The 54,436-nt window shown below is 65.7% G+C and carries 60 protein-coding genes and 1 pseudogene; 41 read left to right on the top strand and 20 right to left on the bottom strand.

Annotated features, from left to right (window positions below):
• Positions 1-337 precede the first annotated feature (337 nt).
• Complete coding sequence (locus AB0J47_RS33835) at positions 338-748, top strand: hypothetical protein (protein WP_364355631.1); 411 nt, start codon at positions 338-340, stop codon at positions 746-748.
• A 539-nt stretch (positions 749-1,287) separates the two neighbouring features.
• On the opposite strand, the gene AB0J47_RS33840 is transcribed toward AB0J47_RS33835, so the two are convergent.
• Positions 1,288-2,292, bottom strand: a complete 1,005-nt coding sequence (locus AB0J47_RS33840) for a hypothetical protein (RefSeq protein WP_364355634.1) — start codon at positions 2,290-2,292, stop codon at positions 1,288-1,290.
• A gap of 86 nt (positions 2,293-2,378) precedes the next feature.
• Entirely contained in the window at positions 2,379-2,852 is a 474-nt protein-coding gene (mce, locus tag AB0J47_RS33845) for a methylmalonyl-CoA epimerase (RefSeq protein WP_364355637.1), read from the bottom strand.
• A gap of 199 nt (positions 2,853-3,051) precedes the next feature.
• Between mce and AB0J47_RS33850 the strand changes: the two genes are divergently transcribed.
• From AB0J47_RS33850 to AB0J47_RS33860, 3 genes are all read left to right on the top strand, one after another.
• Positions 3,052-4,230, top strand: a complete 1,179-nt coding sequence (locus AB0J47_RS33850) for an acetyl-CoA C-acetyltransferase (RefSeq protein WP_364355640.1) — start codon at positions 3,052-3,054, stop codon at positions 4,228-4,230.
• Between the two features lie 89 nt (positions 4,231-4,319).
• Positions 4,320-4,697, top strand: a complete 378-nt coding sequence (locus AB0J47_RS33855; RefSeq protein ID WP_364355643.1) for a DUF3817 domain-containing protein — start codon at positions 4,320-4,322, stop codon at positions 4,695-4,697.
• Between the two features lie 61 nt (positions 4,698-4,758).
• The gene (locus AB0J47_RS33860; RefSeq protein WP_364355848.1) at positions 4,759-5,607 is read left to right on the top strand and encodes a tetratricopeptide repeat protein; all 849 of its coding nucleotides are present in this window, start codon (positions 4,759-4,761) and stop codon (positions 5,605-5,607) included.
• Positions 5,608-5,782: 175 nt separating this feature from the next.
• On the opposite strand, the gene glgB is transcribed toward AB0J47_RS33860, so the two are convergent.
• From glgB to AB0J47_RS33875, 3 genes are read right to left on the bottom strand one after another with little or no spacing between them, the layout of a single operon-like run.
• Positions 5,783-7,939 carry a 1,4-alpha-glucan branching protein GlgB gene (gene glgB, locus AB0J47_RS33865; RefSeq protein WP_364355646.1) on the bottom strand — a complete coding sequence of 719 codons (2,157 nt, stop codon included), beginning with the start codon at positions 7,937-7,939 and terminating at the stop codon, positions 5,783-5,785.
• Positions 7,936-9,939 carry an alpha-1,4-glucan--maltose-1-phosphate maltosyltransferase gene (locus tag AB0J47_RS33870; protein WP_364355649.1) on the bottom strand — a complete coding sequence of 668 codons (2,004 nt, stop codon included), beginning with the start codon at positions 9,937-9,939 and terminating at the stop codon, positions 7,936-7,938. Before AB0J47_RS33870 ends, glgB begins: the two co-directional genes overlap by 4 nt.
• 38 nt (positions 9,940-9,977) lie before the next feature.
• Positions 9,978-10,652 (bottom strand): LysE family translocator, encoded by a 675-nt coding sequence (locus AB0J47_RS33875; RefSeq protein ID WP_364355652.1) that lies wholly within the window; start codon positions 10,650-10,652, stop codon positions 9,978-9,980.
• Positions 10,653-10,782: 130 nt separating this feature from the next.
• Between AB0J47_RS33875 and AB0J47_RS33880 the strand changes: the two genes are divergently transcribed.
• The 5 genes from AB0J47_RS33880 (at position 10,783) to AB0J47_RS33900 (ending at position 16,342) form a co-directional block, all read left to right on the top strand.
• Positions 10,783-11,043 carry a hypothetical protein gene (locus AB0J47_RS33880; RefSeq protein ID WP_364355655.1) on the top strand — a complete coding sequence of 87 codons (261 nt, stop codon included), beginning with the start codon at positions 10,783-10,785 and terminating at the stop codon, positions 11,041-11,043.
• Positions 11,040-11,414, top strand: coding sequence for a hypothetical protein (locus AB0J47_RS33885; protein ID WP_364355658.1), 375 nt, complete (start codon positions 11,040-11,042; stop codon positions 11,412-11,414). The genes AB0J47_RS33880 and AB0J47_RS33885 overlap by 4 nt, the downstream gene beginning before the upstream one ends.
• Before the next feature lie 114 nt (positions 11,415-11,528).
• Positions 11,529-14,099 (top strand): alpha-glucan family phosphorylase, encoded by a 2,571-nt coding sequence (glgP, locus tag AB0J47_RS33890; protein WP_364355660.1) that lies wholly within the window; start codon positions 11,529-11,531, stop codon positions 14,097-14,099.
• A 221-nt stretch (positions 14,100-14,320) separates the two neighbouring features.
• Positions 14,321-15,682 (top strand): NCS2 family permease, encoded by a 1,362-nt coding sequence (locus tag AB0J47_RS33895; protein ID WP_364355663.1) that lies wholly within the window; start codon positions 14,321-14,323, stop codon positions 15,680-15,682.
• 114 nt (positions 15,683-15,796) lie between these two features.
• Positions 15,797-16,342, top strand: coding sequence for a DoxX family protein (locus AB0J47_RS33900; RefSeq protein ID WP_364355666.1), 546 nt, complete (start codon positions 15,797-15,799; stop codon positions 16,340-16,342).
• A gap of 74 nt (positions 16,343-16,416) precedes the next feature.
• Here AB0J47_RS33900 and AB0J47_RS33905 read toward each other — a convergent pair whose 3' ends face one another.
• The 4 genes from AB0J47_RS33905 to AB0J47_RS33920 form a co-directional block, all read right to left on the bottom strand.
• Positions 16,417-17,127: a methyltransferase domain-containing protein gene (locus AB0J47_RS33905; RefSeq protein WP_364355669.1), complete on the bottom strand. Its 711-nt coding sequence runs from the start codon at positions 17,125-17,127 to the stop codon at positions 16,417-16,419.
• A gap of 193 nt (positions 17,128-17,320) precedes the next feature.
• Positions 17,321-19,366, bottom strand: a complete 2,046-nt coding sequence (locus AB0J47_RS33910) for an ATP-dependent DNA helicase (protein ID WP_364355672.1) — start codon at positions 19,364-19,366, stop codon at positions 17,321-17,323.
• A 122-nt stretch (positions 19,367-19,488) separates the two neighbouring features.
• On the bottom strand, positions 19,489-20,055 hold the full coding sequence (locus AB0J47_RS33915) for a nicotinamidase (RefSeq protein ID WP_364355675.1): 567 nt from the start codon (positions 20,053-20,055) through the stop codon (positions 19,489-19,491).
• 316 nt (positions 20,056-20,371) lie between these two features.
• Positions 20,372-21,667, bottom strand: a complete 1,296-nt coding sequence (locus tag AB0J47_RS33920; protein WP_364355851.1) for a nicotinate phosphoribosyltransferase — start codon at positions 21,665-21,667, stop codon at positions 20,372-20,374.
• A gap of 120 nt (positions 21,668-21,787) precedes the next feature.
• Between AB0J47_RS33920 and clpS the strand changes: the two genes are divergently transcribed.
• From clpS to rdgB, 10 genes are all read left to right on the top strand, one after another.
• Positions 21,788-22,108, top strand: a complete 321-nt coding sequence (gene clpS, locus AB0J47_RS33925) for an ATP-dependent Clp protease adapter ClpS (RefSeq protein WP_040687186.1) — start codon at positions 21,788-21,790, stop codon at positions 22,106-22,108.
• A 23-nt stretch (positions 22,109-22,131) separates the two neighbouring features.
• Complete coding sequence (locus tag AB0J47_RS33930) at positions 22,132-22,701, top strand: DUF2017 domain-containing protein (RefSeq protein ID WP_364355678.1); 570 nt, start codon at positions 22,132-22,134, stop codon at positions 22,699-22,701.
• A gap of 103 nt (positions 22,702-22,804) precedes the next feature.
• A complete protein-coding gene (locus tag AB0J47_RS33935) occupies positions 22,805-23,866 on the top strand; it encodes a P1 family peptidase (protein ID WP_364355681.1) in 1,062 nt (353 codons plus the stop codon).
• Positions 23,867-24,124: 258 nt separating this feature from the next.
• Positions 24,125-24,547 carry a M67 family metallopeptidase gene (locus AB0J47_RS33940; RefSeq protein ID WP_364355684.1) on the top strand — a complete coding sequence of 141 codons (423 nt, stop codon included), beginning with the start codon at positions 24,125-24,127 and terminating at the stop codon, positions 24,545-24,547.
• Between the two features lie 31 nt (positions 24,548-24,578).
• A complete protein-coding gene (locus AB0J47_RS33945) occupies positions 24,579-24,851 on the top strand; it encodes a MoaD/ThiS family protein (protein ID WP_364355687.1) in 273 nt (90 codons plus the stop codon).
• Positions 24,852-24,859: 8 nt separating this feature from the next.
• Positions 24,860-25,822, top strand: coding sequence for a cysteine synthase (locus tag AB0J47_RS33950; protein WP_364355690.1), 963 nt, complete (start codon positions 24,860-24,862; stop codon positions 25,820-25,822).
• Positions 25,823-26,066: 244 nt separating this feature from the next.
• Positions 26,067-26,699 (top strand): rhomboid family intramembrane serine protease, encoded by a 633-nt coding sequence (locus AB0J47_RS33955; RefSeq protein ID WP_364355854.1) that lies wholly within the window; start codon positions 26,067-26,069, stop codon positions 26,697-26,699.
• Between the two features lie 149 nt (positions 26,700-26,848).
• Positions 26,849-27,613 carry a cyclic nucleotide-degrading phosphodiesterase gene (locus AB0J47_RS33960; RefSeq protein WP_364355857.1) on the top strand — a complete coding sequence of 255 codons (765 nt, stop codon included), beginning with the start codon at positions 26,849-26,851 and terminating at the stop codon, positions 27,611-27,613.
• 42 nt (positions 27,614-27,655) lie between these two features.
• Positions 27,656-28,426: a ribonuclease PH gene (gene rph, locus AB0J47_RS33965; protein ID WP_364355693.1), complete on the top strand. Its 771-nt coding sequence runs from the start codon at positions 27,656-27,658 to the stop codon at positions 28,424-28,426.
• Entirely contained in the window at positions 28,426-29,037 is a 612-nt protein-coding gene (gene rdgB, locus AB0J47_RS33970; protein WP_364355696.1) for an RdgB/HAM1 family non-canonical purine NTP pyrophosphatase, read from the top strand. Before rph ends, rdgB begins: the two co-directional genes overlap by 1 nt.
• A gap of 124 nt (positions 29,038-29,161) precedes the next feature.
• Here rdgB and AB0J47_RS33975 read toward each other — a convergent pair whose 3' ends face one another.
• The 3 genes from AB0J47_RS33975 to AB0J47_RS33985 form a co-directional block, all read right to left on the bottom strand.
• A complete protein-coding gene (locus AB0J47_RS33975) occupies positions 29,162-29,461 on the bottom strand; it encodes a DUF3817 domain-containing protein (RefSeq protein WP_364355860.1) in 300 nt (99 codons plus the stop codon).
• 71 nt (positions 29,462-29,532) lie between these two features.
• Positions 29,533-29,988, bottom strand: coding sequence for a transcriptional regulator (locus AB0J47_RS33980; RefSeq protein WP_364355699.1), 456 nt, complete (start codon positions 29,986-29,988; stop codon positions 29,533-29,535).
• A gap of 62 nt (positions 29,989-30,050) precedes the next feature.
• Positions 30,051-30,926, bottom strand: coding sequence for an oxidoreductase (locus AB0J47_RS33985; protein ID WP_364355702.1), 876 nt, complete (start codon positions 30,924-30,926; stop codon positions 30,051-30,053).
• 167 nt (positions 30,927-31,093) lie between these two features.
• On the opposite strand from AB0J47_RS33985, the gene AB0J47_RS33990 reads away from it, so the two are divergent.
• The 7 genes from AB0J47_RS33990 (at position 31,094) to AB0J47_RS34020 (ending at position 36,728) form a co-directional block, all read left to right on the top strand.
• Positions 31,094-31,273 (top strand): hypothetical protein, encoded by a 180-nt coding sequence (locus AB0J47_RS33990; RefSeq protein WP_364355863.1) that lies wholly within the window; start codon positions 31,094-31,096, stop codon positions 31,271-31,273.
• 28 nt (positions 31,274-31,301) lie between these two features.
• A complete protein-coding gene (locus AB0J47_RS33995) occupies positions 31,302-31,484 on the top strand; it encodes a hypothetical protein (protein ID WP_364355705.1) in 183 nt (60 codons plus the stop codon).
• Positions 31,485-31,573: 89 nt separating this feature from the next.
• On the top strand, positions 31,574-32,221 hold the full coding sequence (locus tag AB0J47_RS34000; protein ID WP_364355708.1) for a PadR family transcriptional regulator: 648 nt from the start codon (positions 31,574-31,576) through the stop codon (positions 32,219-32,221).
• Positions 32,222-32,445: 224 nt separating this feature from the next.
• Complete coding sequence (locus AB0J47_RS34005; protein ID WP_364355711.1) at positions 32,446-33,654, top strand: FAD-dependent monooxygenase; 1,209 nt, start codon at positions 32,446-32,448, stop codon at positions 33,652-33,654.
• 107 nt (positions 33,655-33,761) lie between these two features.
• Positions 33,762-34,526: an ABC transporter ATP-binding protein gene (locus AB0J47_RS34010; protein ID WP_364355714.1), complete on the top strand. Its 765-nt coding sequence runs from the start codon at positions 33,762-33,764 to the stop codon at positions 34,524-34,526.
• On the top strand, positions 34,511-36,079 hold the full coding sequence (locus AB0J47_RS34015; protein WP_364355717.1) for a hypothetical protein: 1,569 nt from the start codon (positions 34,511-34,513) through the stop codon (positions 36,077-36,079). The genes AB0J47_RS34010 and AB0J47_RS34015 overlap by 16 nt, the downstream gene beginning before the upstream one ends.
• 274 nt (positions 36,080-36,353) lie before the next feature.
• Complete coding sequence (locus AB0J47_RS34020) at positions 36,354-36,728, top strand: LysR family transcriptional regulator (protein ID WP_364355720.1); 375 nt, start codon at positions 36,354-36,356, stop codon at positions 36,726-36,728.
• Here the strand turns inward: AB0J47_RS34020 and AB0J47_RS34025 are convergent.
• Entirely contained in the window at positions 36,615-37,445 is an 831-nt protein-coding gene (locus tag AB0J47_RS34025) for a helix-turn-helix transcriptional regulator (RefSeq protein ID WP_364355723.1), read from the bottom strand. The two genes, AB0J47_RS34020 and AB0J47_RS34025, sit on opposite strands and share 114 nt — an antisense overlap.
• Before the next feature lie 124 nt (positions 37,446-37,569).
• Between AB0J47_RS34025 and AB0J47_RS34030 the strand changes: the two genes are divergently transcribed.
• From AB0J47_RS34030 to AB0J47_RS34040, 3 genes are read left to right on the top strand one after another with little or no spacing between them, the layout of a single operon-like run.
• Positions 37,570-38,001, top strand: coding sequence for a hypothetical protein (locus tag AB0J47_RS34030; protein WP_364355726.1), 432 nt, complete (start codon positions 37,570-37,572; stop codon positions 37,999-38,001).
• Positions 37,998-38,390 (top strand): hypothetical protein, encoded by a 393-nt coding sequence (locus tag AB0J47_RS34035; protein ID WP_364355729.1) that lies wholly within the window; start codon positions 37,998-38,000, stop codon positions 38,388-38,390. The genes AB0J47_RS34030 and AB0J47_RS34035 overlap by 4 nt, the downstream gene beginning before the upstream one ends.
• Positions 38,391-38,395: 5 nt before the next feature.
• On the top strand, positions 38,396-39,424 hold the full coding sequence (locus AB0J47_RS34040) for an NAD(P)-dependent alcohol dehydrogenase (RefSeq protein ID WP_364355732.1): 1,029 nt from the start codon (positions 38,396-38,398) through the stop codon (positions 39,422-39,424).
• A 9-nt stretch (positions 39,425-39,433) separates the two neighbouring features.
• On the opposite strand, the gene AB0J47_RS34045 is transcribed toward AB0J47_RS34040, so the two are convergent.
• Together AB0J47_RS34045 and AB0J47_RS34050 are read right to left on the bottom strand one after the other, a co-directional pair.
• Positions 39,434-39,658 (bottom strand): hypothetical protein, encoded by a 225-nt coding sequence (locus AB0J47_RS34045; RefSeq protein WP_364355735.1) that lies wholly within the window; start codon positions 39,656-39,658, stop codon positions 39,434-39,436.
• A gap of 35 nt (positions 39,659-39,693) precedes the next feature.
• Positions 39,694-40,473: an HNH endonuclease family protein gene (locus AB0J47_RS34050; RefSeq protein WP_364355738.1), complete on the bottom strand. Its 780-nt coding sequence runs from the start codon at positions 40,471-40,473 to the stop codon at positions 39,694-39,696.
• 623 nt (positions 40,474-41,096) lie between these two features.
• Between AB0J47_RS34050 and AB0J47_RS34055 the strand changes: the two genes are divergently transcribed.
• Together AB0J47_RS34055 and AB0J47_RS34060 are read left to right on the top strand one after the other, a co-directional pair.
• Complete coding sequence (locus AB0J47_RS34055) at positions 41,097-41,969, top strand: haloalkane dehalogenase (protein WP_364355741.1); 873 nt, start codon at positions 41,097-41,099, stop codon at positions 41,967-41,969.
• An 84-nt stretch (positions 41,970-42,053) separates the two neighbouring features.
• On the top strand, positions 42,054-42,938 hold the full coding sequence (locus AB0J47_RS34060) for an RNA polymerase sigma factor (protein WP_364355744.1): 885 nt from the start codon (positions 42,054-42,056) through the stop codon (positions 42,936-42,938).
• On the opposite strand, the gene AB0J47_RS34065 is transcribed toward AB0J47_RS34060, so the two are convergent.
• Positions 42,939-43,826: an oxidoreductase gene (locus tag AB0J47_RS34065; protein WP_364355747.1), complete on the bottom strand. Its 888-nt coding sequence runs from the start codon at positions 43,824-43,826 to the stop codon at positions 42,939-42,941. It lies immediately after the preceding gene.
• Positions 43,827-43,901: 75 nt separating this feature from the next.
• Between AB0J47_RS34065 and AB0J47_RS34070 the strand changes: the two genes are divergently transcribed.
• Together AB0J47_RS34070 and AB0J47_RS34075 are read left to right on the top strand one after the other, a co-directional pair.
• Positions 43,902-44,501 (top strand): TetR/AcrR family transcriptional regulator, encoded by a 600-nt coding sequence (locus AB0J47_RS34070; RefSeq protein ID WP_364355750.1) that lies wholly within the window; start codon positions 43,902-43,904, stop codon positions 44,499-44,501.
• Between the two features lie 28 nt (positions 44,502-44,529).
• Positions 44,530-45,354 carry a thioesterase family protein gene (locus tag AB0J47_RS34075; protein ID WP_364355753.1) on the top strand — a complete coding sequence of 275 codons (825 nt, stop codon included), beginning with the start codon at positions 44,530-44,532 and terminating at the stop codon, positions 45,352-45,354.
• On the opposite strand, the gene AB0J47_RS34080 is transcribed toward AB0J47_RS34075, so the two are convergent.
• Positions 45,344-46,498 carry a TDT family transporter gene (locus AB0J47_RS34080; RefSeq protein WP_364355756.1) on the bottom strand — a complete coding sequence of 385 codons (1,155 nt, stop codon included), beginning with the start codon at positions 46,496-46,498 and terminating at the stop codon, positions 45,344-45,346. The two genes, AB0J47_RS34075 and AB0J47_RS34080, sit on opposite strands and share 11 nt — an antisense overlap.
• Positions 46,499-46,568: 70 nt before the next feature.
• On the opposite strand from AB0J47_RS34080, the gene AB0J47_RS34085 reads away from it, so the two are divergent.
• On the top strand, positions 46,569-47,477 hold the full coding sequence (locus AB0J47_RS34085; protein WP_364355759.1) for a LysR family transcriptional regulator: 909 nt from the start codon (positions 46,569-46,571) through the stop codon (positions 47,475-47,477).
• A 147-nt stretch (positions 47,478-47,624) separates the two neighbouring features.
• Here AB0J47_RS34085 and AB0J47_RS34090 read toward each other — a convergent pair whose 3' ends face one another.
• The gene (locus AB0J47_RS34090; protein WP_364355762.1) at positions 47,625-48,275 is read right to left on the bottom strand and encodes a PhoU domain-containing protein; all 651 of its coding nucleotides are present in this window, start codon (positions 48,273-48,275) and stop codon (positions 47,625-47,627) included.
• 194 nt (positions 48,276-48,469) lie between these two features.
• Here AB0J47_RS34090 and AB0J47_RS34095 point away from each other — a divergent pair, with 194 nt between their 5' ends.
• The 7 genes and pseudogenes from AB0J47_RS34095 to AB0J47_RS34125 all read left to right on the top strand — a co-directional run bounded on the left by AB0J47_RS34095 (position 48,470) and on the right by AB0J47_RS34125 (position 53,403).
• The gene (locus AB0J47_RS34095) at positions 48,470-48,865 is read left to right on the top strand and encodes a nitroreductase/quinone reductase family protein (RefSeq protein ID WP_364355765.1); all 396 of its coding nucleotides are present in this window, start codon (positions 48,470-48,472) and stop codon (positions 48,863-48,865) included.
• A gap of 34 nt (positions 48,866-48,899) precedes the next feature.
• Positions 48,900-49,202: pseudogene (locus tag AB0J47_RS34100) on the top strand (ionic transporter y4hA); the annotation flags it as partial.
• 26 nt (positions 49,203-49,228) lie between these two features.
• The gene (locus tag AB0J47_RS34105) at positions 49,229-49,606 is read left to right on the top strand and encodes a hypothetical protein (protein WP_364355768.1); all 378 of its coding nucleotides are present in this window, start codon (positions 49,229-49,231) and stop codon (positions 49,604-49,606) included.
• Positions 49,607-49,722: 116 nt separating this feature from the next.
• Positions 49,723-50,427, top strand: a complete 705-nt coding sequence (locus AB0J47_RS34110) for a hypothetical protein (protein WP_364355770.1) — start codon at positions 49,723-49,725, stop codon at positions 50,425-50,427.
• A 47-nt stretch (positions 50,428-50,474) separates the two neighbouring features.
• Entirely contained in the window at positions 50,475-51,356 is an 882-nt protein-coding gene (locus tag AB0J47_RS34115) for an aminoglycoside phosphotransferase family protein (protein ID WP_364355773.1), read from the top strand.
• A 260-nt stretch (positions 51,357-51,616) separates the two neighbouring features.
• Entirely contained in the window at positions 51,617-52,762 is a 1,146-nt protein-coding gene (locus tag AB0J47_RS34120; RefSeq protein ID WP_364355776.1) for a histidine kinase, read from the top strand.
• The gene (locus tag AB0J47_RS34125) at positions 52,759-53,403 is read left to right on the top strand and encodes a response regulator transcription factor (protein ID WP_364355779.1); all 645 of its coding nucleotides are present in this window, start codon (positions 52,759-52,761) and stop codon (positions 53,401-53,403) included. Before AB0J47_RS34120 ends, AB0J47_RS34125 begins: the two co-directional genes overlap by 4 nt.
• Before the next feature lie 4 nt (positions 53,404-53,407).
• On the opposite strand, the gene AB0J47_RS34130 is transcribed toward AB0J47_RS34125, so the two are convergent.
• Together AB0J47_RS34130 and AB0J47_RS34135 are read right to left on the bottom strand one after the other, a co-directional pair.
• A complete protein-coding gene (locus tag AB0J47_RS34130) occupies positions 53,408-53,776 on the bottom strand; it encodes a DUF5313 family protein (protein ID WP_364355782.1) in 369 nt (122 codons plus the stop codon).
• Entirely contained in the window at positions 53,773-54,243 is a 471-nt protein-coding gene (locus tag AB0J47_RS34135; RefSeq protein ID WP_364355785.1) for a MarR family transcriptional regulator, read from the bottom strand. The genes AB0J47_RS34130 and AB0J47_RS34135 overlap by 4 nt, the downstream gene beginning before the upstream one ends.
• Between the last annotated feature and the right edge of the window lie 193 nt (positions 54,244-54,436).

Consider the following 54,436-nt stretch of genomic DNA (forward strand, 5'->3'; position numbering starts at 1 on the left):
CCCCGGGCCGGCACCGCGATCGGCATCCAGCTGCCGATCGTTGGCGTCCGCCACGGACAACGGTCACCGGCTTGACTTTTCAGATTCCACAGAATGATCCGGGTTGTTGTGGCCTTCGAGGGGCCGCTGTTCCAGGACAGCTCAGCCCTGTGGTGACCGCGTCCTGGTTGCGGCGTAGGACCGCCACCGGTCCAAGATCAGAGCACCGACACCATGATCAATTGCCGAGTCCCCGTTCGCAGTTCGAGCGATGGGTTGATCACGGAAAGTGGGACAGATCCGAAAATCTGGCCACTAGCGCTCTTCGAAAATCGGCCACCTATCCACGATCGGAAGGGTGATCTCAGTGCAGGATTGGGCGCAGATCAGGCATCTCCATGCGGGGGAGGGCCTGTCGAGGCGGGCGATCGCGACCGAGTTGAGCATTTCGCGGGATACGGTTTCGTGGGCGATCAAGTCGGAGTTCCCGCCGCCGTGTCAGCGAGCGGCGGGTCCGTCGGCGTTCGATGAGTTCGAGGCGCTGGTGCGGGCATTGTTGGTGGAGTTCCTGGTGATGCCGGCGGCGGTGATCGCCGAGCGGGTGGGCTGGTCGGGGTCGCGGTCGTGGTTTCGTAAGAAGGTCGCCGAGCTGCGGCCGGAGTATGCGCCGAAGGATCCGGCTGATCGGCTCGAGTATCGGCCTGGTGATCAAGCGCAGGGTATTCGAAGAGCCTCGACACCAAGGGCTCGGTTGCCAGCGGCAGGCTGAACACTCACCTGCGGAGCGGGAGCGCGCCCGAGGTCGAAGCGTGGTCTCGGCGTGGGTGAATTCGGGTCAGATCTTCTGGCGGGGTCGGGCGCGGTAGCTGTCGGGTCAGAGATACCGGCTGCGGGTTCTGTGGATTCTCTTGGGGCTGAGGATCTTCGGGAGACAGTGGCTTGACGGATAGCGCATTACGCCAAGCCGCGCGGGACCAGCGCCGAGGCATCGAGGATGCGTCGGCTTCGCGACCGCCGACGTGCGCGTGAGAATCGGAAGTGCGGACGTCGAAACCGGTTACTCGAACGCCGAGAGGTATCTGCTGCGAGATATGGGGTTTTGCGCCGGAGAATCTCTCGGTAGATGCGGAAGTGCGGGCCGAATGTTCCAGGGGCGCTGGGGTCTCGGTGGGGGCGGAATATTGTTGTGGCGGTGTGTGTCCCCGTACGGGCGATGTCCGGACATTAGGAAGGCCGCCCCGGGTGTGGGGCGGCCTTGGTATGAATTCGGTTGGGGTGTTGCGTTTGTCGCCGCTCAGCCCGCCGTTGTCAGTTGCTGATTTCGGCGTTCTCGCGCTCGTCGGCGTCGATGTCGTCTTCCTCGGTCGAGACCTCGGGGATGGCCTTGGTGCGCGAACCGCCGGTGACCGACTTGGTGCCGCCGCCGATGGACTTGCGCTGATCCGGAACACCGTCCAGGAGTTCGCTTTCCCGGTTGACGGCCGCGAGCATGGCGGGCACGGAGTCGAGCTGGCCGCGGATGCCGAGCAGCTGGGCGAGCACTCGGCCGCGCAGCACGCGCATCTCCTCGGCGAGTTCCTTCGCGTGCGCGATCTTGCGCTCGGAGGTCTGAGTGGCGGAGGTGATGAGGCGGTTGGACTCGTCGGTCGCGTCCTTGATCCGCTGGGCGGCCTCGGCGCGGCTGGTGGCCTCGAGCTCCTCCATGGCGCGGGTGAGCTTGGTGCGACGCTCCGCCATGGTGGCCTCGAAGTCCTGCTGGGTCGCCTTGCGCTTGGCATCGGCTTCCTTGCCGAGGCGGTCGGCCTCGGCCTGAGCGGCCTCGATGATCTTGGCGGACTCGGTACGCGCATTCGCCAGGGTCTGCTCGAATTCGATCTCGAGCGCCTCGCGCTTCTCCTTGGTCTCGGCGAGCAGCGATTCGTACTTACCACGCATTTCGGTGGCCTGCTGCTCGGCGATCGACACCATTTCCGCCGCCTCGGCCTGCGCGAGCGCGCGGACTTCGGAAGCCTCGTCGGAAGCCAGTCGCAGCATCCGAGAGATGCGGTCGGACATGCCTTCCGCGGTGGTTGGCGGAACCGAAAGGCGATCAACTTCCTTACGGAGTTCGTCGATCTCGTCCCGCGCGTCCTCCAGCTGGCTGGCGAGGTTACGGGCTTGCGCCGCAGCGGCATCCCGATCTGTGGCGGTGACCCTTAACTCGGCATCGAAACGGTCGAAGTAGTTGCGTACCTCGTCTTGCGCATAACCCTTGCGCACAACGGTGAAGGGCAGTGCAACGAAGCGATTGCGATCGGACTCAGGTGACGACATGGCACACAAACTACAGCCTACTTGCACCTCATGGTGACTCGACCGCGAATGTGATCGGGACGAGATTTTCGGCCTCGATCTTGATACTAGTGCGTAACATTCGCGTTCGGCTCGACCAACTCGATCAGCACACCGCCAGCATCCTTCGGGTGAATGAAATTGATGCGAGAATCGGCGGTTCCGTGACGCGGGGCCTCGTACAGCAAACGCAGACCTCGATCACGAAGATACGTGGAAACGGCCACTATATCGGTGACGCGATAGGCGAGTTGCTGCAGGCCCGGACCGCTGCGTTCGATGAACTTGGCGATGGTGGACTCCGCGTTCAGTGGCGCCAGCAACTGCAGGGCAGTCGCGCCGTCCGGTGCGCCGGGCAAAGACAGCATCGCCTCGTGCACACCTTGGGCCTCGTTCACCTCCCGATGGGTCTCGATCATGCCGAGATTGTCGGCATACCAGGCAATTGCGGCATCCAAGTCGGGTACGGCGATGCCCACGTGGTCGACGGCGATGACGTAGTCGCCGGGGATGAAATTCGACGGGTCGATAACGTTGCTCACCCCTCGAACGTAGCGCCTGATCTGACACAGCCGGCCGGAGGCCGTCATTAGTCCCTTGCGCTTGGCCGAGCGTAGGCGAGGGCGCCGCGTACCTGGTAGGGGGCGTTCGAGTAGGACAAGCTACCGTTGAGTACAGAGGTTGACGTCGCGAGTGCTTCGGTGCGCGACGCTGTTCCGATCAATGAATGCGAGGCTCGTCGTGACCACAACCGTGATCGTCTCCGGTGCGCGTACCCCGGTCGGTCGGCTACTCGGGGGTCTGAAGGACTTCACCGGTTCCGACCTGGGCGGTTTCGCCATCAAGGCCGCGCTGGAGAAGGCTGGCGTCGCGCCGGAGCAGGTCGACTACGTGATCATGGGCCAGGTGCTGACCGCCGGTGCGGGACAGATCCCGGCCCGGCAGGCGGCCGTAGCGGCGGGCATTCCGATGGATGTGCCCGCGCTGACGGTGAACAAGGTGTGCCTGTCGGGTATCAACGCGATCGCGCTCGCGGACCAGCTCATCCGCGCCGGCGAGTACGAGATCGTCGTCGCGGGCGGTCAGGAGTCCATGAGCCAGGCCCCGCATCTGCTCGAAAGGAGCAGGGAGGGTTACAAATACGGCGATGTGACGCTGCGCGACAGCATGGCCTTCGACGGTCTGCACGATATCTTCACCGACCAGCCGATGGGTGCGCTGACCGAACAGCGCAACGACGCCGAGCCGGTCAGCCGGGAGGATCAGGACGCGTTCGCGGCGGCCTCGCATCAGCGTGCGGCGGCGGCGTGGAAGAACGGCGTCTTCGATGACGAGGTGGTCCCGGTCTCGGTGCCGCAGCGCAAGGGCGATCCGATCGTGGTGAGCACCGACGAGGGCATCCGCGCGGACACCACCGCCGAATCGCTGGCCAAGCTGCGCCCGGCCTTCCGCAAGGACGGCAGCATCACCGCGGGGACCGCCTCGCAGATCTCCGACGGCGCGGCCGCGGTGGTCGTGATGAGCAAGGAGAAGGCGCAGTCGCTCGGCCTGAGCTGGATCGCCGAGATCGGCGCCGCGGGCGTGGTGGCCGGTCCGGATTCGACGCTGCAGGATCAGCCTGCCAATGCGATCGCCAAGGCCTGTGCGCGCGAAGGCATTTCGCCCGCCGAGCTGGATCTGGTGGAGATCAACGAGGCGTTTGCGGCGGTCGGCATCGCGTCCACTCGCAAGTTGGGCATCGATCCGGAGAAGGTGAACGTCAATGGTGGCGCGATCGCCATCGGGCACCCGCTCGGCATGTCCGGTGCGCGCATCCTGCTGCATCTGGCGCTGGAGCTGAAGCGGCGCGGTGGCGGTATCGGTGCGGCCGCGCTCTGCGGCGGCGGCGGTCAGGGCGACGCGCTGATCATCAAGGTGTAGTTCTCGCCTCCGTCGGCCCGGCGTATACCGGGTCGGCGGAGTTCGGGTGTGACCGGTTCAACTACGACCCGTCGTAGCAGTCCGGCACAATGGTGGCCATGGGCAATTTCTTCGACTTGAGCACCGTGGCCAAGCGGTTCCGCTTCATCGCCGTGCTGGAGGCGATCTCCTGGGTCTTCCTGATCGTCGGCATGGTGTTCAAGCGACTCCCCGACCCGGTGCTGTGGCCGGTCAAAGTGTTCGGGATGACGCACGGCATCATCTTCATCCTGTTCGTCATCACCGCGATTCTCGCGGCCCGTGAGCTGGCCTGGAACACCAAGACCACGGTGCTGGCGCTGCTGTCCAGCATTCCGCCGTTCTTCACCGTGCTCTTCGAGGTGTGGGCCGTGCGCGCGGGCAAGCTCGGTGAGCTGAGCGACACCAGTTCCGTCGACACCGGAGCCCCGGCGTCGGTGACGCCGTGACAAACTGGAAACCGTGACTCGACCTGCTGCCCGCCGCCCCTCGCCAGCCGTCGCCGCCGCCATGTCCGGTGCGGTGGATCTGTCCAGCCTGAAGCAGCCCCCGGCCGGTGCGTCGGGTGCGGGCGGCGGCGGCGACTACGCCGTCTCCGAGGCGGATTTCGAAACGAAGGTGCTGCGCCGGTCCACTCAGGTGCCGGTGGTCGTTGCGCTGTATTCGCAGCGCAGCCCGGGCAGCGTCGAACTGGTCCAGACGCTGGAGCGGCTCGTCCAGGAGGGCGCGGGCGCGTGGGATCTGGCGACAGTCGAGGCAGAGGCCAATATGCGGATCGCGCAGGCGTTCGGTGTGAAGGGCATTCCGACGGTGATCGCGGTGGCCGGTGGTCGGCCGCTCGCGGATTTCGAGGGCGCCCAGCCGGAGCCGCAGGTCCGGCAGTGGTTGAGCGCGGTCGTCGATGCGGTCGGGGGTCAGCTCGAGGGCGGTGAGCAGCCCCAGGCGGTCGAGGACCCGCGTTTCACCGCCGCAGAGGCCGCGCTCGAGCGGGGCGACTTGGCCGGTGCCGAAGCGGCCTATGAGGCGATCATCGCTGCCGAGCCGGGCAATGAGGAGGCGAAGAGCGCACTGCGTCAGTTGCGCTTCCTGTCCCGTGCGCAGGCCATTTCGGACTCCGCGATCGCCACTGCCGATGCCGATCCGGCGAATGTCGACGCGGCTCTGGAGGCCGCCGATGTCGAAATGCTGAGGCAGCAGCCCGAGGCCTCGTTCGACCGGTTGATCGCGGTGATCAAGAAGACGGCGGGTGATGATCGAACCAAGGCCCGCACCCGGCTGCTCGAACTCTTCGAATTGTTCGACCCGGCAGAGCCTTTCGTGGTTGCCGCGCGCCGCAAGCTGGCTGCCGCACTGTACTGACCCAGCCGCCGCGGCGCGCATGGCATGGGCGGATAGTGTGCGCCCATGCGGTCGCCGGACCTATCCGCCGATCGCATCGGCGCGGTCGATTGCCGGGCGCGGTTATTGGCAACGCAATCGCGCTGCTGGGTAGCGAACGTTGTGGGGACTGGCGCAGCTGAACACTGCTGGTGGCTTATTTCTCCGGTGCGAGCCAGATCGCGGTGTTCGGGGCCAGCGCTACGGTGGCCGAAGCCGGTCGACCGTGCCATGGCGCATCGGTCGCCTTGACACCGCCCAGGTTTCCGATGCCCGAGCCGCCGTATTCGACGGCGTCGGTATTGAGGATTTCGCGCCAGGTGCCGGCGCTCGGCAAGCCGACGCGGTATTCGCCGTGCACCGAGCCGGAGAAGTTGAAGACGCAGGCGATGACCGAACCGTCGGAGCCATAGCGCAGGAAGGCGATCACATTGTTTTCGCGATCGTCGGCCTGGACCCAGGAGTAGCCGCCGGGGCTGGTGTCCTGACTCCACAGCGCGGGATGGGCGCGGTAGACCGCGTTGAGATCTCGGACGGCGGCCGTAATGCCCTGGTGCAGTGGGTTTTCCAGTTCGCGCCAGTCCAAGCCGCGATCGTGTGACCATTCCCGGAACTGGCCGAAATCCTGGCCCATGAACAGCAATTGCTTACCGGGATGCGACCACATGTAGGCCAGTAGTGCGCGCACGCCCGCCGCCTTGGCGAAGTCGTCGCCGGGCATTCTGGTCCACAGGGTGCCCTTGCCGTGCACGACCTCGTCGTGGCTGATGGGCAACACGTAGTTCTCGCTCCACGCGTATACCAGCGAGAAGGTGATCTCGTTGTGGTGCCAGGAGCGGTGGATCGGATCGCGCCCCAGATAGCCCAGGGTGTCGTGCATCCAGCCCATATTCCACTTCATGGTGAACCCGAGACCGCCGACATCGGCGCCGCGGGTAACACCCGGCCAGGTGGTGGATTCCTCGGCGATGGTGACGACGCCGGGATGGTGGCGGTGCACGGTTTCGTTGAGGTCCTGCAGGAAGTCGACGGCCTCCAGATTCTCCCGACCGCCGTGCACATTGGGTTCCCATTCGCCTTCGGCGCGTGAGTAATCCAGGTACAGCATGGACGCGACCGCATCGACGCGCAGTCCGTCGATATGGAATTCTTCGATCCAGTACCGCGCATTGGCGACCAGGAAGTTGCGCACCTCATTGCGGCCGAAGTCGAAAATATAGGTGCCCCAGTCGAGTTGCTCGCCGCGACGCGGGTCGGCGTGCTCGTAGAGCGCGGTGCCGTCGAAGCGTGCCAGCGCCCATTCGTCGCGGGGGAAGTGCGCGGGCACCCAGTCCAGCAGTACGCCGATGCCTGCCGCGTGCATGCGGTCGACGAAGGCGCGGAAATCGTCGGGGGAGCCGAAACGGGCGGTCGGCGCGTAATACGACGTGACCTGATAGCCCCAGGAGCCGCCGAACGGATGCTCGGCGATCGGCAGCAGTTCGATATGGGTGAATCCGGCCGAGCGTACGTAATCGGCTAGCTGGTCAGCCAATTCGCGGTAGCCGAGGCCGGGACGCCAGGAGCCCAGGTGCACTTCGTAGACGCTCATCGGGGCGCGGGTCGGGTCGGTGCGTTCGCGGGCCGCGACCCAATCCCCATCGGACCACACGTAATTGCTTTCGGTGACCACCGATGCCGTCGCGGGTGGCAGCTCCGTCGCGAAGGCCAGCGGATCCGCATGATCCACGGTGCGTCCATCCGCGCCGTGCAGCCGGAACTTGTACTTGGTGCCGACGCCGACCCCCGGCACGAAAACCTCCCAAACCCCGGAGGATCCGAGCGAACGCATCGGTGCGGTATTCCCGCTCCAACCGTCGAAATCGCCGATCACGGTGACACCACGGGCATTCGGTGCCCAGACGGCGAACGACGTCCCGTCCACCTCGCCGTCGAGGGTGGTGTAATGACGCGGATGCGCGCCGAGCACCTCCCACAGGTGTTCGTGACGGCCCTCCCCGATGAGATGCAGATCCAGCTCACCGACGGTGGGCAGAAAGCGGTAGCCGTCCGCACTGATGATCGTCTGTCCGCCTTGGTAATTGGTGACGATGCGATAGTCCATCAGGTCCTGATGCGGCACGACACCTGCGTAAATGCCGTGTCCCAACGACTTCAGCGGATGATCGACGCCGCCGACCCGGGCGAACACGGTATCGGCGTGCGGGCGCAACACTCGCACGATCGTGCCGTCGGGGTGGGGGTGCGCGCCGAGCACAGTATGCGGATCGGCGTGGGTGCCCGCCGCGAGCAGCATCAGATCGCGGCGTTTCATCGAAATGTCCTCCGGAAGGCCAGTTCCGCGCGCGCCTGCTGTGATACCGCGGGCAGCGTCAGAATATGGGCGACCGCGCGGGCCGGATCCAGGCGCACGTAATTGGTCTGCGCCCAGTGGTATTCCTCGCCGCTGACCTCGTCGAACACCACCGGATGGTCGTGCCATTCGCGGCCGATGGCGGGCAGGTCGAGCGAGATCATGCCCCATTCGACCCCATAGGGATTCAGATTCACCACGACCAGCACCGCGTCACCGCTGACCGGATCGACCTTCGAATAGGCCAGCAGCGCGTCGTTGTCGACGTGATGGAAGTGGACGCAGCGCAATTGCTGCAGTGCCGGATGCGCGCGGCGGATCTCGTTGAGCCGAGTGATCCACGGCTCCAATGATTCTCCGCGCGCGAACGCCTCGGCGAACGGGCGTGGGCGCAGCTCGTACTTCTCCGAATCCAGGTATTCCTCGCTGCCCGGGCGCACCGCCTGATGCTCGAAGAGTTCGAATCCGGAGTAGACACCCCAGGTCGGTGCCATGGTCGCGGCCAGCGCCGCGCGGATGGCGAACATGCCGGGACCGCCGTGCTGCAGGCTTTCGTGCAGGATGTCGGGGGTATTGACGAACAGGTTCGGTCTGGCCTCGTCGGCCTTGGCCGCCAGTTCGTTGCCGAATTCGGTCAGCTCCCATTTCGCGACGCGCCAGGTGAAATACGTGTAGGACTGGCTGAATCCGCGGCGGGCCAGTCCGTAGAGCCGCGCCGGTCGGGTGAATGCCTCGGACAGGAAGATCACGTCCGGATCGGTGCGCCGCACGGTCGCGATCAGCCATTCCCAGAAGTCGGCTGGTTTGGTGTGCGGGTTGTCGACGCGGAAGATTTTCACGCCCAAGCCGATCCAGTGTCGGACGACGCGCAGCACTTCCGCGTACAGTCCGTCCGGATCGTTGTCGAAGTTGACCGGGTAGATGTCCTGGTACTTCTTCGGTGGATTCTCGGCGTAGGCGATGGTGCCGTCCGGGAGGGTGGTGAACCACTCCGGGTGCGCGGCGACCCACGGGTGGTCCGGTGCACACTGCAGTGCCAGGTCGAGCGCTACCTCGAGGCCGAGTTGGGTTGCGGTGGCGACGAATTCAGCGAAGTCGGCGGTGCTGCCGAGTTCGGGATGGATTGCGTCGTGCCCGCCCTGCTTCGACCCGATCGCCCACGGAGATCCGACATCACCGGGTTCGGCGGCGAGCGTGTTGTTGCGGCCCTTGCGGTTGATCTCACCGATCGGGTGGATCGGCGGCAGGTAGACCACATCGAAGCCCATGCCCGCGATACGCGGCAATTCCTTTGCGGCGGTGGCGAAGTTACCGTGGATCGGGTTGCCCTCGGCATCGCGGCCGCCGGTCGAGCGCGGGAAGAATTCGTACCACGAGCCGTACAGTGCGCGTTGACGTTCCACCAGTATCGAGTGCTGCGGGCCGCGAGTGACCATGTCCCGCAACGGCGTATCGCGCAGAATTTCGGCGACGTCCGAACTGAAGGCGGGGGCGACCCGGGCGGGCAGCTGTTCGTCGGTGCGCAAAGCCGTCGCGGCGGCGCGCAAGCGCTCGAACTGCTTCTTTGGCACCGCCTGCGCGGCCCGCTCGAACAGCCGGGCGCCTAGCTCGAGGTCGTTGGCGAGATCCGCGGCGCTCTGCCCGACGGCGAGTTTCGCCTCCACCGCTGCCCGCCAGGTGGCGATCGGATCGCTCCAGCCCTCGATGCGGTAGGTCCATGTGCCGGGCAGGTTGGGTACGAAGGTGGCGTTGAAGACATCCGGTTCGTAGTCCGGCGTCATGCGAATGCGGGTGATCCGCGACGAGCCGGGGCCGCGCACCGCGAGCGTGGCGGAGACGGCGTCATGGCCCTCGCGCCAGACCACGGTGCGCACCGGAAAGACCTCGCCGACCACGGCCTTGGCCGAGCGGCCGCCGGGTATCGCAGGGGCGGTGTCATCGATTGCGATGCGGCCGGTCACGTCGACCAACCTACCGGGTGCCGGGCGGTTGGACGGGATCAGCGTGCGTCGGCCGCCAGACCGAGACCGAGTGCGACCAGGATCGCGCCGAGCGCGCGCTGCACCCGCTGGCGGATTCCGGTTCGCCGCAGCCAGGTCCCGGCGTGGTCGGCGGCCAACACGATGCCGATGCACCAAGCGGTATCGATGACCAATTGGATGCCCGCCAGGATCAGCACGGTCGGCAGCACCGGCCCGCTCGACGGCAGGAACTGCGGCAGGATCGTCAGGCCGAAGACGGCGGCCTTCGGATTCGCCGCGATCGAGATCAGCGAGGCGCGGAAGGCCGAACCGGGGGTACGGCCGGTCGGCAGTAACTTGGGCGCCCGGGGTTGGGAGCCGGCGGGGCGGGTAAACGCCGTGCTGCCGAATTCGTCGCCACCGCGGGCACCGCGCCAAGCCTGCACGCCGAGCCAGATCAACACCAACGCCCCGATGACGTGCGCCGTCGTGTTGATGAACCGGTTCGCGACCAGCAGCACCGACAGACCCGCGCCACCGGCGAGCGTCCACCCGAACACCCCGATCTCGTTCCCGGCCACCGCCGCCAAGCCCGCCGCGCGACCGTCCCGCACGGCGCGTTGGAGGAACAGCGCCGTCGCCGGTCCCGGCAGTGCGGCCAGGATGAAGCAGGCCAGCAGGAACTGGGGGAGCACATCGATCCAGTGCGGCATCAGGCGATGCTCTCACCCGCCCGGGTTGGTCGCGAGCCATTATTCGGTCTGGGCGTCGGGGCCAACGGCATCGCGTCCGCCCGATACTCAACAGTATGAAATGTTCATACTGTTGAGTATCATGCTGGTCATGGCGCGTATTACAATCTCGATCCCCGACGACCTGGCTGCCAAAGCGGATCGCGCGGTCGAAGCGGGACTAGCGTCCTCCGTATCATCGTGGTTCGCCGCGCTGGCCCGTCGGGAACCCGACTGGGCCGCCGCTGAGGCCATCCTCACCGAACTCGCCACCGAGGCTGGAGTCACCGACGCCGACCGAGAAGAGGCCGGCGCTGCTCTTGACGCTGCCGAGGCCGCCGCAGCGGCGGACCACCTCGGCGGTGCTGCATGATTGTGCTCGACTCCGGAGCATTGATCGGCCTCGAAAAACGCAACTCCCGCGCAGTCGCGGTGTTGCAAGAAGCTACCCGGCGGAATTACCAAATCCTCATCCCCGCAACAGTTCTGGCACAGACATGGCGGAACAGCCCACGTCAGCATGCGATTTCGTGCCTTTTGAAGGCGCATACGGTCACCGTCGCCGGACTCAGCGAGACCCACGCCATCGCGGTCGGCGCGTTGCTGGCCGTCACTGGAACTGCTGATGTGGTCGATGCACACGTGATCGTGCTTGCTCGTGCCGTGCAGTCGATCATGGTCGTAACCTCCGACCCCGACGACCTCACCGCCCTCGACCCTGCGGTGCGGCTGCATGTGGTCTGATGGTCGGGGTCTGCCGCCCTCCCATTGACCGTGACCGCGGATGCGGCGGATCTGGTCAGGTGACCTGGGCGGCTGGAGCCCCCAGGTGTCGCGGCATTCGGTAGGGTTCGGCAGGTGAAGGCACTCCGTCGTTTCACCGTCCGTGCCCATCTGCCCGAGCGTTTGGCGGCCCTGGGCGAACTTTCCACGAATCTGCGCTGGTCGTGGCATTGGCCTACCCAGGACCTGTTCGCCGAACTCGACGCCGAGCTGTGGCGCGAGCTCGGACACGATCCGGTGCGGATGCTGGGTGAGGTCCCCGCGGCGCGGTTGGACGAGCTCGCCGCCGACGCGGACTACGTCGGGCGCGTGGATGCCGCGGCCGCCGATCTGCGCGACTATCTGACGCGACCGGGCTGGTTCCAGCGGCAGACCGACGAACCGGTGCGCGGTATCGCCTACTTCTCGATGGAGTTCGGCGTCACCGAGGTACTGCCGAACTATTCGGGTGGCCTCGGGATTCTCGCCGGTGATCATCTGAAGTCCGCATCGGATCTGGGGCTGCCGCTGATCGGCGTCGGATTGCTCTACCGCTCCGGCTACTTCCGACAGTCGCTGACCGCGGACGGTTGGCAGTCCGAGCACTATCCGGCGCTGGATCCGCAAGGGCTGCCATTGCGGCTGCTGACCACCGAAGGTTCGCCGGTGCTGATCCATGTGGCCATGCCCGATCAGCGGGTGTTGCGGGCGCGGGTATGGATAGCACAGGTCGGGCGGGTGCCATTGCTGCTGCTGGATTCCGATATCGCCGAGAACGATCCGGAACTGCGCGCGGTCACCGACCGGCTCTACGGCGGTGATCAGGACCATCGAATCAAGCAGGAGATCCTGGCCGGTATCGGTGGGGTGCGGGCGGTGCGCGCCTATACGCGAGCTGCGGGGGTGCCGGATCCCGATGTGTTCCATATGAACGAGGGCCACGCCGGATTCCTCGGCGTCGAGCGGATCCGCGAATTCGTCTCGGCCGGACTGGATTTCGACACCGCGCTCACTGCGGTGCGGGCCGCGACCGTGTTCACCACGCATACGCCGGTGCCCGCGGGTATCGACCGGTTCCCGATGCCGTTGGTGCGCAGGTATTTCGGCGGTGGCCACGGCGAATCCGAATCCGCCATGCTGCCAGGGCTTTCCGTCGACCGGATCGTCGCGCTCGGTCGCGAGGCCGACCCGTCGGTGTTCAATATGGCGCATATGGGCTTGCGGCTCGCCCAGCGCGCCAATGGTGTTTCCAAACTGCACGGCGAGGTGAGTCGCGCGATGTTCGCGCCGCTGTGGCCCGGCTTCGACGCGACCGAGGTGCCGATCGGATCGGTCACCAATGGTGTGCACGCCCCGACCTGGGCCGCGCGCGAATGGTTCGACAAGGCACGCGAACATATCGGTCCGGAGCTGGTCGAGGAGGCGCGTGGCTGGGAGAAGCTGCGCGACTTCGACCTGGGTGAATTGTGGTCGACCCGGAATACGTTGCGCGCTATCCTCGTTGCCGAGGTGCGCCGGCGGGTCCGCGCGTCCTGGTTGCAGCGCGGTGCGGCTTCGGCTGAATTGGGTTGGGTCGACAGCGTTTTCGATCCGAACGTATTAACCGTCGGTTTCGCGCGCCGGGTGCCGACCTACAAGCGGTTGACCCTGATGCTGCGCGATCCGCAGCGCTTGCGTGCGCTGCTGCTGGATCCCGACCGGCCGATGCAACTGGTCGTCGCGGGGAAAAGCCACCCTGCCGACGATGGCGGCAAGGCGCTGATTCAACAGGTCGTGCGGTTCGCCGACGATCCGGAAGTGCGTCATCGCATCGCCTTCCTGCCCGACTACGACATGTCCATGGCTCGCTACCTGTACTGGGGTTGCGATGTCTGGCTGAACAATCCGCTGCGTCCGCTGGAGGCCTGCGGCACCTCCGGTATGAAGTCCGCGCTCAACGGCGGACTCAACCTCTCCATCCGCGACGGCTGGTGGGATGAGATGTACGACGGCGAAAACGGTTGGGCCATACCGACCGCCGACGGTGTCTCCGATGAACACCGCCGCGACGACCTGGAGGCCGCCGCCCTCTACGACCTGTTCGAACGCACCGTCGCACCGCGCTTCTACGACCGCGACGGCTCGGATATGCCGGTGCGCTGGGTCGAGATGGTGCGCCACACTCTGCAAACGCTCGGCCCGAAGGTGCTGGCCTCGCGCATGGTTCGCGACTATGCCGTCGAGTACTACACTTGCGCCGCATCCGCCGGTCGACGCGCGAGCGCCGACGAATTCGCTGATGCCCGAGCGGTTTCGGAGTACCGCCGCCGAGTCGAGGCCGCGTGGTCCTCGGTCAAGATCATCCAGGTCGACAGTGCGGGCCTGCCCGACACTCCGATCATCGGCGCCGACCTCTCTCTCGCCGCCCGCATCGACCTCGGCGGACTCACCCCCGGCGACGTCACGGTCCAAGCGGTACTGGGCCGCGTCTCGCCGACCGACGACCTCTCCGACACCACCACCTTCCCCATGACCCACACCGGATCCGATTCCGGCGTAGACCGTTTCACCGTCGAAACCCCGGTGCCCCTGTCGGGCGCCGTCGGCTACACAGTCCGCGTACTCCCTCACAACGAATTACTCGCCAGCGATGCCGAACTGGGCCTGGTAATCGCCCCGAACGGCTAATCGACCGCGCTGCGCTGGTGTAAGGGTCGCATGCTGGACCCACTCCGAGCTCTCGGCGAGTTGGACCAGGCCTTTCAGGTCCCAGGGGAGCGGGTCTGAGATGGCGACCGTGACGCTGCTCACGGAAACCTCTACCTGCTGATGGGCCGGGTTCTGGGGAGCAGTGAATTGTCGGCTACCGTGCCCTGGCACCCCTGTACTTGTTTTCGACTGGAGAGCTCATGGTCACCGACGTTCTGACGCGAACCCGAGGACGCCTCGACGCGTACTTCGGCATCAGTTCGAACGGTTCGACCATGAAGCGCGAGCTGATGGCCGGAACCATCACCTTCCTCGCCATGTCCTATGTGCTCGCCGTGAATCCATCGGTTCTCGGCGACGAGGGCACGCTCGGTGCCAAGGGCATTCCCATGCAGGCGGTCTTCACCGCGACGGCCGTCGCCGCGGTCTTCGGCACGCTGGTCATGGGGGTGTGGGCCAGATATCCGATCGCGCTCGCACCGGGCATGGGCCTGAATGCCTTCTTCGCCTATTCGGTGGTGCTCGGGATGGGAATCCCGTGGCAGGTGGCGCTGTCGGGGACCTTCCTGTCCGGCGTGATCTTCTTCGTACTCGCGATCACCAAGGTGCGCGAACGCATCCTTAACGCGATTCCGATGCAGATGAAGCTCGCCGTCGGCGCGGGCATCGGCATGTTCGTGGCATTTCTCGGCCTGAAGAACGCGGGCATCGTGGTCAATAGCGAGGCCACCCTCGTCACCCTCGGCGACTTCACCAAGGGCACCACGCTGCTGGCACTGTTCGGTCTCGTGATGACCGTGGTGTTCCTGGTCATCGGCTGGCACGGCGCGGTGCTCTACGGCATCGTGCTCACGGCCATTGTGGGTGTCATCAGTGGTTTAGTCGATCTGCCCACGGGTGTCGTGGCGATGCCGACGGGACTCGAGCACACCTTCGGCCAGGCGATCATCCACCTGCCCGATGCATTCACCGGCCAGATGGCAGTCGTCATTCTCACCATGCTCTTCGTCGACTTCTTCGACTGCTCCGGCACCCTGATCGGCGTCGCCAACCAGGCCGGACTGCTCGACAAGAACGGCAAACTGCCGCGTGCGGCCAGCGCACTCGCCGCGGATTCGGTGGGCACCATGGCGGGTGCGGTTATCGGCACCTCGACCACCACCGCCTACGTCGAATCGACCGCGGGTGTCTCAGCGGGCGGACGGACCGGCATGACTGCCGTGACCACGGCGGGGTGGTTCCTGATCGCCATGTTCTGCTACCCGATCTTCGCCGTGGTCGCCGGTTCGGCGGCCATTACCGCGCCTGCGCTGATCGTGGTCGGCGTGCTGATGGCCCGCGCGCTCGGCGAGATCGACTGGAACCGTCTGGAGTACTCGATTCCGGCGTTCATCACCGTCGTCATGATGCCGCTGACCTACTCGATCGCGAATGGCCTGGCGATGGGCATGCTGTTTTATCCGATCGTCATGGTCGCGAAGGGACGAGTCAAAGAGGTGCATCCGGCGATGTGGGCGCTGATGGTGATGTTCCTCGGATATTTCTTCTTCCTCGCGAAATAAGTCGCGCCTATCGCGCGGTTGGGTCGTTCTGTGCGATAATCGGACCGCAGTCCGCTTCATTGCCGAGGCTAAACAAGCCATTTGTTCATAACCGATGCGCGAATGAGGACCAGCATGAATACCAACGGCACACTCGAACGCTCCACCAATCCGAGTGGCGCGACCCTCGACAACTCCGCCGCCGATATCGGCCTGCTGGTGCTGCGCGTCGTCTTCGGCGGCCTGCTCGCGGCGCACGGCGCTCAGAAACTGTTCGGCTGGTTCAGCGGCATGGGTTGGAGCGCCAACGCCGCCGCCTTTGATTCCATGGGCTACAACCCTGGAAAACTGTTCGGCACCCTCGCCGGACTCAGCGAATTCACCGGCGGCATTCTATTGCTGCTCGGCCTGCTGACACCGCTGGCCTCGGCCATCGTGCTCGGCACCATGATCAATGCGGTCAATGCCACCTGGGGTGGGGGGCTGTTGACCGGTAAGGGCTACGAAACGCCCTTGCTGTTCGCCGCCGTCGGTGCGGCTGTCGCTTTCACCGGCCCCGGCAAGTTCTCCCTCGACCACGGCCGTCCGTGGCACCGTCAGGGCATTGTCTGGGGTGGTGCCGCCATCGCGGTGGCCGTGGTCGCGGCTGTCATCACCTTGATCCTCAAGTGGACGCTCTGATCTCGTAACAGATCGCGGCGCGGTGACCGGGGGTGCTCGCCGCGCCGCGAATTCATCTGGGTTGGCAACCGTTTTCACGTTTCGTCCGAGTGCGGGTGCAGGACCAGAACCGTGGTCGCTCCATGGTGGAACTCGTAGGCCGTCTCCCGGAGCGACGAGCGGATTCCCTTGTCGTGCAATTCTTTTCGCAGATGTGCGACCAGATCGTCTTGGCGTGCGCCGGTGTGATCGACGAGCGGATAGAGGCGAGTCTCGCCCGCGGACACTCGGGAGAGTTCGAGCAGGGATGCGAGATGGAAATCCGGATCGAGTCGGTCGGCGTAGGTGAAGAGCAGATGTGAGCTCAGGGCCAGATCGAAGCTGTTGTCGGGAAAGGGAAGTGACGGCAACACAGCCGCGACGTATCGGTCTCGATGAGCAGTGAGGTCGGCGCCGAAGCGGGCCGCCGCGGCCAGGCGGATTGCTCGGTGCTGTTGCGGATCGCCGTAGAAATCCCACCGGTAGCGGTCCAGATGTGCTGTTGCCCAGATGTTTCCGCGATTGGTTTCGGAGACGGCGAGGGTGCGCAGTTGCTCCGCGGGTTGGGCGTAGATCGGATCCGCCGCGATGACGGTGGCCCCGAGTTCACACGCCTGCGCGGTGAAACTTGCTGCGCCGCCTGGGCAGTCGAGGATGTGTCCGTCGAGGTCGGCTTCGGTGAGTGCAAAGATTGCCCGGTATTCATCCAAAGATCTTGCGCTGATCAAGAATTCGCCGAGTGTGCCGATATCTGGCTGGTGCGTCATTGGGAAACGGTCTCACGGGTGCACCGGCGGTGACAGGGATTTGTGGTGTCCCCGCGCCGCGTGCAGGGCTTGGCGCGGGGATCGCCGATACGTCCGGTGTGGGAATTGGGGTTCCACCGACGTACCGATTCTCAACTTACTTCTGCCTGGAAATATTGGCATCCTTTGTGAGTGGTCTCACAGTGTGTGCAGCTCAGGCGCTTGCGGCGGCGAGTCGCCGCAGCGCTTTGGTGACGACTTCGGGATCGGCGGTCTCCCAGTACGGCGGCAGTGACGCCCGCAGATAGGCGCCGTAGCGCGCGGTCGCCAAACGAGAATCCAGGATCGCGACGACGCCGCGGTCATCGACGCTGCGTAAGAGCCTGCCGGTGCCCTGGGCCAGCAGCAGCGCGGCGTGATTAGCCGCAACGGTCATGAAGCCATTGCCACCGCGCGACTCGACGGCCCGCTGTCGCGCGGTCAGCAGCGGATCGTCGGGGCGCGGGAACGGGATCCGATCCAGGATCACCAGACTCAGCGACGGACCGGGCACGTCGACGCCCTGCCACAGCGACAGCGTGCCGAACAGAGAGGTCTCGGGGTCGTCGGCGAACTTGCGCACCAGCGCGCCGGTTGCGTCGTCCCCTTGACACAGAACGGGAGTATTCAGCCGCTCGCGGAGTGCGTCGGTGGCCGCGCGTGCGGCTCGCATCGAGGAGAACAGCCCGAGCGTGCGTCCACCCGCAGCGTTGATCAGCCGCTCGATTTCGTCGAGGTAGGCCGGTGCCAGACCGTCTCGTCCGGGGGCGGGCAGATGCTTCGCGACATAGAGAATTCCCGACTTGGCATGGTCGAACGGCGAACCCACATCGAGCGAACTCCAGCGCACGGTCTCCGCGTCCGAGGGCGCCTCGGCGCCGTTTGCGGTTGCCGTATCGCTGCGGTTGGCCGATTGTGCGGGCAGGCCCCAGGTGATGGCTAGTCCGTCGAAAGAGCCGCCGATCTGCAGGGTGGCCGAGGTCAGCACGACGGTGGCGGTGCCGAAAAGTCGGCTGCGCAGTAGCCCGCCCACCGACAGCGGCGCCATCCGCAGCGTGCGCCGGGTGACGCCGCGGATCTCGTCGGCGGCGAGCCAGATGACATCGTGACGCTTGGCCGGATCGGATTCGTCGAACGCGGTCAACGCGCGCACCGCGCCGTCGTGCACCTCATCGATGGCGGCCAACGCCTGGGTGCGGGCGGCAGCGCTTTCCGGATCGCCCTGTGCGGTGGTGCCGCCCTGCGGCGCGAGCGCGGTACGGGCATTCCAGGCGGCATCGCGGACCAGTGCGAGCACCGGCGCGATGCCATCGGGCAAGGTGTCCCAGCGGGCGGCGGGCAGTTCGTCGAGCACCGTGTGCCAGGCCTCCCCGGCCTCCTCCAGCCGGTCCACTTCCTGCTGGTCGATGAGTTTGGCGCAGCGCCGGGCTGCGGCGCTGATCGTCGATGCGGCCAGTTCGGCGGTGGCGACGCCGGTGACCCGATCGACCAATTCGTGCGCCTCATCGATGACGACCACATCGTGTTCGGGCAGCACCTGGATGCCGCTGATCGCATCGATCGCGAGCAGGGCGTGATTGGTCACCACCACATCGGCCTGCGCCGATTCGGCTCTTGCCAGTTCGGCGAAGCAGTCCTGGCCGAACGGGCAGCGCGACTTGCCGAGGCACTCCCGCGACGACACGCTGACCTGCCGCCAGGCCCGATCGGTGACGCCGGGAGCGAGCTCGTCCCGGTCGCCGGTTTCGGTATTCGATGCCCATTCGTTGAGCCGCTGCACCTCCCGGCCCAGCCGCGAGATGGCGAATGCGTCGAAGAGTTCGGCCTCCGCGGGTTCGTCCGGAATCACGCTGTTGATCTTGTTCAGGCACAGATAGTTATTGCGCCCCTTGAGGATCGCGAATTTCGCCTCCCGCCCGAGCGGCTTGCTCAGCGCCTCGGCCAGTCGCGGCAGGTCCCGGTCGACGAGCTGACGCTGCAGCGCGATCGTCGCGGTCGACACCACCACGGTCCGGCCGGTTCGTACCGCATGACGCAGGCTCGGCACCAGATACGCCAGCGACTTCCCGGTCCCGGTGCCCGCCTGCACCGCGAGGTGTTCCTTGGTATCGATGGCGTGATCCACCGCCGCCGCCATCGTCACCTGCCCGACGCGTTCCTTCCCGCCGAGCGCGCGCACGGCGGTGGCCAAAAGCTCGGGAACGGGAGGCAGTTCGGGCACGCGACGAGCCTACTGCTTCGGACCGACACCGATAACCGCCCGATCGGATCCTCGGCCTGCTTCGCGCATCTTCCGAACGCGAAACCGGCGTGTTCTGCGGAAGGTCGGGTGGAGGGTCTGCGCTAGCGAATGACCGAGCCCTCGATATCCACCCCCGCCGCACGCATGCGATCGAGTGCGGCGGTGGTCGTATCGGGTGCGACGCCAGCGGTGAAGTCCAGCAGCACCCTGGTGTCGAAACCTTCGATGCGGGCGTCCAGAGCGGTGGCGCGGACGCAGTGGTCGGTGGCGATGCCGACGATGTCGAGTTCATCGATGGCGCGCTCACGTAGCCAGTCAGCGAGGCTGGTGCCGTCCTCGGTGGCGCCCTCGAAACCCGAATAGGCGGCACTGTATTGGCCCTTGGAGAAGATCTCCTGGATCTGCTCGGTATTCAGGGCGGGGTGGAAATCCGCGCCGGAGGTGCCGACCCGGCAGTGCGGCGGCCAGGTGTCCAGGTAATCCGGATGGTCGGAGAAATGGCCGCCGGGATCGATGTGGTAGTCGCGGGTGGCCACGACCGCGCTGTAATGCGCGGAGTCCAGGTAGCCGGTGATGCGCTGGGCGACCGTCGCCCCGCCGGTGACGGCAAGGGACCCGCCCTCGCAGAAGTCGTTCTGCACGTCGACGATGATCAACGCTCGGTTCATGTCGACCTCACCTTCCCAGGATCTAAGCGCCGAAGGTGTAAACACTCGGGCCCCTGTCTGTGGATTACATTGTGCCGCCTGATCGCTCGGGCGGGCTACCAACACTCGGAGGTCCACGTGAGCAGTACCGCCAGAATTTCGATCGCACTCTTCGTCGGCTACACGGCCTATCTCGCCACCGCCTTTCTGCTGGGTGACCGACCCGATGGGGTAGGTGACTGGGTGCCGCTGCTGATCAAGGGGTTCCTGATCGTGCTGGTAGCGATCTCCTTCGTGGAATGGCTGACCAAGCGACGCCACGCCGAAGCGGTCCGGGTCAGTTCGCGAATGTCGTCGGAATCGCAGGTTCCCCAGCCGATAGCTTCAGGCCCTCCCACGGCAGGCTGACCAAACCGCGCGCTACCAACTTGCGGCTGTCCGCGAGCGTGGGCAGCTCATCCACCGGTTCGCCGTCGCGCACCAGCGGGGTCAGCAACTCGCGCACCTCGAATCCGTTTGCGGCGGGCTGGGTTCCGGCGGCCGGATAGATGATCTCCTCCACCACGGTGCCGGTCCGGCGCGACAGCCGAATCGCCTTCTTGGTGCCCCCGCGCGACTCCTTGTGGCTGCTGCGCTTGGCGACCGGCAGCCCGTCCACCTCGACCAACTTGTAGACCATTCCAGCAGTGGGTGCGCCGGACCCGGTGACCAGCGACGTCCCGACCCCATAGGCATCCACCGGTTCGGCGCGCAGTGCGGCGATCGCGTACTCGTCCAGATCGCCGGAGACCACGATGCGGGTCTTGGTCGCGCCGAGTCCGTCGAGTTGGTCGCGCACCTGCCTGGCCAATACGCCGAGATCACCGGAATCGATACGCACACCGCCCAATTCGGGCCCGGCGACCTCGATGGCGGTCGCCACTCCCTGGGTGATGTCGAAGGTGTCGACCAGCAGTGTGGTGCCGATGCCGAGTGCCTCGATCTGACCGCGGAATGCGGCGGCCTCGTGCGCGCCATCCGCAGCGCTGTGCAGCAGGGTGAACGCATGCGCGCTGGTACCCGCCCCCGGCACGCCGAACCGGCGCACGGCCTCCAGATTGGAGGTGGCGTCGAAGCCGGCCACGTATGCCGCGCGCGAGCAGGACGGCGCCGCGAGTTCGTGGGCGCGGCGGGAGCCCATCTCGATGATCCGGCGTCCGTCGGCGGCGCTCACCATGCGGGCGGCGGCCGAGGCGATCGCGCTGTCGTGATTGAGGATCGACAGGGCGATGGTCTCCAACAGGACGCATTCGGCGAAGCTGCCGCGCACCGAAAGAATCGGGGAGCCCGGGAAATACAGTTCGCCCTCCGGATAGCCGTCGATATCGCCGGTGAAGCGGTACTCGCGCAGCCAATCGATGGTCCTCGAGTCCAGGAAGCCAGCCGCGATATCGAGCTCCGGTTCCTCGAAACGGAAATGCGCCAGCGCCTCGACCAGTCGGCCGGTGCCCGCGACCACCCCGTAGCGGCGACCATTCGGCAAACGTCGTGCAAACACCTCGAAGGTGCAGCGGCGGTGCGCCGAGCCGTCGCCGAGGGCGGCCGCGAGCATGGTCAGTTCGTACTGATCGGTCAGCAGGGCGGTGCTGCGCATCTCCACCCCAGCCACTGTAGACAGCCGTGGCGGGCATGATAGGCCGGTGTGGTCGGGGTGTCTGTCAATTACCGGTGGACGGGTGTTGTGTATCCGGAGTCGAGTCGTACCCTGAGTGTTATGGCCTTGTGCGAAGTGAACGCGACACTGTCGGCGGCACAGGCGACTCCGGAGGCGGTCGAATACACCGAGATCCTGGAGGCCGAGGACCGTCCGTGGGTGACGGTCGTATGGGATGATCCGGTCAACCTCATGCACTACGTCGCCTACATCTTCCAGAAGCTGTTCGGCTACAGCAAAGCGAAGGCGACCGAATTGATGCTGAAGGTGCACAACGAGGGCAAGGCAGTAGTGTCGTCGGGTTCGCGGGACAAGATGGAACAGGACGTGCGACGGCTGCACGCCGCGGGTCTCTGGGCGACCATGCAACGGGACGACTGACCGGTACGACTACCCTGACGTCAGTGCGTAAGTGGAGCCGGAAGAACTCGCTGAGCGGCCTCAAATTGCGATCCGAAATGGACGCGCGTGAGGCGAGCGTGCTGCGGTCCCTGGTCGGCGCGGTTTCCGGCCTACTGACCGAGCGGGCCGAATCCGCACCCGACGATGAGCTCGCCGAGCTCACCGGGCTGCGCAGCGGCAATACGACCCCGCCCGACGATCCCCGGCTGCACCGGCTACTGCCGGACTTCCACCGGAGTGAACCGGGCTCACCCGATGCCGATCGCGCCGATCTCAACAGCGCGCTGCGCGGCCTGCACGAACCGGAGATCATCGACGCCAAGCTGGCGGCCGGATCGGTGGTGCTGAATACGGTGCCGACCGACGGCGGGAAGATCGTGCTGACGCCGGAGCAGGCCGACGCCTGGTTGACCGCGCTGACCGATGTGCGGCTGGCCTTGGGCACGGTGCTCGGAATCGATGCCGAAACACCGGATCACCTCGAACCCGATGATCCGCGCGGGCCGCATCTGGATGTGTACCACTGGCTGACGTGGATGCAGGATTCGCTGCTGCAGGCCCTCGCGCCCTGAGGGGCGTCCGTCCGGGAACCGATGCGCGGTCAGGTCCGCCGCGGCTCGAAGTGTCGCATGCTTGCATGGAGATCGTCGTGACCAGTAGTCAGGAGCACATGCTGTGAATGCGCAAGCCGGACTGCGGAATTCGCTCACCGATGTGCCGAGCCTGCTGGTCGGGCACCATCATCTGCTCGACCCGGACGCGACGCTGGGTTCCGGCGCGGCGACCGGCTGCACCGTCGTGCGCGTGCCCGGCGGTGCGATCGCGGCGGTCGATGTGCGCGGCGGCGGGCCGGGGACCAGGGAAACCGATCTGCTCGCCCCGGGCAATACTGTGCGCCAAGTGAATTCGATCCTGCTCACCGGCGGCAGCGCCTACGGACTCGCGGCAGCGGACGGCGTAATGCGTTGGCTGGAGGAACATCACGAGGGCATACCGATGGATCCGGCCGATCCGAGTCGGGTGGTGCCCATTGTCCCCGCCGCCGTGATCTTCGATCTTCCGTTGGGGGACTGGCGAATTCGACCGACCGCCGACTTCGGTTTCCGCGCGGCCGAGGCGGCGGCGGAGGAGTTCGAGCGCGGGTGCGTCGGCGCTGGCGTCGGTGCGCGCGCCGGTTCGATCAAGGGAGGCGTGGGCACGGCGAGCGTAGTGCTCGGCGCGGGTGCGGCCGCGGGTGTCACCGTGGCGGCGCTGGTTGTCGCCAACCCGGTCGGCTCGGTTTTCGATCCACGCACCGGCCTGCCATGGGGCATCGGCACCGAGGGCCCCGACGCATTCGGCCTATCTCCGGCTACGCCCGAGCAACTGGCCGTGGCCAACGCCCTCCCGGTCAAGGGCACCGTCCTCAATACGACCATCGGCGTGGTCGCCACCGACGCGCCTCTGGACCCGGCCAGCTGTCAGCGTATGGCGACCACCGCCCACGACGGGCTCGCCCGCGCCATCCGGCCCGCCCACTCGCCCCTGGACGGTGACACCCTCTTCGCCCTGTCCACCGGCACCGCCGAAATCACCGAGGCCGCGCTGCCGCCTGCGTTCCCATCCGACCTCCTGGTCCTGGACGAGATCTGTACCGCGGCGGCCGTCTGCGTCGAGCGCGCCATCGTCGATGCGATCCTGTCCGCCCACTCCGTGGCGGGCATCCCCGCGTACGCCGATCTCTTCTCGCGCTCCTAGCGGCCCCGCGCAGCTTCGGACGGTTTCGCTTATCGGCTGGCCGCGCTCGGAGCGGGTCCCGCAGAGTTTCGGGCGGCCCCGCACATCGACTCGCCGCCAGACATGCCGGGCGGGATCCGCGAAAGTGTGCGGGAGCCACGGGAACAGCGTCGAGGAGGGGACCGGCCGACAGGTGGATGGGAATAGCGGAATATTCTGGGTCGTTGTCGGGTGCGATGTGTCGGCAGCGGATATGCCGAATGCGGAAGGGTTTGACTCGTGCTGGTGATCAGGACCGACCTGGTGGAGGCGATGGTGGCGCATGCGCGCGCCGATCACCCGGACGAGGCCTGTGGCGTCATCGCCGGTCCGGAGGGTTCGGATCGGCCGGAGCGTTTTATCGCCATGGTCAATGCCGAGCGCTCGCCGACCTTCTACCGGTTCGATTCCGGTGAACAGCTGAAGGTGTGGCGGTCGATGGACGATGCCGACGAGACCCCGGTGGTGATTTACCACTCGCATACCGCCACCGAGGCCTATCCGAGCCGCACCGATATCTCCTATGCGTCCGAGCCGTTCGCGCATTACGTGCTGATCTCCACCCGCGATCCCGAGCAGCACGAACTGCGCAGCTATCGGATCGTAGACGGTGAGGTCACCGAGGAGCCGGTGCGGATCGTCGATGCGTACGAGACCGCTTAGTACCCATGTTCGTCGAATTCGAGGAGTCCCCATGCCGGTAACCGTGTCCATCCCGACCATCATGCGTGGCCTTACCGGAGGCGAGAAGCGCGTCGACGCGCAGGGCTCGACCCTGTCCGCGCTGATCGAGAACCTCGAGGCCAACCATCCGGGCCTCGCGGAGCGGCTGCTCAAGGACGGCAAGCTGAACCGCTACGTCAACATCTACGTCGACGACGAGGATGTGCGCTTCGCGGGCGGACTCGACGCGCAGGTGCCCGAGGACGCGAGCGTCACCATCCTGCCCGCCGTCGCCGGAGGCTGATCGAGCCCGTGGCGCGCTATGAATCGCTGATCGCGACCCTCGGCAACACCCCGCTGGTCGGTCTGCGCAACCTGTCCCCGCAATGGGACGGTGAAAATCCGGTGCGGCTGTGGGCCAAACTCGAGGACCGCAACCCGACCGGTTCCATCAAGGATCGTCCCGCTCTGCGGATGATCGAACAGGCCGAGGCCGACGGCCTGCTGACGCCCGGCTGCACGATCTTGGAGCCGACCAGCGGAAATACCGGCATATCGCTGGCCATGGCGGCCAAACTCAAAGGCTACCGGCTGGTCTGCGTGATGCCGGAGAACACCTCGGTCGAGCGCCGTCAACTGTTGACCATGTTCGGTGCGCAGATCATCGATTCCCCGGCCGCGGGCGGTTCCAATCAGGCGGTCGCGCTGGCCAAGCGGATCGCCACGGAGAATCCGGACTGGGTGATGCTGTACCAGTACGGCAATCCGGCCAATGCCTTGGCGCACTACGAGACCACCGGCCCGGAAATCCTCGCCGACCTGCCCGAGATCACCCATTTCGTCGCGGGTCTCGGCACCACCGGCACGCTCATGGGAACCGGCCGCTTCCTGCGCGAGAAGGTGCCCGGCATCGAAATCGTCGCGGCCGAACCGCGCTACGGCGAACTCGTGTACGGACTGCGCAATATCGATGAGGGCTTCATTCCCGAGCTCTACGACGAGTCGGTGCTGACAACTCGTTTTTCGGTCGGTCCATTCGATGCGGTGCGGCGCACGCGCGAGCTGGTGCTGGAAGAGGGCATTTTCGCGGGCATTTCGACCGGCGCGATTCTGCATGCGGCGCTCGGTGTCGCGCGCAAATGCGTGCGTGCGGGCACGCGCGCCGATATCGCCTTCGTGGTGGCCGATGGCGGGTGGAAGTACCTGTCCACCGGGGCGTACGACGGGACCCTCGAAGAGGCCGAGGAACGCCTCGACGGCCAGCTCTGGGCCTGAGTTTCGAGCGATCCGGCCGGAGCGTGCGCTTTTCGCGCGGAAAGTGCACGCTCACGCCTGTATCACCGGCCGTTTGGTCGCGAATTGCCCCGGTACTCTCGAAAGAGCGAGTCCCTTGTCGCATATCGTCGGCGTCCGGGTCTCGCTCGACGAGGAGGTTGCGATGACCGGCGGTTCGGGAATCGGTTCGTCGTTCGATCCGGAACGGATCGCCGCACTACGCGCCCAACTGGGGCAGTCGAGCATGCCTTCCGGTACGCCCGCCAAACCGAACAGCGTCGCGCCGATCAAACAGCTCTGGCTGCGCGCGGGCGTCATCATCACCGCATTCGTCGCCCTGCTCTACGGCATCGAAGGCGTCGACAACCTCGACCACAACCAACTCGATTACAACGGCATCGAACCGCGCGAGGCGGACGGCCTGTGGGGCATTCTGTGGGCCCCCGTCCTGCATCACGGCTGGGACCACCTGTTCGCCAATACGCTTCCGGTTATCGTCCTCGGCTTCATCACCCTGCTCGCGGGCATCGGTCGTGGACTCGCCGCCACCGCGATCATCTGGATCGTTGCCGGAGTCGGCGTCTGGCTCACCGGCGCCACCGGATCGGTGCATCTCGGCGCATCGTCGCTGATATTCGGCTGGCTGACCTTCCTGATCTCGCGTGGCTGGTTCGCCCGCAATCTGGTGCAGATCGGGATCGGCCTGGTTGTGCTGGCGATTTACGGGTCGGTGCTGTGGGGTGTGCTGCCCGGACAGCCCGGAATCTCTTGGCAGGGCCATCTTTTCGGGGCAATGGGTGGAGTGCTGGCCGGCTGGGTACTCTCTGGTGATGAACGTCGACACCGTCGCGGGGATCGAGCCGGAGTCAATGCGTAGTCGCGGTTGTCGCGCGGTTCGCAGCGGAATGTGGGGGATCGGTTCTTGAGCGAGCGAACAACAAAAACAGCCGGGCTCTCGCTCGTGACGGTGCCGAGCGTTAGCGAGGCGCTGTTATGAGCGAGAATTCGTCGTGGGAGCATGGGGGAATGCGCCTTACCGTCCTCGGGTGCTCGGGCAGTGTGTCCGGCCCGGACTCCCCAGCGTCGGGGTACCTACTGACCGGGCCGGATATGTCGCCGGTGGTCATCGATTTCGGACCCGGCGTGCTCGGCGCATTGCAGCGCTACGCCGATCCCGGTGAGGTCGATATCTTCCTCACGCATCTGCATGCCGATCACTGCCTGGATCTGCCCGGACTGCTGGTCTGGCGGCGCTACCACCCGTCACCTCCGGTGGGACAGGCGATCGTGCGCGGTCCGTCCGATAGCGCGGTGCGCATCGGCAATGCGTCCGCCGAGATCGGCGGCGCATGCGACGACTGGTCCGACGTCATCGATCACCAGACGTGGGTCGAGGGCGAAGCGATCGAATTCGGTCCGGGCCATACGGTGCTCGCGCGTCGGATGTATCACCCGCCGGAGTCGTACGGGCTGCGCATCGTGACCGCGACCGGGCGGACCTTCGTCTACACCGGCGACACCGCGATGTGCGATGCGGTACTCGAACTCGCGCAGGGCGCCGACATTCTCATGTCGGAGGCGTCGTGGACGCACGATCCGGCCAACCGGCCGCCCGGCATTCATCTTTCCGGCACCGAGGCGGGCATTATCGCCGCGCGTGCGGGCGTGAAAGAGCTGCTGCTCACCCACATTCCGCCGTGGACCTCCCGCGAGGACGTGATCGCCGAGGCGAAGGCGCAGTTCTCCGGACCGGTGCACGCCGTCGCACCGGGCGAAACCTTCGACATCTGACCGCCTGCCGCGCGCGGTTGGCCATGTGACTAGGCTTGGCGCGTGTCGAGACGAGCCGATGGCAGGGCGGACGATGAGCTCCGCGAGGTACGGATCACCCGTGGCTTCACCACGCATCCAGCCGGTTCGGTGCTGGTGGAGTTCGGGCAGACCCGGGTGATGTGCACCGCGAGCGTCACCGAGGGCGTGCCCCCGTGGCGTCGTGATTCCGGACTCGGCTGGCTCACCGCCGAATACGCGATGCTGCCCGCGGCCACGCATACCCGTAGCGGGCGGGAATCGGTGAAGGGCAAGGTCGGCGGGCGCACCCAGGAGATCAGCCGGTTGGTCGGCCGGTCGCTGCGGGCATGCATCGACCTGGCGGCCATCGGTGAGAACACCATCGCCATCGACTGCGATGTGCTGCAGGCCGACGGTGGCACTCGGACCGCGGCCATCACCGGCGCGTATGTCGCGCTCTCGGATGCGGTCACCTACCTCGGTGCGGCGGGCGGATTGGCCGACCCGCAGCCGATCTCGTGTGCGATCGCCGCGGTGAGCGTGGGTGTCGTCGACGGCAGGGTGCGGTTGGACCTGCCGTACGAAGAGGATTCGCGCGCCGAGGTCGATATGAATGTGGTCGCCACTGATACCGGCACCCTGGTGGAGATCCAGGGCACAGGTGAGGGCGCCACCTTCCCGCGCTCCACCCTGGACAAGCTGCTCGACTCCGCACTCGCCGGCTGTGAGCGGCTGTTCGCCGTCCAGAAAGAGGCGCTCGCGCTGCCGTATCCGGGTGTGCTGCCGCAGCCTGCCGAGTCGAAGAAGAAGTGATGTCGCGCCGCGTCCTGGTCGCCAGTCGCAATGCCAAGAAGCTGAACGAACTGCGCCGGATCCTCGCCGACGCGGGTATCGCTGGCATCGAGATCGTCGGACTCGGCGATGTGCCCGCCTACGACGAGGCGCCCGAGACCGGCGCGACCTTCGAGGAGAATGCGCTGGCGAAGGCGCGCGATGGCGCGGCCGCCACCGGATTGCCCTGTGTCGCAGACGATTCCGGGATCGCGGTGGACGCGTTGAACGGTATGCCCGGCGTGCTGTCGGCGCGCTGGTCCGGTGTGCACGGCGACGACGCGGCCAATAATGCCCTGCTGCTCGCCCAACTCGGTGACGTACCGGACGAGCGGCGCGGCGCACAGTTCGTCTCCACCTGCGCGCTGGTGGTGCCCGGCGGCACCGAGATCGTGGTGCGCGGTGAATGGCCGGGCGTGATCGGCCGCAAGCCCGTGGGCGACGGTGGATTCGGCTACGACCCGCTGTTCATTCCGACAGGCGGCGATATCACCGCTGCCCAGCTGACGCCCGCCGAGAAGGATGCCGTGTCCCATCGCGGTCGCGCGCTGACTCAGCTGCTCCCGGCACTCGCGGCCCTCGCTGAGGCCTGAGTCAGCCGTACGCTCGAGAGGCTGCAACCGCTGCGGATCCTCCCGGCGACGGATGTGTGCCGCGCGACGGGCGGTGATTCCCTGAGGGTCGGGTCGCGCGGCGGGGTGCGGCGTTAGGGGTGGGTCAGAGGTCGAAGTCTTGCTTCACCTTGTTCGCGTTGACGTGCTCGACGAAGAAGGACAGCAGGGGGATGGTGCCTGCGATGAGGGTGCCGACGGTGCGCGGGATCGGCCAGCGCACCTTGACCGCGAGGTCTGCGGTAACCAGCAGGTAGACGAAGTAGACCCAGCCGTGCACGACGGCGATCCAGTTCGGGGTGTGCACATCAAAGCCGTACTTGACGATCATTTCGCCGGTGAGCAGCAGCAGCCACAGACCCGTCGTCCAGGCGAGTACCCGGTAGCGCAGGAGTGCGGGCTTGATCTTCGCGACGTCGGTCGCCCTTGGCTCGGGGGTGAGCGTCGCGGCGGATTCGGTCGAGTTCTCGCTGGTGGTCAACCGGCGCTCCTCTGTGTGTCGTGGGCGAGGCCCGCGTCCCGGACGTGTTGGTCGATATCTTGTGCGTGCAGCTCGGCCAGATATTTGTTGTATTCGGCGAGCACCGGGTCATCGTCGCGGGCAGCTTTGGGCCGCTCGGGCAGCAGTCCGGCCGGAATCTCGCGCGGCGCGTCGACTTTCGTGGGTCGGCGCGCCTTCGCGGGAGCCGGTTCAGCTTCCGGCTCCTTATCCGCTTCGGATTCCAGCCGCACGAACCGGAAGTAGGCGAAGACCGCGAATCCGGCGAACAGCGGCCACTGCAGTGCGTAGCCGAGATTCTGGCCGGTGCCGCTCGCGGATTCGAACCGCTCCCACTGCCACCACCCCAACGCCAAGCAGGCGAGGGCGGCCACTATCACCAGCACGATCAGGGCTGGGCGATTGTGTGCCGAGCGGCGAGGTGGAGCGGACACGCATACCACGGTACCTGTCTACTACACGGTACGTAGGAGCAGGTCGAATCAGCGGTCGGGCCTCAGAACTTGTAGGTGATCCCGGTCATGCGCTCGGATTCCTCCCACAGTCGGCGCAGCAGTTCGGGATTGTTCGACAGCTTGCTCGACGGCGAGGGTTCGACCGGGCCCTGGCTCTGGAACAACCGGTTCGGCCCCCAGTAAGTGGTGGGATCGGCATCGGGCATGGTGGCCGCGAAGAGGGTGGAGTGGGCGGCCTTGGCCGGGGCATGGCCGATGATGCGGATGAAAGGCTTGCTGATCCGGTCGAGTGGGGTTTCGGTCCTTGCGAACAGATCGGTTGCCGAGACGCCTGGGTGTACCGCGTAGGAGCGTTTGTCGGAGCCCGCCTCGGTCAGCCGCCGTTGCAGTTCGCGGGCGAACATCAGGTTGGCCAGCTTGGACTGGGCGTAGGCGAGGTTGCGCTGGTAGCGGCGGTTCTCGTAGTTGAGATCGTCGATCCACAGCTTCGGGGTCTGCTTGTGCGCGATGCTCGCCAGGCTCACCACCCGATCCCGGAGGCGATCCAACAGCAGCCCGGTCAGCGCGAAATGGCCGAGGTGGTTGACGCCGAACTGGGTTTCGAACCCGTCCTTGGTGCGTGAGAACGGAATGTTCATCAGGCCGGCGTTATTGATGAGCACATCGAATTCGCCGGTCTTGTCGACGAATTCGCGCACCGATGCCAGATCCGCCAGATCCAGCTGCTCCACCCGGACGTCGCCATCGATCCGGTCGGCGATCGGCTGCGCCTTCGCGACGTTGCGGCAGGCCATGATCACGGTGCCGCCCTTGCTCGCCAGCACCGAGGTGGTCTCGACACCGAGGCCGCCATTGGCTCCGGTGACGATGAAGGTGCGCCCACTCTGGTCGGGCATATCTTTCGGGTTCCACGCCATGAGCCGACCTTACTTCGGAGTAAGTTGCAGCGGAAGGGCGACACGCAATCCGGACCTTCGATCACCCTGCGCTGGTGTAGGCATGGGGCCGCCAACGGTGCGTTCTCGGTGATTGCTGTCGTGTCGCTGGGAGGAGGAGGGGAGTGGTGGGTGGCCCTACTTGGGGAATGAGCGGTGCGGTTGCTGTCGCTGAGAATACTTCGGAGCCGTTGGGTCGGAGCAAGACGAATGCCGTGTTTGCCACGATTGTGCTCGGGATGTTACTGGCGGCGCTGGATCAGACGATCGTGTCGACCGCGTTGCCGACGATCGCTGCCGATCTGGGCGAGGCAGGGCATATGGCGTGAGTGGTTACGGCCGCCGATCTACGGCCGGGTGATCGGCTGCGGCTATCTCGCCGAAGATGGTGTGGCACTGCGACTTACCGGACAGCGCGAGGTCGACCGGATCCAGGCATCGTGGCGGCGCTGGTTCGATACCGAGCTCGACGATTGGGGCTGCGCCGATCCGACCGACCGTGCGCTGTTGGATCGGGCCCTGGGGAAGCCGCCAAGCTGAAGACGCCAGAGAACACGAGCCGGTCCACGCCCAGTACTTGTGCCCAACTACTCGTAGACGTATATTCGTAGACGAGTAAGGAGGTGTCCATGGTGGCGAAGCGCAAGGTGAACAATCTGCTGGCGCTGGCGGTGCTCGCGACCGTCATCGAACGGCCGATGCACCGCTACGAAATCGCCTCGCAGATGCGTGAGCGCGGCAAGGACCGCGATATGGACATCAAATGGGGCTCGCTTTACACCGTCGTGCAGAACATGGAGAAGGCGGGCTTCCTGGAGGTCGTCGGCAGTGAGCGCGACGGCGCTCGGCCGGAACGCACGATCTATGCGATCACCGATGCCGGTCGCACCGAAATGGCTGACTGGACAAGAGAATTGATTGCCGAGCCGGAGCTGGAACACCACCGGTTCACGGCCGGACTCTCCGTCGTGGCGGCGCTGCCGCCGGATGAAGTCGTCGAGTTGCTCGGCCGGCGCATCGACGCGCTGGGTCGCATCATCGAGGCTGCGCGCCGAGAACTCGATCAACTGGCTGCCGCCAATCTGCCCCGGCTTTTCGTCGTCGAAGCCGAATATGGTGTGGCGATGCTGGAGGCCGAGGTGGCGTGGGCTGCGTCGCTGCGTGACGAGATCGCCGCGGGCAGCTTCCCCGGCGTGGATCTCTGGCGGCATATGCATGTCGCAGGCATGTCGCCCGCCGAGGTCACGGAGCTGGTGGAAAGGGGGATGACGGAGTAGACGTCCCGCTCTCGGCCCGGTCCGTACCGGGCGGAGTGAATTGTCGAGACCGGGCCCGGCGGGGTGCGGCAACACCGCCGCCGAGCCCGATGTAACCGTCTCGAACCGCGTCCGCATGCGCGCACCCGGCTGCAAGGCTGGCAACCACAGGATAACTGGGTGTGCGATCGGACGGTCGGTTCGGGCTTCGAAGAACCCGTATCGCACATAACTGGAGTACACCCATGTCCAAAACAGAAACGGCCATTGTTATCGGCGGCGGTATCGCCGGACCCGTCACCGCCACCGCATTGCACAAGGCGGGCATTGCCGCTCGCGTCTACGAGGCCTATCCCGGTCCGACGTTCGGTATCGGCAGCGGGTTGGCATTGGCACCGAATGGTGTTGCCGCCCTTGACATTATTGGTGCAGGCGACCGCATTCGCGCCATCGCGAGTCCGATATCGCATACGCAGCTTTCGGTGGGCGGCAAAGTGTTGCAAATGCCGGAAATGCCCGACGTGCCGTCATTGAAGATGGTCGACCGCAACGAATTGCACCGCGAACTGCACGATCACGCGGTTGCCGCGGGGATTCCTTTCGAATACAACAAGCGAATCGTGCGCGTCGACGAGGACGCGGACGGCATCACCGCGCATTTCGCCGATGGCAGTAGCGCAACCGCGGATGTGCTGATCGGCGCGGACGGCATTCGATCCACGGTGCGCGGTCTCATCGACCCGAATAATCCGGGACCGGAGTACACCGGGATGATCGGATTCGGTGCGATGCTCGACAGCGATTTCGGAATTCCCTCGGAGACAATGGTTTTCGCGTTCGGTAAGAAGGCGTACTACCTCTACGGAACCGTCGAGGGCAATAGGGTCATGTGGGGTGCGAATCTGCCGCACAAGGAGTATCTGTCGCTGACCGAGGCTCGCGCGATTCCGGCCGAGCACTGGTTGGCAATCCTGCGGGAGACCTACGCCGAGGACACTCCGGGCGGTGAATTCGCCCGCAGGACCACTGCGGAAAACCTGGAAACGACTGGCGCACTGCACATTATGCCGCCGGTGCCGACCTGGTATCGGGGCCGCATGGTGTTGGTCGGGGATTCGGTGCACGCGCCGTCCAACAGTTCTGGGCAGGGGGCGTCGCTGGCCATCGAGAGTGCGGTGCAGTTGGCGCGGTGTCTGCGGGACCTGCCCGATCACACCTCGGCCTTCGCCGCCTATGAAGGGGTGCGGCGGCCGCGGGTGGAGGGTGTCGCGGCGCGGGCGCGCAAGATCAACCACAGCAAGACGCCGGGACCGGTGGCGCGGCGGATGATGTCCTTGCTGATGCCGCTGCTTATCAAGGCGATGAACCCGGAGAAGACCATGGGTGTCGAGCAGCGGTATCGGATCGAGTGGGATGCGCCGGTGCAGCAGGAGTTGGCGACCGCGAAGGCGTAGTGCTGGTGCTGCCTGTCTCTTCCGGGGACGGGCAGCACTATTTCGAACCCGGCGGCCGGTTCGTCCGTAACGTAGGAGATGGGAATTGAAAGACAAAGGGGGGATAGATGGTGCATACCGATCCTGCGTTGCAGCTGACCGGGCTCTATAAGCGATTCGGCGGCCCGTGGGTCGTCGACGATGTCGGCCTCACGGTGCCGCCGGGCTCGTTCTTCGGGCTGGTCGGCCCGAACGGTGCGGGCAAGACCACCACCTTGTCGATGGCCTGCGGACTGTTACGGCCGGACGCCGGACAGGCGCGGATCTTCGGCGTCGACGTTTGGGCCGATCCGGTCGCGGCGAAGACTTTGGCGGGCGTGCTGCCGGACGGCCTTGCGCTACCGGAGCGCCTGACGGGCCGAGAACTATTGACCTACACCGGTTTACTGCGCGGTCTGCCCGCGAATACGGTGGCCGAACGTGCCGATGAACTGCTCGGAGTCTTCGAATTGACCGGTGCCGAACGGACTCTCGTCGTCGATTACTCCGCGGGTATGCGCAAGAAGATCGGGTTGGCCACGGCGCTGCTGCACGCACCGAAACTACTGGTGCTCGACGAACCGTTCGAGGCCGTGGATCCGGTGTCGGCGAGCACGATTCGCACAATTCTGCAGCGGTTCGTCGCGGCGGGCGGTGCGGTGGTGCTGTCGAGCCATGTGATGGCGCTGGTGGAGAACCTGTGCGATCGGGTAGCGGTGATCACCGCCGGGCGAGTGGTGGCCGCGGGCACGCTCGACGAGGTGCGCGGGGACAGTACCTTGGAGGCGGCGTTCGTACATCTGGTCGGTGGCCGAGTCGGCGGGGAGGACGGGCTGTCGTGGTTGGCGTCCTGATTCGGATGCGGTTGCTGCTGACCAAGCGTGCTCTGGGCAACGGCTGGCAGGGCGTCACCTTCGTCAGCGGTGTGGTCATCGGCGTCGTATTCGCGCTCGGTACAGCGGGTCTCATCGGATTCGGGGTGCGGGACGGCGACGTGGGCGGTGGTGTCACGGTGGCCGCTGCGTGGTATGGAATATGGACGCTCGGCTGGCTGTGCGGTCCGGTATTGATGGGCAGCAGCGATGAGACCGTGCAGCCCGAACATCTGCGGCTGTTGCCGCTGAGTCATCGACAGTTGGCCACCGGGCTATTGGCGGCGGCGTTCGTGGGGCCTGCGCCGGTGATCAATCTGCTGGCGTTCGCTGGACTGGTTGTGCTTGCGGCGCAACTGAGTTGGGCTGCCGTCGGGGTCGCGGTGGTCGGTGTGGTGCTGCAGTTGTTATTCGTCGTGGTGCTCTCGCGGGTGGTGCTGGCGTGGATCGGTGCCGCGATGCGTTCGCGGCGGGGACGCGATCTCGGGGTACTGCTGGCGGGTCTCGCCGGTTTGGCCTACTACCCGATGAGTTTCCTGCTGAATCATGTGGATGCGGTGCGGGAATCGGCACCGTGGTTGGCGAATCTGTTGCGCGTGTTGCCTTCCGGGTGGGCACCAGTTGCGGTGGGAGCGGCGGCGCGCGGTGACTGGTTGTCGGCAGTGGGCGCGTTGGTCGGGTTGTCGGCCTTGACAGGGGTGCTGTGGTGGGCATGGTCTGTGCTGTTGCGGAGGCGGTTGACCGCGCCGCTGGATTCGGTATCCGGCGCGGGCGGGCGTGGGATGCTGCTGAGTCGGGTGCGGACGTCCGGGCCGGTGGGTGCGGTGGTGGTCAAGGAGTTGCGAACCTGGTCGCGAGATAGCCGACGCCGGGCGGCGCTGTTGCCCGTGCTGCTGGTGGGTGCCCTGCTGCCGGTGTTTCCGGCAATACAGGGCGACGGTTCGGGCGGCGTGGCGTTCGCGGGTGTGAGTGCCGCGTGGTTCGCGGGCCTGGCCGCCAATAACCTCTACGGCTACGACGGCACCGCACTCTGGCAGACACTGGTGACTCCCGGCGCGGTGCGCGCCGATGTGCGCGGACGACTGCTGGCCCTGCTGCTGGTGATCGGGCTGCCGTCTGTGCTGCTCGCAGTTGTGCTGCCGGGCGCGCTCGGCCGTTGGTCGATGTATCCGTGGACGCTATCGCTACTTTTCGCTGTCCTCGGCGTCGGCGCGGGCTCGGCCGTATTCCTGTCGGTGACCGCGCCCTACCCGCTACCACCGCGCACCGGAAACCCCTTCGCCTCCTCCGGAAACCCAGGCTGCGCAAAGGCTTTGGTGCAAGTCGCCACCAGCTTGGGCCAACTGGTCGCGCTGATCCCGGTCCTGATCGTGCTGCTCATCGGCCTAGCCCTCGACATCACCGCCGTACTGTGGCTGGCCCTACCGGTCGGGATTGCGATCGGGATCATCGCAGCTGTGCTCGGTGCGCGTCTCGCCGAAGAGCGATTGTCCGCCCGCGGACCAGAAGTTCTTGCGGCTGTGCAGCCGCGTTGATGCTCGCATCGCGCGGCCACCAGGTCTTGTCTCGAAGTGGTGGGCGTCCATCGAGCCGAGTCGAATGGTGGTACTGAACCCTGTCCGGAACCGGATGGTGCCTCGGAGAGTGACTTCCAGACAGGCCATAGCCGGATGGCTGGGACAATCCGCGTATGCCCCCTGGTCACGCCCCGCTCTAATCGAATGGCAGAAGTCGCGGCAGGAATTCGAACGACGGGCCGTGGGATAGGGATCGGCTGGTCGAGTATTGGGAGAGAAATACACTTGTTGGGTGGGCGATAGGGATTCCGATGGCAGTTTCGATCTGAATCAGCTGCGGACGTTCCTGGCGGTGCATCGCGCCGGATCAATTACGGCGGGAGCGCGGTTGGTGGGGTTGTCGCAGCCGACGGTGACGACGCAGTTGCCGCGCGCACGTGGTAGGTCACTGCTGAGGTGGGTGTCGGTTCCGGGTGCGCGCAGGTTTTGCCGCCGCCAATGCGCAGCGACCTGTCCGTGGCGGGTTTGCGCGTTGGCGGAACCACCTGGTGAGTCATTGCGGAGATGGGGCGTAGGTTTTGTGCGCTTGCGCCTGACGCTGTTCGGAGCGGCGGCGGAGGTATTCGGCGGTTCGGTCGTCGGCGGGGAGGAAGGCTTCCAGGTGTAGTTCGGAGAGGGTTATGTCTACGGCAGTGGCGAAGCTGGTGATGGTGGTGATGAGGCGGAGTTCGCCCTCGGGGGTGGTCAGGCGGAGCGGGACGGCGAAGCCGAGGTGGTCGGGGCCGGGGGTGGCGGCGGGGAGGTAGCTTTCGAGCTCGGCGATGAAGTCGTCGAGGCGGGGGTCGGGACTGCGTAGGGCCTTGCCGCGCAGGCTTTCGGTGACGTGGCGGCCCCATTCGGGGAGGTTCAGCACGCGTCGTGCCAGGCCGTCGGGGTGTAGGGCGAGGCGCAGGACATTGATCGGCGGGTTGATCAGTTCCGTGGCGGCCCCCTCGGTGAGGATGTCGAAGGCGGCATTGGCGGCGACCAGTCGGCCGTAAGGGCGGGTGACAACGGCGGGGTAGGGCAGATGCCCGTCGAGAATGCGCTCCAAGGCGACCCGCACCGGACCCAATTCCGGTGTGTCCAAGTCGGATTCGGGGAAGATTGGGGCATATCCCGCGGCGAGCAGCAGGGCATTGCGCTCGCGCAGCGACAGTTCCAGCGATTCGGCCAGCCGCACCACCATGGTGCGTCCCGGGCGCGAGCGCCCCTGTTCCAGGAAGCTCAGATAGCGCTGGCTGGTGTCCGCGCGAATAGCCAGGTCGAGCTGGCTCACATGTCGCTGCGTGCGCCAATGCCGCAACTGCTGAGCGAACGGATTCGGCTCCACCACTGTCGTCATGAATTCAGTGATATCCGACCCGCGGTGTCCGCGCCATTCCCCGGAGGGAATCACCGAACCCGCATCGGATGTCATTCCCTGCAGGGAATCGCGCCACAACGCCGCGCTCGCAAAACTCAGTGCCATGAGCAACCAAGACCTGAGCCGTTTCGCCGAGCGCTACATGTCCCAGTGGAACGAATCCGATCCGGAGATCCGCCGCAAGCTGATCCACGAGATTTGGGCACCCGAAGGTGCACAGACCCTGGTCGACCCACCGGTGGAGATCCGCGAGGCGGCGGCGAACCTGAACTTCGCCGTACCTGCCCTGGAAGTGCGCGGCCACGACGCGATGGAAGCCCGGGTGTCCCGCGCCTACGAGATGTTCGTGGCTCCCGGCGAGTACATCTTCGAGGTGGGGGCGGCCACCGGGTTGCCCGCCGGTCTGATCGGCCTGCCTTGGTCGATGGTTTCGCGCGCCGACGGTTCCGTCGCGGGCGGCGGTTACGAGGTGATCGGGCTCGACTCGGATGGTCGCATCACCTTCGACCACCAATTCATCGAAGGCGTGCGATGACCGAAGTGGCGACCTTACGGTTCAGCCGGATAGTGCGCACCGCCGACGGTGGCTCCCGATTCGTCGATGCGGAACTCGCACTGACCGGTCGAACCGTCGCGGCGGGCGTACCCGCGATGGCCGTCGCCGGAATGTCGGCGGCGGCGACCGTAACCTACTTGCGCAGTGCGCAATTCGACAGCGAACCGCATCCGGCTCCAGCACAGCAATGGGTTGTGATGCTGCGGGGCGTAATCGAAGTGACCACGAGTGACGGCGCTCAGCGCAGATTCGGCCCCGGCGACCTCGTCCATGTCGAGGACACCGACGGCCGCGGCCACATCACCACTGGTGTCGGAGAAGCGCCCTACGAGGCGCTCTTCGTGCCTACCACAGAAAGCAGATCATGAAAGCCATGAAAGCCATGAAAGCCATTGCCTACCACCTCGATCCACTACAGGGGCGCGCCGGTTTGACCGCGCGGGTGCAAGAACTGCCGCAGCCGGGACCGAATCAGGTGGTCATCAGGGTGCGGGCGGCCTCACTGAACCGGCGGGATCTCATGCTGATGGACGGTATCTACCCGCTGCCCGCGACCCCGGGCATCGTCCCGCTGTCCGATGGTGTCGGTGAGGTTATCGCCCTGGGCGACAATGTGACTCGCGCCGCGCTCGGCGACCGGGTGACCGCGTCGTACTTCGTGCGTTTCATCAATGGCCCGCAGCGACTGGCGCAGGTCGCTGAACAGTACGGCGCCAACTACAACGGCATGCTAGCCACCTATGCGGTCATCGAAGAGGATTCTGTGGTGCACGTGCCCGAACATCTCACCGATGTCGAGGCGGCCACGCTGACCTGCGCGGGAGTCGTCGCGTGGGCGTCGCTGACCACACCGGTGCCGGTGTCTTCGGGGCAGACGGTACTTACCGTCGGCAGCGGTACCGTCGCGTTGTTCGCCGTGCAGCACGCGAAAATGCTTGGTGCCAGGGTTATTTCGATAACGTCCGGCACGGAGAAGGCGGAGCGACTGCACAAGCTCGGCGCGGACGAGACCATCGACCGCAACGCGACGCCGGACTGGGACGAGAAGGTGCTCGAGCTCACCGACGGCCACGGCGTCGAACATGTGGTGGAGGCCGTCGGACTGCCAACCCTGTCGAAATCGGTGCGTTCCGCAGGCTACAACGCGACGATCACCATGATCGGCGCATCGCAGCTGCCGGAGGGAGAGACATTCGAGAATCCGTTCGTCGGACCGTATCTCGCGATCCGCCGGATCGCGGTCGGCAGCCGGGACGATTTCGAGGCGATGAACCGCGCCATCACTGCCCATCGCATGCGCCCCGTCATCGATCGGACCTTTCCGCTCGACCAGGCGGTGGAGGCGTACCGCTACTTCCGCGAGGACAATCCGTTCGGCAAGGTCGTCATCACCATGCCGTAGGCCTGTGGATCAGGCCTCGAAGGGCACGATATTGCCTGCTGCATCGCGGGTTCCGGCGGTAGCTTCGATCGCGGCCGCCAACTCGGCGACGGTGGTCCAGGTGCGCGGCGGCTCCGCCTCGAGATTGCCGATGGTGTACCAGGTCTCGGTTTTGCGATAGCGGACCAGACCTTTACCCGTCGCATCGACGGTCACATCGAGCTCGCCGGAGACCGTCCCTTCCTCTTCGGTCATGACGGCGGCCTTGGCGGAAATCTCGATGATGTCGCTTATTTGAACTCTCCTCGACTGACGCAGTCGGCGACTGCGTTGCGCAGTGCGGTGTGTTCGGCGGGATCAACGTTCAGCGCGTATTTTACTTTGATCTTGACGTAATGCTCGAGATAGCCACACCGGAATTTTCCCGGCGGCAGGTAGTTCGCGACGTCTTGGTCACCCTTGGACCTGTTGGCGGAGGGATCGGAGGCGATCAGATTGACGGAGTCGTTGGCAATCCGGCGGCGGGTATCTTCATCGCGCTTATTCGCACCCGAACGCCACGCCTCGGCCAGCGGCACGATGTGTTCGGCGTCGACTCCGGCCGGGTCGGTTATGAACTTGTACGGCTTGAGCTTTCCGGTCTTGGAATCCAGTACGCCGTACTGGTCCTGCCAACCACCGCCGCGGCCGACGGTGAGCTCACAGGTTTTCGGGTCGAGTTTGACCGAGCCCGTCGCGTCGCGGAGCATCATCACGTCACGGCTGGTGCACTTGCTGTACTGCGTGAAGTCCGGGCCGAAGCCGTGCTCGGGCTTATTGGTATCCCAGTGCGGGAACTTCTCCCGGCTGTAGCCTTCCATCGACTCCTCGGGCGCATCGACGAGCTGGCCGAGCAGATCGTTGATGTCCTTGCCGGACGCCGTTGTGACATCCGCCGGTCCGGATCCCTTGCCGGTCTTACCGGTCCACTCGTCGATGAAGGAATAGCCAACGGCGACAACGACAGCCAAGACGATGGGTGCGCAAACAGCGAGTACACGACGCGCGGTGCGGGATGACAACCACTTCACAAAGATCGAACTTCCTAGCCTCGCACCGATGAATTTGTCGGGCGTCAAGCTACCTGCGGCCGATCGTCCCGTATGTGATTGTCGCGTATGACGTTCGGCACAGCTAGTCGAAGAACGCACGGCGTGGCAAGGGCACTCGACGGTAGACGCAGAACCACCCCTGGCTCGGCGTGCCGGCGCTGATCCAGGGGTGGTCGTGTCACGAATGAGCTCGTGCGCGGCCGAATGAATGGGCCGGTTGTCCAGGCCGGATGATCCATTCTCGCGGCGCCACGAGGCTGATGAGGGAAGTCTCGTCGGGCCGTGTCGTACTGCGGATAACTCCTCGTGACGATCTGTGTGAACTTCATTGTTCTTACGTAGAGAGACAGTAGATCATTCCAGATTCCTTTGCAATCGCTTTACTTAAGTCTGAGAATCTCCTGAATGGCGCGCCGGTCAGTTGAAACATGTACTGCTCACATACGGAAGTTAGGTTTACCTGCGGTTGTGGTGAGCGCGGCCGGGTGCCCGGCTTCCGGATGAGTGACGAGCGTCACATTCGATGGCGGTCACAATGCGGCCGAAACGTGTGTCGAAACCGGGTGCAGGCACAGAAGCCGGATCCAGGAAGGACCCACATCATGGCTACCGTCGACGTTCTCGACTCGTTCATCAACTACACCGACCTCGGTGCCGGTTCGGTACCGGTGGTGTTCCTGCACGGGAACCCGACCTCATCGCACCTGTGGCGCAATGTGATCCCGCATGTCGCCGATCAAACCCGGGTGCTCGCACCGGATCTGATCGGGATGGGTGCGTCCGGGAAGCCCGACAGCCCCTACCGCCTCGCCGACCACGCCCGCTATCTGGACGCCTGGTTCGACGCACTGGGCCTCGACCAAGTTGTCATCGTCGGCCACGACTGGGGTGGTGCGCTCGGTATGCATTGGGCGGCACGGCATCCCGAGCGCGTCCGGGGCATCGCACTGATCGAGACATTCCTGCGACCGATGCGCTGGGACGAACTTCCGCCGCTCGGCGCCGAACTTTTCCGGAAATTCCGGACGGCCGAGGGGGAGCGAATGGTGCTGGTGGAGAATACGTTCATCGAGTTCAACCTGCCGAGGGGCATTACCGACCTGTCGCAGGAAGATCACGACGTGTATCGCGCTCCCTTCCCGACGCCGGAATCGCGTAAGCCCATGCTGGCCTGGACGCGCGAATTTCCGTTGGAGGGCGAGCCTGCCGATGTGGTTGCGCTGGTGGAGAACTACGACCGGTGGGCGGCGGATTCGCCGGCGGTGCCCAAGCTCATCATGGCGCTCGACAATGGCGTCGGCCTCGGTTCGTCGGAGGTGATCGCATGGGCCGCCGAGACGTTCGCCAGCGCCGAGGTCGTCTCGGTCGGCGCGGCGGGACATCACGCACCGGAGGATCAGCCCGATGCCATCGGGACCGCGGTCGCGACGTGGTTGCGCGCGCACTCGTTGACGACGGCGACCACGAGTGCATGACTCCGGTGCGCCGCGCGGGTGCGGGGCACCCGCGCGGCGCATGTAGGACTTGCGTAACGCCGGAAACCGCCGAAGGATTGTGCGGTGGAACCCGAGCTATCGCACCCCGACCCGCCCAAGGCGGAAAACAGCGACGACATCGCTCGGGAGCGGCGGCTGGTCGATCGGGCGATCGCCGGGGAAGCGGCCGCCATCTCGGATGTGGTGCGGCAGCTACAGGATCCGCTGTACCGGCTGGCACTGCGCATGGTGTGGCGGCCCGCCGAAGCCGAGGACGCGACGCAGGAGATTCTGCTGCGAGTGGTCGGCAATCTCGCGACATGGCGAGGTGAGGCCAAGCTGCTGACCTGGGCCTACCGCATCGGCGTCAACTATCTGCTGAATCTCAAACGCCAGACGCCCCAGGAGGCGGCGCAGCTCAGCCTCGACGCATACCGCGACGGATTGGCGGACGGGCTCGCCGCCGACGACTATCGCGGACCCGAGGCCGAACTGCTCGCCCATGAGGTGCGGCTGAACTGCAGTCAAGCCATGCTGCAGTGTTTGGCCCGCGATGAGCGGGTTGCCTTTGTACTCGGTGACGTTTTCGAACTCGGCTCCGCCGATGCGGCCTGGATTCTGGGTATCACCGCCCCCGCATTCCGAAAGCGGTTGGAACGGGCCAAGAAACGCATCGGCACCTTCCTTAATGCGACCTGCGGCGTGGCCGATCCCGAGGCGTTCTGTCGCTGCTCGCGTCGGGTGGACAAGGCATTGGCGCTCGGACGCGTCGATCCGAAGCGGCCGGTATTCGCCCGACACGCGGTGAGTACGGGCGGCCGCAGCGTCACCGAGGTCGAACAGCAGATGATCCGACTGCACGACGCCGCCGCGGTAATCCGGCTGCACCCCGATTACGCTGCGCCGCAGGCGAAAATGGATGCGATCGCGGTATTGCTGAATTCGGGCAGGTTCCCGCTGCTCGACTGATTACGCGTTGGCTGGAAAGCGCACGTCGGTCAGTTCTTCGGATTTGGTCCACAAGGCGGCGGCGAGGTCGGCATTCGCCGCGGCCGAACTGCGGCCGACGACCTTCGGGTAGCCGCGGAATTCGAACCAGCTGTCCGGGCCGACGTAACTTCCCGGCGACAGCTGCTGGCTGGCGGCGAACAGGGTGGGCAGCGCGCCGAAACTCGCATCCTGGGCGAGCAGTTTATTGCCCACCTGCATGACCTCGTGCAGGATCCGGTTGCCGGAATGGCTCTGCAGATTCGTTGCGGACCAACCGGGATGGGCGCTGAGCGCGAGTCGAGATCCCGATTCGGTGAAGCGCCGCTGTAGTTCCAGGGTGAACAACAGATTGGCGAGTTTGGATTGCCCGTAGGCGGCGGCGGAGTTGTAGGTTCGGGTTTCCCAGTTGAGGTCGTCGAGGTCGATGCTGCCGCGGCGATGGGCCTGCGAGGAGACGGTCACCACGCGGTCGGTGATATGGGGCAGTAGCAGATTCGTCAGCGCGAAATGGCCGAGGTGGTTGGTGCCGAATTGGCGCTCGAAACCATCCTTTGTGCGTCCGGCGGGGACCAGCATGATGCCCGCATTGTTTACCAATACCTCGATATCGCCGGACCAGTCCGCGGCGAACCGGCGAATCGAGGCCAGGTCGGCGAGGTCGAGTTCGCGCACCTCGGTGTGGCCCGAAATGCTTTTCGCCGCTTCCTCGCCGCGTGCGATATCGCGCACCGCGAGTACGACGTGAGCGCCGACGCGGGCCAGTTCACGGGCTGTCACCAGGCCGATCCCACTATTTGCGCCGGTGACGATGACGGTGCGGCCGTCGAATCGGGGCAGATCTGCGGAAGTCCACTTTTGGTTCGTCATAGCGCCAATGTAGGCAGTGTCAACAAAGTAGTCAATGCCAACAATCGATCAGGCATCGGATATCCTGCAGCAACCATGAGTTTTGTCCGCTCCCGCTCCTATCACCACGGTGACCTGCGCGCCGAACTGCTTCAGCGCGCCGAGGCGACGTTGCGCGAGTCCGGTGTGGACGGGCTTTCGCTACGTCAGTTGGCCCGCGACCTCGGCGTCAGTCATGCCGCACCGAGCAGGCACTTCCGGGATAAGCAGACGCTGCTCGACGCGCTCGCGCTGGTCGGATTCGACCGGCTCGCCGCGGTGTACGGCGAGGGCGACCCGACCGGATCATTCTCCGAGCGGCTGCATGCCGTAGCGCGTGCCTACCTGAATTTCGCGATCGACAATCCGGCGCTGCTCGCGCTGATGTTCGCGCGCAAACACAGTCCGACCTCGGGCGAGGAAATGCTGGCGGCGGTGGGGCGGGCGTTCACCGTGCCCATCGCCTTGATTGCCGAGGGGCAGGCGCATGGCGAAGTCGTTGCGGGCGATCCGATGCGGATCGGTATCGCCGCCATTGCCGCACTGCAGGGGTTGGCCACCTTTGTCGGGTCCGGATTTGTCGAGGCCGAGAACGTGGAAGCGGCACTGACCGAAACGATTACCCAGCTGACCTACGGTTTGCGCCCCCGCGATTGACCTGCGCCCACCTACTCGAGGAGAATCGATGAGTTCGACCGTGACGGCACGGCACGCCTTCGACAGCGCAGTCGCGCTGACACCGGACGGCACCGGAAACTTCAGTGGTCGAACGACTCCCGAGTACGCCAATATGGTCGGCCCATTCGGTGGCATCACCGCGGCAACCATATTGCGTGCGGTACAACAACATCCGCAATGTCTCGGTGAGCCGATCTCGCTCACCGTCAACTTCGCGGGCCCGATTGCCGAGGGCCCCTTCACTATTGCGGCGCAACCGGTGCGAACCAACCGCACTACCCAGCACTGGACGCTATCGATGAGTCAGGACGGCGTCGTGACCACCACGGCCACCGCGGTTTTCGGCACCCGCCGCGAAACCTGGACCGCGACCGAAGCCACCGCACCGACCGCCCCGCCACCGGACACCATCGAACCGGACGCGCTGCCCGAATTCATTGCCTGGGTGGACAACTACGAAATGCGCTTCATCGAGGGCGGTATCACCCAACTCGACGGCGCTGCGGCACAACCGACTTCCACTACAACGCTCTGGGTCCGCGACCGGCCCGCGCGCCCGCTGGACTATCCGGCCCTGACCGCATTGAGCGATGTGTTCTTCCCGCGGGTCATGCTGCGACTCGGCCGAGTCGTGCCCGCCGGAACCGTCACGCTGACCGTGTATTTCCACGCCGACACCGACCGCCTCGCCGCCCAATCCGATCAGTCGCTGCTGGCCACCGCGCGCTCCCAGCATTTCGGCAAGGGATTCTTCGATCAGTCGGCCGAACTCTGGGCGCACGACGGTGGGTTGCTCGCGACTAGCCATCAGCTGGTGTATTTCAAGGCCTGACGGATCCGGCCGGTCGCAGTAGCGGCCCGATGAGTACACCGTGGATGGTCTTGGTAGCGACGACTGCCCAGGCACTGACCAGTCCGACATACAGCACGACCGCGGCGACGGCGAAGATATCGGCGCCGGTGTGTCCATAGAGCACAGTGCTGCCGGTAATGCAGGTGCCGAGCGGGAAGGTGAAGCCCCACCAGGTCAGATTGAACCGCAATTCGCCTGCGCGAGCGGTCTTTACGGTGACAGCGGCGGCCAGCGCCAGCCACATCATCGCGAACCCCCAGGTGACCACGCCGAAGATCACCGAGAAGACGGTCAGCCCCTTGGCATAGAGCTCGGGCAGTGCCGAGGGGCCGACATTGGCGAGCAGGCCTGCGGCAGTGACGGATTGGCCGAGCGGGCCGAGCACGAGCCAGAGGGTCGCCACCATGCCCGACTGCGGGACGCCGTAATGCACCAGGCGTGACCAGACCATGGTGGTAGTGACCAGCGCGGCGATCAGGCTCAGGCCGAACATGGCCAGGCACAGCAGGATCATGGTGAGCCGCAACTGGCCTTCGGGCAGATAGGGGACCAGTAGTGCTCCCATGGCGGCCGACACCATCGGCGGCACCACGGGCATCAACCAGCCACCGAAGGCGGCATCGGGCTCGATGTGGTGGTGGGTGAACATCCGGTAGGGAATGGCGACGGCGGTCAGCAGGCCGAGCGCGGTGCCGAGCGACCACAACACCCAATCGATGGCGAGTGCGGCATCGAGGCCGATCACCTCGCGGCCGAGCACCAGCGTGCCCCCACCAACGGTCACCAGTGCCATCGGCGGTGCGCCGTAGAAATGCGCCATGACCGGGTGGTCCTTGTGGCTGCGGGCCTGCTCCGGATAGCGCGTCCAGTGCACGACCCAGGCGGCGCTCAAAACCACCAGCAGTAGTGCGGCCAGCGCCCAGACAACCGTCGCCGCGCCGCGCAGTCCGGGGAACTGCAGCGGCAGCGTGGCGGCGGCATTGGCGACAATGCCGGTGCCCATGACGGCGGCGAACCAATTGGGTGCGAAGTGCCGCAGCGAGCGGCGCTGGGTCGCGGTCTGTCCGAGCTCGCCGAGCAGATGCCGCGGGGTTGCGGGGCGGAAGGTCGCTATGGCGGTCATGTGTTCAGATTCGTCTGCGTAGATAGTGTCGAGTAGCCACCGCGTACCTATGGATGCATAGACTCGTTCTATGCCCCTGTCGCCGCGTGTCCCTGATCTGGCCGCGCTCGACCTGCTGGTTTCGGTCATCGAACTGGGCAGTCTCGGACGTGCGGCGAAGGCGCACGGCATCAGCCAGCCCTCGGCGTCCTCGCGCATCCGCTATCTGGAGAAGTTGGTCGGGATGCCGGTGCTGGAGCGCACGACCCTCGGTTCCCGGCCCACCCCGGCCGGGGCATTGATCGCCGAATGGGCACGCGGAGTCGTCGATGCGGCCAAGCAATTGGACGCGGGCATCGACACCTTGCGTGCCGAGCGTGATTCGCAGCTGCGGGTGGCGGCGAGTCAGACCATTGCCGAATACCTGTTCCCCGGCTGGCTCATGATGCTGCGCACGACCGCACCTGGTACCGCGATCGCATTGCAGTCCGGCAATTCCGTCGAGGTCGCGCAGGCGGTGCTCGACGGCAAGGATGCCATCGGCTTCATCGAGAGTCCGCGGAATTTCCGTGGGCTGGAGAGTCATATCGTGGCCCGCGATCAACTGGTCGTCGTGGTCGCCCCGCAACACCGCTGGGCCCGCCAGGGCTCGGTCGACCTGGCCGAACTCGCTCGAACGGCGCTGATCCAACGCGAACTCGGATCCGGCACCCGGACCTGGTTCGAAAATGCTGTCGCGCGGGCCATTCCGGGCTGGGAACCCACCGTTGCGCTGGAACTTTCCTCCACCACCGCGATCAAAACCGCGGTCGCCTCCGGCGTCGGCCCCGCCGTCCTCAGCTCCCTGGCCGTAGCCCCCGAAATCGCCGCGGGCACCCTCGTTTCCCCGACCGTCACCGGCCTTGACCTGACTCGGACCCTGCGTGCCGTCTGGCCCGCGGGCAACCGCCTCACGGGCCCCGCCCGCGACCTCTACGTCATCGCCCGCCGCACCACCTAGCGCCAGTCCCGATAGCCTGCTGTGCCACCCGCTCCGGCTACTCGCCGAGCGTAGCGATATCGCGGTCGATGCGACGTGGGCGACCACCATTCGACTGCGTTCGACGGAACCCTCCGAACCAAGGCTCGGTACGGTCTGGACGCGGCACTAGCTGGCTTCGGAAGTTTGGGCCGTCGGCGGAATTCCGGTGTCCAGGAAGCGGATCAGGCGATCGATGCGGATGGTGTGGTCGATACAGCCTTCGAGGTTATTGCCCACCAGGGCGATATCGATGGCGGCCTCGGTGGCGGTTCGCTCGGTCAGCGCAGAGTGGAGTTGTTGGTGGAGTTGCTCCATTGCGGGAATACCGGATTCCGGGGTGACGGGTTGGCGGCCGGTGGCGACCGATTCGCCCGCGAGGGCGGTGTGCCGCGCGGCCAGCCGACCCAGGGCGGTGAGGATTTCCATAAGAGGTTGGGGTGCAACGGATTCTGGGTGGTATTTGTAGACCTGATCGGCGACGCGGCTGATCAGCGAGCCGATCCGGGACAGTTCACCGGCGATCTGGATGGCGGTGACCACATGCCGCAGATCGCGCGCGACCGGCGCCTGCAATGCGAGCAGCACCACGGTTCTGGCCTCGCAGGCGGCGTACATCTTCTGTAGCTGCTCGTCGAGCGCGAAGGCCTCATAGGTGGCGGCGAGATCGGCGTCGCCGAGCGCGGCCGTGACACGCTCGGCGGCATCGTGGGCGAGCCGACACATGAGCGTCAAATCATTGGTCAACGCGATGAGCTCGCGAGTGAACTGGGTCCGCACTCCGCACATTGTCGCTTATCGCCGCGCCGTCCCATAGAAGAATCTCGACTCGATCGCCGCGAAGGCTGGAATACCTGGGTGTTCGACATTCGAAATGACGTCGCCCCGTGCAGTTGCCGTCGCCGGTTGCCCACCCCACGCCGTCGTGACCCGACACGGTGCCAAATGCGATCAGCTGGTGTTAGCGTCGGGAGATGGCGAACTTGCGTGATGTTCAGCACCGAGTTGTGACGCTATTTCAGCGACGGTTGGGGAATCCGATTCTGCGCAGATTGCCGACACAGCAGTTGCTGGAGACCGTCGGGCGCAAGAGTGAGCAGCCGCGGATTACGCCGATCGGTGGTCGCCGGGTCGGCAAGGAGTTCTGGCTCGTCTCGGAATTCGGGGACAAGTCGCAGTACATTCGAAATATCAAGGCCGACAACCGGGTTCGAGTGCGGCTGCACGGTCATTGGCATACCGGTACCGCACATCTACTGCCGGATGATGATCCGCGCGCCCGGTTGCAATCGTTGCCCAAGGCCAACAGTGTGGGTGTTCGATTGCTCGGCACCGACTTGCTGACCGTCCGGATCGATCTCGAAGACTGACGCAGCGCATGCGCCCGATCACACGCGATCGAGTGGCATGGCCATCGCAATGCTCGTCCTACCGCCGGAAGCCCTTGCGTCCGTGCGCGCCGCACGCCGCGATCAGGTGCAGATCAGCCTTGATCTCGCGCTCGGCTCCTGGGCGAGCATCGGTATGACCATTCCGGCGATCGCCGTAGCAACTATCTGGCTAGACGGTGACCGGTCCTCGGGCTCGTCGCCACGCAGATGGTGCTGCTCGCTTTGGCGGTCGTCGTCGGCGTACTGACGTAGGTTCCGGGTCGGGCGACGCTACTGCGAGGGCGGTGTACATGTGCCCCTGTTCTCGGCTTTTTAGTTCATCGCGGGTAGTCCGTAGCCGGTGTGATCGAGCTCAATAGCTTCCAGTTGGCCGCGAGCGATATCGAATGGGCGGGACCGGCCACCTCGATCGGCGCGGCCAATCTGGTGCGGTTCGGTCAGTCGCTGGACGATCTCGTCGAGGCGGTCGGTCCGCTGGTCACGGCCGGGAACAGTCCGCAGATGTATCTGGAAGGCGATGGCCTGGTGCCGTTCCTACAGCGGGTGACCGAATGGATGGACAAGGTCGGGCCGGAGCTGAAATCGCTGCTTCCGGGACTGCGGCCGCTGGCCGATGCGGTCGCCGCCACAGCGCCGCGCATCGATCTCAGCAGTCTGATCAGTCAGGCGCTGCACGAAACCGGCGATGACGCCGTCAAGGTGCGCGTCGGCATCAAATAGGGCATTACCTGCACGAACACACGTCGCCAAAGTTGATCTTTCGCACTGCGATCTTCGGTAGCCTGCCAGCAGAGCTTTTCGTGAAGGTAGTCCCTACTCGGCACGAAGGCGGTGCGATGGTGGAACCCGGCGTCGGCACGACACCCGGCGGTGATCGCGGAACCGATAACGGGCGCGTCATGGCCATCGCGGCCGTAATCGCCGCCGCGCTCGCACTGGTGGTCGCGATCGCTCTGCTGCTGCGATCGAATCAGGATTCGAAGAACGCACCGCCATCGGCGACGTCGACCACCACCGCCCGGCCCGTCCCCGCACCACCGCTCGTGCCGCCGTCGAACCGCGCGACGACCTCCGCGGCACAACCGGCGCGCAAGCCCGGCGATGATTGCTCGCACGAAGGGATCGTCGCGCAATGGGATATGCGCAATGGCCTGTGGGTCTGCGCACCGCGGGAACAGGCGCGCAATCAGCACCAGGTCGGCGATGATTGCTCGCACGAAGGGATCGTCGCGCAATGGGCCCTGTCACCGGATGGCGGCTGGAACTGCATACCGCAAGGTCAGGGCGTTGCGGAACCGCCGCCGGTGCCGCAGAATCCGGTGCCTCGCTCGGTTCCGGTCCCGGGCAATGCGAGCCCCAACCCGGGCAATGCGAGCCCCAATCCGGTTCCGGACAATCCGAACCCCAACCCGGTTCCGGACAATCCCAACCCCAACCCGGCCCCGCAGAATCCGAACCCCAACCCGGCCCCGCAGAATCCGATCATCATCCCGGGTCTGCCGCCGCTGCCCCCGCTGCCGCCGCTGCCCGGACTGCCGTAGTCGAGGCGATGACGAAATTCGTTCGACACGGCTGAGATGCTCGATCGGTGATCGTTGTCCCCGAATTCTTCGCCGATCGTCTCGCCGAGATGGAGCCCGCGGCCCGGGTTTGGCTGGACGGTCTGCCCGAACTCGCGGCGCGGTACGCCCAGCGCTGGGAGCTTCGGTTCGAGGGCGCGCCCATGCACGGTTATGGCGGCTTGGTGCTGCCCGCCTTGCGCGCGGATGGCAGTCGGGTTGTGCTCAAACTTGGCCATCTCACTCCGGAGACCCGCGATGAACCGGTCGCGTTGACCGCCTGGGCAGGCAATGGCGCGGTGCGTTTGCTCGACAGCGATGCCGAGTACGGCGCACTCCTGCTGGAACGACTCGATCCCGCCCGGTCATTGGACTTCGAGCCCATCGACGACGCGGTTCGGATCATCTCCGTCCTGCTGCGTCGGCTCGCCATCCCCGCTCCGCCCGGCCTCTCCCGCGACCTGCGCAGTGAGGCCGAGCGCCTGGTGGAGGAGCTGCCGAAGGACTGGCAGCGCCTCGGCGCTCCGTTCCCACGCAAAATGCTCGATGCGGCCGTCGAGGTCTGCGCTCAGCTCGGCCCGAGCGCGGACCGCCTGCTGGTCAATGAGGATCTGCACTTCGAGAACGTCCTCGGCGGCGGCCGCGAACCGTGGCTCGTCATCGATCCGCAGCCCCTGGCGGGCGATCTCGAATTCACCACGCTGTCGCTGCTGTGGAACCGGCGCACCGAATCCGCCCTCGACGATCGCTTCGCCGCCGTCGTCGATATCGCCGGACTCGATCCGGATCGCGCCCGTGCCTGGACGCTGGTCCGCGCCGTGCAGAACTGGCTGTGGTTCGTCGAAGATGAGGACACCGAAGACTTCGGCTGGCCCGCCGTCCAGGCCATTGCCCCGTGGGCTCTGCGCTGACCCTCCCGGCTATGCGAAGAAAACGACTCCACGCCACCCGCCCGGCCGACGCCCCTTGGCGAAACGGTCGGCGCGCCAGGCCGACCGAGACCAGGCCGCCCAACTTCACCGCCCGCCGCTGCGCGCGTCGCCGCTACTGGTGAACCGCGAAGGCAGGCAGGACGTAGGAACTTCGGCCTCCGGGAGGAGGGGCATCCTCCGCCGGAAGGAGTCGATGCCCGCCCCGACCAGGCATCATGGTCCGCGTGGTGGATTCGGGCGTGACCAGGAGTGTGGACTGGCTGCTCGATGTCCGTGCACTGCCAGTGCGCGTGGGCGTGCTGTTGGCATCGGCGATCGGCTGTCTGCTGCTGCTTTCGGATGCGCCCCGACCGGTGGACTGGACCATCGGCCTGCTCGCGGTATTCGTGACCGCCGTCGGCATCCGCTGGCCGTTCGTGACGTCGCTACTGGTGACCGGGCTGTTGGTGCTCGGCTACGAGATCGGCGGCACCGGCCCACTGGTCCCCAAGGTGGGCGCCGCGATCGCTCTCATCGGGCTCGCGGCCCGTCGCAGTGGATGGCAGCCTTGGGCGGCGGCGGGCGCATTGGGCGGGGCCTATCTGCTGCATCCCTCGGGAGCGGAAGCGGCGACCGTTTACCGAGCGCTTGTCATGGCCGGTGCACCGCTATTGATCGGACATCTCCTGTACGCGGCACGTGCGGGTGCCGACCGAGCCAGGCAGCTGGCCGAGGAGATTTCGCAGCGCCGCGAGGCCGATATCGCGGCGGCGCGAGCGGTGGAACGGACCGCCATCGCCAGGGAGCTACACGATCTGATCGCACATCACGTCTCGTCCACCGTGCTGCGGGTCGGCGTGGCCCGGCATGCGGTTGCGGACGCGCCGCCTGCGGTCCGTGCGGTGCTCGACGATATTCACGCCAGCGGCACCGAAACCCTCGCTGACCTAAGACTTTTGGTGTCTGTATTAAGGGATCCGACGATGGCGGGTGAACCCTTCGTCGCGCCAACGGATCTGCCCGCCGCAATCGCGGCCGTCGCGGAACGGGCCGTGCGATTGGGAACAATTGTGGAGGTCGAGGTCGACGATGCCGGGGTGGATGCTTTGCGGTCATTGACATTGCTGCGATTGGCGCAGGAGGGCGTGGCGAATGTCGTGAAGCACGCGGGTTCGGGAGCGACCGCCCAACTGGCCATTACGACACGTGAGGATGGGACGGTCGATTTCGTGCTGCGCGACAACGGGACGCACACCGGCAAGGGCAGCGGGCAGGGCCTCGGCTTGGTCGGACTGCGCGAGCGGGTCGAACTGCTCGGCGGCGAATTCATTGCCGGGCCGGGTGATTCCGGTTGGCGGCTCGACGCATCCCTGCCGATTTCCGTCGGGAGGGCAGTGGCGTCATGACGATTCGGGTACTCATCGTCGACGACCAGCAGTTGGTCCGCGCTGGATTGCAGATGCTCTGTGAGGCCGATGCCGAACTCGAGATCGTCGGGCGGGCGGCCAGCGGGGGCGAAGCCGTTCGGCTGGCCGAGCAGACCTCTCCCGACGTCATCCTGATGGATCTGCGCATGCCCGGTATGGACGGTATCCGCGCCACCGAGCGCATTCTCGCAACCAGGCCATCGATCCGCGTCGTGGTCTTGACCACCTTCGACGATGACGACCACCTGTACCCCGCACTCGCCGCGGGGGCGTGCGGTTTCCTGGTCAAGGATGCCTCGCCCACCGATCTGCTCGACGGCATCCACCGCGCCGCCGCGGGCGAGTCACCGTTCACGCAGGCGGTACTGCAGCGACTGGTGGATTCCGCTGTGGCCGCACGCGAGGCCGATCGAACCCCGGATCACGTTGCACCACAAGGACTTACCAATCGCGAAGCCGAAGTCCTCACGTTGGTCTCGGCGGGGCTATCCAATGCCGAAATCGCCGAACGCCTGCACCTCGGCGTCACCACGGTCAAAACGCATATCGGCAACCTGATGACGAAAACCGGTGCCACCAACCGTGTTCGGCTCGCGGTACTCGGCGTCGGTCACCACTGAATTCTCAGTGCGGATGCTGCGCCGCGTATGTCGCCCGCTCCAGCGCCCGGCGCCGCGCCCGCTGCGGATTCTGCAAATCCGCTGGCAGTCCATGTTTGGCCAGCCGGTGCGCGCGATTCATCGGCATGAAGGCCGTCGTGTAGAACAGGGCGAGCAGTAACGCCAACAACACCATCGAGCCGCGCAACCACAGTTCGCCTGGGAACAAAAGGAAAGCGGCGAACAGTGGAGTGAACGGCATCAGTCCGCGCAGGAGATGACGTGGCGTCGCGTACTTGCCGGTGAGATCGTTGCGCACCCACTCGCGCAACGAATCCGGCAGCCGTCGCCCGAAGGCGTAGCCGATCCACTGAATGGGATTGGGTCGGGTCATGCGTGCACTCCTCGTGACGTGGCAGGGGCACCCGCGTGCCGTGCGGCCGCGTTGACCCGGGTCAGTACTTCGCGCAGTTCCTCCAGGTCCGCCAAGGTCACGCCGAGTCGCTCCACTACGGCGGGCGGAATCTGCTCGGCCTGCTTGCGCAGCGTCCGCCCGTCCGGAGTCAGATCCACCACCAGGTTGCGCTCGTCACGACTATCGCGCCCTCGTGTGATCAGCCCGGCCGACTCCAGCCGCTTGAGCAGCGGCGACAGCGTCGGCGAATCCAACTGGATCGCCTCGGCAATCGCCTTGACCGACATCGGCGCCTCACTCCACAGCGCCAACATCACCAGATACTGCGGATGCGTGAGCCCGAGGGGTTCCAGCAGCGGCCGATACACCCCGAGCACCGCCCGATTGGCCACGGCCAGCGCAAAACAAACCTGCCGATCCAGCCGCAACGGATCGTCGGCCTCCATGGAACCTCCTAGTTCGCCAGCAAGCTTAGTGCATGAATCGTTAGTGTACGAACTATTAGCGGGTGTGGTCACCGAGTTCACCAAAATGCGTAAGAACCGGAGGTGGCAGGGCACGGGAGATTCTCGATGCCAAGGATGCGTTTGCCGCGTGGGCGGCTCGTCGGCAATCTGGGCTGAGCGGCGCTGTCTTCAC

The organism is Nocardia sp. NPDC049737 (assembly GCF_040674755.1).
In the GTDB taxonomy this organism is placed as follows: Bacteria; Actinomycetota; Actinomycetes; order Mycobacteriales; family Mycobacteriaceae; genus Nocardia.

What these genes read in the sequence shown, in the direction of transcription:
- AB0J47_RS34130 (WP_364355782.1), bottom strand. Translation starts at nt 53,776, where the DNA reads ATGACCCGACCCAATCCCATTCAGTGGATCGGCTACGCCTTCGGGCGA.
- clpS (WP_040687186.1), top strand. Translation starts at nt 21,788, where the DNA reads ATGGCCTTGTGCGAAGTGAACGCGACACTGTCGGCGGCACAGGCGACT.
- AB0J47_RS33875 (WP_364355652.1), bottom strand. Translation starts at nt 10,652, where the DNA reads ATGCCGCACTGGATCGATGTGCTCCCCCAGTTCCTGCTGGCCTGCTTC.
- AB0J47_RS33960 (WP_364355857.1), top strand. Translation starts at nt 26,849, where the DNA reads ATGCGCCTTACCGTCCTCGGGTGCTCGGGCAGTGTGTCCGGCCCGGAC.
- AB0J47_RS34095 (WP_364355765.1), top strand. Translation starts at nt 48,470, where the DNA reads ATGGCGAACTTGCGTGATGTTCAGCACCGAGTTGTGACGCTATTTCAG.
- AB0J47_RS34065 (WP_364355747.1), bottom strand. Translation starts at nt 43,826, where the DNA reads ATGACGAACCAAAAGTGGACTTCCGCAGATCTGCCCCGATTCGACGGC.
- AB0J47_RS34125 (WP_364355779.1), top strand. Translation starts at nt 52,759, where the DNA reads ATGACGATTCGGGTACTCATCGTCGACGACCAGCAGTTGGTCCGCGCT.
- AB0J47_RS34035 (WP_364355729.1), top strand. Translation starts at nt 37,998, where the DNA reads ATGACCGAAGTGGCGACCTTACGGTTCAGCCGGATAGTGCGCACCGCC.
- AB0J47_RS34010 (WP_364355714.1), top strand. Translation starts at nt 33,762, where the DNA reads ATGGTGCATACCGATCCTGCGTTGCAGCTGACCGGGCTCTATAAGCGA.
- glgB (WP_364355646.1), bottom strand. Translation starts at nt 7,939, where the DNA reads ATGAAACGCCGCGATCTGATGCTGCTCGCGGCGGGCACCCACGCCGAT.
- AB0J47_RS33840 (WP_364355634.1), bottom strand. Translation starts at nt 2,292, where the DNA reads ATGTCGTCACCTGAGTCCGATCGCAATCGCTTCGTTGCACTGCCCTTC.
- rdgB (WP_364355696.1), top strand. Translation starts at nt 28,426, where the DNA reads ATGTCGCGCCGCGTCCTGGTCGCCAGTCGCAATGCCAAGAAGCTGAAC.
- AB0J47_RS34085 (WP_364355759.1), top strand. Translation starts at nt 46,569, where the DNA reads ATGCCCCTGTCGCCGCGTGTCCCTGATCTGGCCGCGCTCGACCTGCTG.
- AB0J47_RS33955 (WP_364355854.1), top strand. Translation starts at nt 26,067, where the DNA reads ATGCCTTCCGGTACGCCCGCCAAACCGAACAGCGTCGCGCCGATCAAA.
- AB0J47_RS33880 (WP_364355655.1), top strand. Translation starts at nt 10,783, where the DNA reads ATGGCGCGTATTACAATCTCGATCCCCGACGACCTGGCTGCCAAAGCG.
- AB0J47_RS34135 (WP_364355785.1), bottom strand. Translation starts at nt 54,243, where the DNA reads ATGGAGGCCGACGATCCGTTGCGGCTGGATCGGCAGGTTTGTTTTGCG.
- AB0J47_RS34045 (WP_364355735.1), bottom strand. Translation starts at nt 39,658, where the DNA reads ATGACCGAAGAGGAAGGGACGGTCTCCGGCGAGCTCGATGTGACCGTC.
- AB0J47_RS33915 (WP_364355675.1), bottom strand. Translation starts at nt 20,055, where the DNA reads ATGAACCGAGCGTTGATCATCGTCGACGTGCAGAACGACTTCTGCGAG.
- AB0J47_RS33985 (WP_364355702.1), bottom strand. Translation starts at nt 30,926, where the DNA reads ATGGCGTGGAACCCGAAAGATATGCCCGACCAGAGTGGGCGCACCTTC.
- AB0J47_RS34030 (WP_364355726.1), top strand. Translation starts at nt 37,570, where the DNA reads ATGAGCAACCAAGACCTGAGCCGTTTCGCCGAGCGCTACATGTCCCAG.
- AB0J47_RS33855 (WP_364355643.1), top strand. Translation starts at nt 4,320, where the DNA reads ATGGTGGCCATGGGCAATTTCTTCGACTTGAGCACCGTGGCCAAGCGG.
- AB0J47_RS33945 (WP_364355687.1), top strand. Translation starts at nt 24,579, where the DNA reads ATGCCGGTAACCGTGTCCATCCCGACCATCATGCGTGGCCTTACCGGA.
- AB0J47_RS33920 (WP_364355851.1), bottom strand. Translation starts at nt 21,667, where the DNA reads ATGCGCAGCACCGCCCTGCTGACCGATCAGTACGAACTGACCATGCTC.
- AB0J47_RS34000 (WP_364355708.1), top strand. Translation starts at nt 31,574, where the DNA reads ATGGTGGCGAAGCGCAAGGTGAACAATCTGCTGGCGCTGGCGGTGCTC.
- AB0J47_RS34055 (WP_364355741.1), top strand. Translation starts at nt 41,097, where the DNA reads ATGGCTACCGTCGACGTTCTCGACTCGTTCATCAACTACACCGACCTC.
- AB0J47_RS34070 (WP_364355750.1), top strand. Translation starts at nt 43,902, where the DNA reads ATGAGTTTTGTCCGCTCCCGCTCCTATCACCACGGTGACCTGCGCGCC.
- AB0J47_RS34075 (WP_364355753.1), top strand. Translation starts at nt 44,530, where the DNA reads ATGAGTTCGACCGTGACGGCACGGCACGCCTTCGACAGCGCAGTCGCG.
- AB0J47_RS33990 (WP_364355863.1), top strand. Translation starts at nt 31,094, where the DNA reads ATGAGCGGTGCGGTTGCTGTCGCTGAGAATACTTCGGAGCCGTTGGGT.
- AB0J47_RS33905 (WP_364355669.1), bottom strand. Translation starts at nt 17,127, where the DNA reads ATGACGCACCAGCCAGATATCGGCACACTCGGCGAATTCTTGATCAGC.
- AB0J47_RS34025 (WP_364355723.1), bottom strand. Translation starts at nt 37,445, where the DNA reads ATGACGACAGTGGTGGAGCCGAATCCGTTCGCTCAGCAGTTGCGGCAT.
- AB0J47_RS34110 (WP_364355770.1), top strand. Translation starts at nt 49,723, where the DNA reads ATGGTGGAACCCGGCGTCGGCACGACACCCGGCGGTGATCGCGGAACC.
- AB0J47_RS34080 (WP_364355756.1), bottom strand. Translation starts at nt 46,498, where the DNA reads ATGACCGCCATAGCGACCTTCCGCCCCGCAACCCCGCGGCATCTGCTC.
- AB0J47_RS33885 (WP_364355658.1), top strand. Translation starts at nt 11,040, where the DNA reads ATGATTGTGCTCGACTCCGGAGCATTGATCGGCCTCGAAAAACGCAAC.
- AB0J47_RS33860 (WP_364355848.1), top strand. Translation starts at nt 4,759, where the DNA reads ATGTCCGGTGCGGTGGATCTGTCCAGCCTGAAGCAGCCCCCGGCCGGT.
- AB0J47_RS34040 (WP_364355732.1), top strand. Translation starts at nt 38,396, where the DNA reads ATGAAAGCCATGAAAGCCATTGCCTACCACCTCGATCCACTACAGGGG.
- AB0J47_RS33895 (WP_364355663.1), top strand. Translation starts at nt 14,321, where the DNA reads ATGGTCACCGACGTTCTGACGCGAACCCGAGGACGCCTCGACGCGTAC.
- AB0J47_RS34005 (WP_364355711.1), top strand. Translation starts at nt 32,446, where the DNA reads ATGTCCAAAACAGAAACGGCCATTGTTATCGGCGGCGGTATCGCCGGA.
- AB0J47_RS33900 (WP_364355666.1), top strand. Translation starts at nt 15,797, where the DNA reads ATGAATACCAACGGCACACTCGAACGCTCCACCAATCCGAGTGGCGCG.